Annotated in this window: 28 protein-coding genes and 4 tRNA genes (1 of these 32 cut by a window edge); 18 read left to right on the top strand and 14 right to left on the bottom strand. The window is 48.7% G+C overall.

The genetic code is table 11. The features are described 5' to 3' along the window. The 7 genes from LZP69_RS14090 to LZP69_RS14060 form a co-directional block, all read left to right on the top strand. The coding region (locus LZP69_RS14090) for a VCBS domain-containing protein (RefSeq protein WP_234201353.1) at window positions 1-2199 on the top strand (2199 nt) is incomplete at its 5' end. A gap of 279 nt (window positions 2200-2478) precedes the next feature. Next, complete coding sequence (locus LZP69_RS14085; RefSeq protein WP_234201352.1) at window positions 2479-4662, top strand: type I secretion system permease/ATPase; 2184 nt, start codon at window positions 2479-2481, stop codon at window positions 4660-4662. Further along, on the top strand, window positions 4655-6037 hold the full coding sequence (locus LZP69_RS14080; RefSeq protein ID WP_234201351.1) for an HlyD family type I secretion periplasmic adaptor subunit: 1383 nt from the start codon (window positions 4655-4657) through the stop codon (window positions 6035-6037). Before LZP69_RS14085 ends, LZP69_RS14080 begins: the two co-directional genes overlap by 8 nt. Before the next feature lie 31 nt (window positions 6038-6068). Next, a complete protein-coding gene (locus LZP69_RS14075) occupies window positions 6069-7481 on the top strand; it encodes a TolC family outer membrane protein (protein WP_234201350.1) in 1413 nt (470 codons plus the stop codon). Further along, on the top strand, window positions 7481-8089 hold the full coding sequence (locus LZP69_RS14070) for an OmpA family protein (RefSeq protein ID WP_234201349.1): 609 nt from the start codon (window positions 7481-7483) through the stop codon (window positions 8087-8089). Before LZP69_RS14075 ends, LZP69_RS14070 begins: the two co-directional genes overlap by 1 nt. Before the next feature lie 14 nt (window positions 8090-8103). Continuing rightward, window positions 8104-8811 (top strand): transglutaminase-like cysteine peptidase, encoded by a 708-nt coding sequence (locus LZP69_RS14065; protein ID WP_234201348.1) that lies wholly within the window; start codon window positions 8104-8106, stop codon window positions 8809-8811. 8 nt (window positions 8812-8819) lie between these two features. Further along, window positions 8820-10742 carry a bifunctional diguanylate cyclase/phosphodiesterase gene (locus LZP69_RS14060; RefSeq protein WP_234201347.1) on the top strand — a complete coding sequence of 641 codons (1923 nt, stop codon included), beginning with the start codon at window positions 8820-8822 and terminating at the stop codon, window positions 10740-10742. Window positions 10743-11142: 400 nt separating this feature from the next. Here the strand turns inward: LZP69_RS14060 and LZP69_RS14055 are convergent. The 4 genes from LZP69_RS14055 to LZP69_RS14040 all read right to left on the bottom strand — a co-directional run bounded on the left by LZP69_RS14055 (window position 11143) and on the right by LZP69_RS14040 (window position 11920). Beyond that, window positions 11143-11219, bottom strand: a tRNA-Pro gene (locus tag LZP69_RS14055). Between the two features lie 246 nt (window positions 11220-11465). Beyond that, a tRNA-Pro gene (locus LZP69_RS14050) sits at window positions 11466-11542 on the bottom strand. Window positions 11543-11721: 179 nt separating this feature from the next. Then, window positions 11722-11797 (bottom strand) — tRNA-His (locus tag LZP69_RS14045). 46 nt (window positions 11798-11843) lie between these two features. Beyond that, window positions 11844-11920: transfer RNA gene (locus LZP69_RS14040), tRNA-Arg, on the bottom strand. Between the two features lie 237 nt (window positions 11921-12157). Between LZP69_RS14040 and LZP69_RS14035 the strand changes: the two genes are divergently transcribed. After that, window positions 12158-14800 (top strand): sensor domain-containing phosphodiesterase, encoded by a 2643-nt coding sequence (locus tag LZP69_RS14035; RefSeq protein ID WP_234201346.1) that lies wholly within the window; start codon window positions 12158-12160, stop codon window positions 14798-14800. Window positions 14801-14821: 21 nt separating this feature from the next. Here LZP69_RS14035 and rep read toward each other — a convergent pair whose 3' ends face one another. After that, a complete protein-coding gene (rep, locus tag LZP69_RS14030; protein WP_234201345.1) occupies window positions 14822-16834 on the bottom strand; it encodes a DNA helicase Rep in 2013 nt (670 codons plus the stop codon). A gap of 227 nt (window positions 16835-17061) precedes the next feature. Here rep and ubiK point away from each other — a divergent pair, with 227 nt between their 5' ends. The 4 genes from ubiK (at window position 17062) to LZP69_RS16690 (ending at window position 27478) form a co-directional block, all read left to right on the top strand. Further along, window positions 17062-17316 carry a ubiquinone biosynthesis accessory factor UbiK gene (gene ubiK / locus LZP69_RS14025; protein ID WP_234201344.1) on the top strand — a complete coding sequence of 85 codons (255 nt, stop codon included), beginning with the start codon at window positions 17062-17064 and terminating at the stop codon, window positions 17314-17316. A gap of 292 nt (window positions 17317-17608) precedes the next feature. Next, window positions 17609-21151, top strand: a complete 3543-nt coding sequence (locus LZP69_RS14020; RefSeq protein ID WP_234201343.1) for a hybrid sensor histidine kinase/response regulator — start codon at window positions 17609-17611, stop codon at window positions 21149-21151. Next, on the top strand, window positions 21148-21762 hold the full coding sequence (locus tag LZP69_RS14015; protein WP_234201342.1) for a response regulator: 615 nt from the start codon (window positions 21148-21150) through the stop codon (window positions 21760-21762). Before LZP69_RS14020 ends, LZP69_RS14015 begins: the two co-directional genes overlap by 4 nt. Window positions 21763-22183: 421 nt before the next feature. Further along, window positions 22184-27478: a S8 family serine peptidase gene (locus LZP69_RS16690; RefSeq protein ID WP_326490271.1), complete on the top strand. Its 5295-nt coding sequence runs from the start codon at window positions 22184-22186 to the stop codon at window positions 27476-27478. A gap of 194 nt (window positions 27479-27672) precedes the next feature. Here LZP69_RS16690 and LZP69_RS14000 read toward each other — a convergent pair whose 3' ends face one another. The 6 genes from LZP69_RS14000 to ilvC form a co-directional block, all read right to left on the bottom strand. Continuing rightward, window positions 27673-28815: a pyridoxal-phosphate-dependent aminotransferase family protein gene (locus LZP69_RS14000; protein ID WP_234201341.1), complete on the bottom strand. Its 1143-nt coding sequence runs from the start codon at window positions 28813-28815 to the stop codon at window positions 27673-27675. Window positions 28816-28945: 130 nt separating this feature from the next. Then, entirely contained in the window at window positions 28946-30496 is a 1551-nt protein-coding gene (ilvA, locus tag LZP69_RS13995; RefSeq protein WP_234201340.1) for a threonine ammonia-lyase, biosynthetic, read from the bottom strand. A gap of 1 nt (window position 30497) precedes the next feature. Continuing rightward, window positions 30498-32348, bottom strand: a complete 1851-nt coding sequence (ilvD, locus tag LZP69_RS13990) for a dihydroxy-acid dehydratase (RefSeq protein ID WP_234201339.1) — start codon at window positions 32346-32348, stop codon at window positions 30498-30500. A 46-nt stretch (window positions 32349-32394) separates the two neighbouring features. Next, entirely contained in the window at window positions 32395-32673 is a 279-nt protein-coding gene (ilvM, locus tag LZP69_RS13985) for an acetolactate synthase 2 small subunit (protein ID WP_234201338.1), read from the bottom strand. Next, on the bottom strand, window positions 32670-34343 hold the full coding sequence (gene ilvG / locus LZP69_RS13980) for an acetolactate synthase 2 catalytic subunit (protein WP_234201337.1): 1674 nt from the start codon (window positions 34341-34343) through the stop codon (window positions 32670-32672). Before ilvG ends, ilvM begins: the two co-directional genes overlap by 4 nt. A gap of 438 nt (window positions 34344-34781) precedes the next feature. After that, the gene (gene ilvC / locus LZP69_RS13975) at window positions 34782-36263 is read right to left on the bottom strand and encodes a ketol-acid reductoisomerase (protein WP_234201336.1); all 1482 of its coding nucleotides are present in this window, start codon (window positions 36261-36263) and stop codon (window positions 34782-34784) included. 182 nt (window positions 36264-36445) lie between these two features. Between ilvC and ilvY the strand changes: the two genes are divergently transcribed. The 5 genes from ilvY to LZP69_RS13950 all read left to right on the top strand — a co-directional run bounded on the left by ilvY (window position 36446) and on the right by LZP69_RS13950 (window position 41850). Further along, entirely contained in the window at window positions 36446-37327 is an 882-nt protein-coding gene (gene ilvY, locus LZP69_RS13970; RefSeq protein WP_234201335.1) for an HTH-type transcriptional activator IlvY, read from the top strand. A gap of 47 nt (window positions 37328-37374) precedes the next feature. Continuing rightward, a complete protein-coding gene (locus LZP69_RS13965) occupies window positions 37375-38196 on the top strand; it encodes a substrate-binding periplasmic protein (protein ID WP_234201334.1) in 822 nt (273 codons plus the stop codon). A gap of 129 nt (window positions 38197-38325) precedes the next feature. After that, window positions 38326-39849 carry a YifB family Mg chelatase-like AAA ATPase gene (locus tag LZP69_RS13960; protein ID WP_234201333.1) on the top strand — a complete coding sequence of 508 codons (1524 nt, stop codon included), beginning with the start codon at window positions 38326-38328 and terminating at the stop codon, window positions 39847-39849. Window positions 39850-39999: 150 nt separating this feature from the next. Next, a complete protein-coding gene (locus LZP69_RS13955) occupies window positions 40000-40884 on the top strand; it encodes an acyltransferase (protein ID WP_234201332.1) in 885 nt (294 codons plus the stop codon). 24 nt (window positions 40885-40908) lie between these two features. Continuing rightward, entirely contained in the window at window positions 40909-41850 is a 942-nt protein-coding gene (locus tag LZP69_RS13950; RefSeq protein WP_234201331.1) for an acyltransferase, read from the top strand. Between the two features lie 71 nt (window positions 41851-41921). On the opposite strand, the gene LZP69_RS13945 is transcribed toward LZP69_RS13950, so the two are convergent. Further along, window positions 41922-43013 carry a branched-chain amino acid aminotransferase gene (locus tag LZP69_RS13945; RefSeq protein WP_234201330.1) on the bottom strand — a complete coding sequence of 364 codons (1092 nt, stop codon included), beginning with the start codon at window positions 43011-43013 and terminating at the stop codon, window positions 41922-41924. A 289-nt stretch (window positions 43014-43302) separates the two neighbouring features. Between LZP69_RS13945 and LZP69_RS13940 the strand changes: the two genes are divergently transcribed. Beyond that, window positions 43303-43509, top strand: a complete 207-nt coding sequence (locus LZP69_RS13940; RefSeq protein ID WP_234201329.1) for a cell division protein ZapB — start codon at window positions 43303-43305, stop codon at window positions 43507-43509. A 22-nt stretch (window positions 43510-43531) separates the two neighbouring features. On the opposite strand, the gene LZP69_RS13935 is transcribed toward LZP69_RS13940, so the two are convergent. After that, window positions 43532-43747, bottom strand: coding sequence for a DUF1107 domain-containing protein (locus LZP69_RS13935; RefSeq protein ID WP_234201328.1), 216 nt, complete (start codon window positions 43745-43747; stop codon window positions 43532-43534). Window positions 43748-44014: 267 nt separating this feature from the next. Further along, window positions 44015-44034: the 3' portion of a thiol:disulfide interchange protein DsbA/DsbL gene (locus LZP69_RS13930; RefSeq protein ID WP_234201327.1), read on the bottom strand. It continues 592 nt past the right edge of the window; 20 of the gene's 612 nt are visible here — the last part of the coding sequence; its start codon lies off the right edge, out of view; the stop codon is at window positions 44015-44017.

Below are 44034 nucleotides of genomic sequence, written 5' to 3'. Positions count from 1 at the left end.
GGCTCGGTACTGACTGCCGATGAGATAAATAGCCTCATCGATGGCTTCAGTGTCGACAGCGACAGCTGGGATTACAGTATCCTGAACAGCACGGTGCAGTTCCTCGCCGAAGGGGAAACCATCACCTTAAGCTTTGATGTCACCGTCGATGATGGCAACACCAATGGCACCGACACCAAGACGGTATCCATCACCATTACCGGCACCAACGACACCCCAGTGCTCACCGTGGATATGAGCGGTGCGGTGACCGAAGATATTGATGTCGTCGACGGTTTAATCAGTGATACCGGCATTCTCAGCTTCACTGATGTGGATGTTAATGACAATAACCATCAAATTAGTGAAGATTACATTGCCGATAGCATTACTTGGAGTGCTGGTGATATCACCTCAGTGCTCACAAATGATCAAATTAACAGTATTATCGATGGCTTTAGCGTAACCGATAACAGCTGGAGTTTTAGCGTCGACAATAGCTTGATTCAGTTCTTAGATGCGGGGGAAACCATCACACTAAGTTTTAATGTCACTGTGGATGATGGTAAGGGCGGCACAGATACAGAAACCGTCACTATTACCATTAATGGCCAGGAAGACCTTATTCAAGGTGAGTTTTCTAAAGAGATCTGGGTGCCTGCAGCGTTGGATCAAGTCGTTGATCCCTATATTGATGGCTATCCGCTTAACATTCCGATCCCGATTGACGTCGATGCCACCGATGATTTAATGATTTCGGCATTAAGCTTAGAATTTATTAATGCCAATGGGGCAACAGAACTGGGCGAGATCTGGTATTTGGATGATGACAATGGCCCCACACAATATGATTTTGATAATCCCGTAGAGCTTTCGGCAACTGAGTTAAGCACCTTAATCTACATGCCTGCCGATAATTCAGATGCGGCAGGTCAAGTGGATATCTCTCTGACTTTCACTATCACCTCAGGAAATGAAACGGTCGATGGCGACTTTATTATCCATACTGTGCCGGCTAATCAGCTTGAAAACTCCGTCACCATTGGTGGGGCAGACTCATCGCCTTTAAACTCGGGTAACCCTCAAGAAGCTTCTTTTGGTATTTCAGACGAGTTTGCCAATGCCATTAATTTACAACCTGAGAACGGTACGCTTAACCTCTTTACCGACTTCCAGAAGAGTCCATTTGCTATTCCCATCCCTGTTGATGAGCGGGGCAACACAGGGGCCGCGTATGAGGCGCGTGAAACAGAGGTCTCGGTTCGATTAATTATCAACGGCATCGTTTTTATCGTCTTGCTAGCTGACGATCCAAACAACATTGAACAAACTTGGTTCTACGATCCTGATACTGGCCTCATGAAAGCCAGTATCGATTACAGCAATATTGTAATGGAAAGCGATCCGCTCACCACACTCGCTGATTATATAGGAGACAATCCTGCCGTTGGCGGAGATGTTTGGACAGTCACCTACGAGGACAATAACGGTGGCTCTTACCAGGCTCGTTTCGTACAAGCCGACTTTAATCATGAACTCTTACCCGATAACGCCGTTACTGTTGTTGGTGAAGATAACGTCGATAACCTGATTTTTGGTACTACAGAGAACGACTCACTCACAGGTGCAAATTTAAATGATGAGATCTATGGTCGTGAAGGCAATGACATGATTTACGGCCTTGATGGCGATGATGTGCTAATTGGTGGTTCGGGTAATGATACTATCGATGGTGGAGCAGGCAACGACACTATCATTGGTGGTATCGGTGACGATATGCTCATTGGTGGAACAGGTAGTGACACACTCTATGGCGGTGAAGGCAGTGATAAACTGTATGCAGGTGTTGATAACGATATAGATACCTTTATATGGGAGGTTGGCACAGCCGATGCGAGTGTCGATATAGTTTATGACTTCACAGTTGGCGAAGATGTACTGGATCTGTCAGATATTCTCACAGACGAAAACAATGATGGCGCAACATTAGAAGCCTACTTAAACTTCACTTTTGAAGATTATGACGATGGCAACGGCGCCGATGGCATTATCGATACCGTTATCACTATTGATACCAATGGTGGCGCGCCAGGGGGAGAGGTTCTTACCATAGTGCTTAATAATGTGGATCTCAGTGCCGGTGGAACAATCACAGATCAGGCAACGATTATTAATAATCTACTCAACGAAAACTCGCTAATAACGGATACCATTCCCTAGCTCAAAGGTTTTAGTTGCAGTTAAAGAGCTAACTGAAATAAAAGTTAGCTCTTTTTTTGTTTGCATGGCACATTATATTGTTAGCCTAGAAAATTTCGTCAAAGGGAACTTTACAGTGTCTTAGTGTGAGTCAAAGTCGAATGGAGCGGTAATTCACACTGTCATTATTAAATTAATTCTCAATTTTTCCGCTTTTATATTTTTGGTAAGTTTGTTTATCACTTCTATACTTTATTCAACATAATAAATTTTAATAAAATCTTAAGGATAAGTTGCAAGGTGCAATCAACAGTGTCCCCAAAAAAAACTGAACAATGGACAGTTTCAGCCTCACAAAAAGTTACCGTTGATCCGTTATTGGATAGTTTAGTGCTATTAACCGAATATTTTGGTAACCCCTGCTCTAGCGAATCATTAGCCGCAGGTTTGCCTTTGTCTGGCAATATTTTAACCCCAGAGTTATTACCCCAAGCAGCGGGCAGAGCTGGCCTGGCAGCCAAGCTTATTCATAAAGGCTTAAACCATGTCTCAGCTATTTTTTTACCTTGCATCCTCTTACTCAAGGATAAAAAAGCGTGCCTGCTAAGAGAAATTAATTTCGAAGAGGATTATGCCATTATCCAGTTGCCCGAAACTGGCGGCGAGCAACAGTTATCCATCGAAGAGTTAGAAGCCATCTATGTCGGCTATCTTTTCATGGTGAAACAGCAATACCGAGGTGACATGGGGCCAGATCTTCATCTGCATGATACCCAAACCCACTGGTTATTGCAGACATTAAAAGATTCGGCACCTATCTACCGCGATGCGTTAATCGCATCCGTATTAGTCAATATGTTCGCCTTGGTCTCCCCCCTGTTTATCATGAATGTCTACGATAAGGTGGTGCCCAATCTCGCCTTCGAGTCACTCTGGGTCTTAGCCATAGGCGCGGGTATTGCCTATACCTTCGACTTAGTCATGCGTCAACTTCGTGCCTATTTAATCGATGTGGCAGGCAAAAAAGTCGACATCATAGTCTCTTCCAAACTCTTCGCTAAAGCGATTGGGATCCCACTGGAAAAACGCTCACCCAGTATTGGGGGGATGGCGAGGCAGCTGGGTGAATTTGATAACATCAGAGATATATTGACCTCTGCCACCATTACAACTCTGGTCGATCTGCCATTCGCGCTGTTTTTCTTAATCATCATCTATATTGTTGCCGGCGATCTGGCGCTTATCCCATTGGTAGGCGGCATTATTATCTTAATCTATACCTTAGTGATGCAACCAAGGTTGAAATCAGCTATTGAAGAAAGCAACAAGTTCTCAAGTGCTAAACATGGGCACTTAGTTGAATCGCTCGCAGCATTAGAGTCGATTAAATCCAGTGGGGCCGAAGGCTTAGTGCAAAAAAGCTGGCAGCAAATGATAGGTCACACTGCCAACTGGCAATTGAAAACCAAAAAAATCTCCACCTCTGTGACCAATATGGCCAACTTTGCGGTGCAGCTCTCTGTTATCAGCGTGGTAATTCTCGGGGTATACAGGGTTGCAGACAACGCTATCTCCATGGGAGGAATTATCGCTGCCGTTATCCTGTCCAGCCGAGCGATAGCGCCTATGGCACAGCTGGCAGGATTAATGACACGCGGAAATTACACTGCCAGCGCATTACGTCAACTCGATCAGGTTATGACCCAGGAGGGTGAATTCGATAATAAAGGCCACCTAGTCAGCCGCCAAAGATTAAGGGGACAGATCAATGCCGATCATGTCAGCTTCAACTACCCAGGATCAGAACGTGCCGTACTGAATCCCATGTCGTTCTCAATAGAGCCGGGCGAGCGCGTTGCCATCATTGGTCGTAATGGCTCAGGGAAAAGTACACTCGCTAAACTGCTGGTTGGCTTATATCAGCCCTCCAAAGGCAGCCTGCGTTACGATGGATTAGATTCTGCACAAATTCATCCGACAGACTTACGACGTAACTTTGGCTATTTACCCCAAGACATAGTGCTATTCCACGGCACCATCCGCGACAATATCCTCTTTGGCACTAAACAGGTCACAGAACACCAATTAATTCGGGCAGTTCAGCTTTCGGGAGTTAATCAGTTTACCGATATCGAAACCGAAGGTTTAGATCAACAGGTCGGTGAAGGTGGGCAATCACTTTCCCGAGGCCAAAGACAAACAATCGCACTGGCCAGGGCCACCCTTAACGATCCTCCTGTACTCCTGATGGATGAACCCACTGCTAGCCTGGATGCGCGGGCGGAAAAACAATTTATCCGCGCAATGAAAAATGCCACCAAAGAGAGGACCTTACTGCTGATCACCCATAAGATGCACCTACTTACTCTAGTCGATCGCATTATCGTGCTAGACCGCGGCCATCTGATCGCCGATGGTCCGAAAGACACCATACTCAATCAGCTCGCTAAAGGTATGTTGTCTGGAGGGCCAAAAAATGAGTAAGCATATTACGGCCCAAGATCTTGAGATGGTCGATGATGTCTATGGCGCCATGATGACAGATGCTCCCAGCAGCCACAGACTGATTATCTGGGCATTAGCGGCTCTGGTCGTCTGCTTTCTTCTTTGGGCGGGTCTTGCCGAGCTTGATCGTGTCACCACAGGAACAGGAAAGGTGATCCCCTCCTCGCAAATTCAACTCGTGCAAAGCTTGGATGGTGGCATAATGAAAGAGTTATATGTTCAGGAGGGCATGTTGGTCACCAAAGGGCAGCCATTAGTTCGCATCGACGATACCCGTTTTCGTTCCGATTATGCCCAGCAGGAACAGGAAGTTTATAGCCTACAGGCCAACGTATTGCGACTGCGCACTGAGCTAAGCAGTATTACCATTTCTAACGTGAGTAACGACTGGCGCGAACAGGTCAAAATAGTTAAGCAACCTCTTCACTTTAACCAATCGCTAATCGACAACGAGCCCGACCTGGTGACCAGACAAACCGAAGAGTATGAAGGGCGCCTGGATAACCTCAGCAATCAGCTTGAGATTCTGGCCAGACAGATACAGCAGAAACAGCAGGAAAGCGAGGAGTTGGCCTCAAAAATTTCAACGCTGACGACCAGTTTTCAACTCGCCAGTCGCGAACTTGAACTCACCAAGCCTCTGGCAACTAAAGGCGTGGTGCCAGAGGTGGAGCTACTCAAGTTAGAGCGTATGGTAAACGACATCCGCGGCGAGCTCGCCTCCCTACGCCTGCTGCGCCCTAAGCTAAAAGCATCTCAAGATGAAGCCATACTAAAACGACGCGAAGCCCTGCTGGTGTTCGCTGCAGAAACCCGCAAACAGCTCAACGACATGCAGACCCGTTTGTCGCGGATCAGTGAGGCTCAGATAGGGGCACAAGATAAGGTCAGAAAAGCGGAGATTGTCTCGCCGGTCAACGGCACAATCAAAACCATTCATATCAATACACTGGGCGCAGTCGTTCAACCGGGTATCGATATTATTGAGATAGTACCATCGGAAGACCAGCTGCTTATCGAAACCAAGATTCTGCCCAAGGATATTGCCTTTTTGCACCCTGGCCTGCCCGCAGTCGTCAAGGTAAGCGCCTATGACTTTACCCGCTACGGCGGCTTAAACGGCGTTGTCGAGCACATCAGCGCCGACACCACACAGGATGAAGAGGGAAATAGTTACTATCTTGTAAGGGTGAGAACTGAAGTCTCGAGTTTAACCAAAGAGGATGGAACCTTAATGCCTATTATTCCGGGGATGTTAACCTCGGTAAATGTAATAACTGGGCAAAGATCCGTTCTGGAGTACATACTTAATCCAATTTTGAGAGCAAGAGAAACGGCTCTGCGTGAGCGTTAAGCTCGCAAGATATAACCAGGAGGGGTTAATAATGAAAATTCAAGTCAAACATCAACTAAAACGTAGCGCCTTAGCGTTAGCGATTAGTGCGATGTTATTGCCCGGAGTCTGTTCAAGCCAAACCTTAGAACAAGCGGTCGCAAATACACTGGATACCAATCCAGATATTCGTATAGCCTTTAACCGTTTTAAGGCAACGGAGGAGCGAGTTAACCAGGCTGTCTCTGGTTATATGCCCTCGGTGGAAATAAGTGGTGGTTATGGCTGGGAACAAACCAATAGTCCGTCAACACGCAGGCGAGCAGGCCAGGGTGATGTCGATGACGATGGTGTGATCGAACTGATGCGCGGCGAAGCCGGTTTCAGCATCAAACAGATGCTGTTCGATGGTTTCTATATCTCAAGCGAGGTCGATCGTTACAGCTTTGAAGCCAGTGCCGACCAGTGGGCCCTGTTTGCCGCTGCAGAAGATATGGCACTGGAAGTGGCCAAGGTCTATGTCAACTATATCCGTAACGAACAGATATTAACTCTGGCCGAGAAGAACCTGCAGAGCCATAAAGATATTTACGATCAGATCAAACAACGCACCGATTCAGGCTTAGGCTCAACGGCGGATCTGTCGCAAATCACCGGCCGATTAGCCAGGGCAAACGCCAATGTGATTTCGGCTAAAAATAATGTCTTTGACGCTAAGGCGCAATTTTTACGCGTAGTCAAAGAGGAACCAGAAAACCTGATTGTACCGGTTCCCGACGATGATATGTTGCCCACAGACCTTGAAAACAGCATTCAAGTGGCACAGGAAAATCATCCCATTCTAAAATCCGCGGCAAGCGATATTGAAGCGGCGCAGAATGAGCGAGATAGTGCCAAGTCCAACTATTACCCTAAGGTCGAATTGGACTTAGGCGGTAGCTGGAATAACGATATAGACGGTGAAGATGGTTTTTCGGCCTTCGCCAGCCAAGATGTCGGTGGTCATAACAATGATCTGATCGCCATGGTCAGGGTCAAATATAACCTGTTCGCCGGTGGCCGAGATCGCGCCCGAGAAAAAGAGGCCGCCTACAAGGTTGGTGAAGCCAAAGAGATCCGCGAGCGAGCCTACCGTGAAGTGCTCGAAGGGGTAAGCCTAGCCTGGAACGCCTATGAGATGTTAGAACCTCAGAAAACCTATATCCGTGAGCATGTTATCGCAGCAAAAGATACCCAGGTTGCCTACAACCAGCAGTTCAACCTTGGACAACGTACCCTGCTCGACTTACTCGATACAGAAAATGAGTTATTTGAAGCCCGAACTGAGTATTTAGAAGCGGAATATGACCAGATCCTCTCTGAATATCGGGTGCTCAACGCCACAGGCCGACTCTTAGAATCACTGCGCGTCACTCGCCCAGAAATTTGGAAAGGCGAACGCGACTATGAAGGAGGAGTGAAATAATGAAAGCCCTACTCATCATACTCAGTCTCATCCTCTTTACTGGGTGTGCGTCTGACGAAGACTTAATTGCCATGGATAAACCCACGGCACAAAAACACGATCTCTCTGACGATGATACCGATGGGGTGATTGTGGCCAGAGAGCAATGCAGTAAGACACTCAACGGCGCGGCAATCAACAACTATGGTTGCGGTAAGGTCAAACCCATCAACGAGCGGGTCGAGATTAAAATCCTCTTCCCGAATGACTCCTATTACATCGACCCTCAGTATTACAACCAGGTCGAAAACATAGCGACGTTTATGAGACGTTTCCCCAATACCATAGTGACGATTGAAGGACACTGTAGTAAAACAGGGGGTTATGAACATAACCTGACGCTATCGCAAAATAGAGCCAACGCGGTTGCCTCGCTGTTAAGTGAACGTTTTGGCATCACCAGCGACAGAGTCACTGCTATCGGTTATAGCTATGATCGCCCCGTCGATCCTGGTAATGACAGACTGGCACATACCCGTAATCGTCGCGTGATAGCCGAATTGACAGGTGATGACACCACAGCCGATATGAAATGGCATATTTACAGTGTTGATGAACCTCAAAAATAATTTGATCGAGAAAAATGAAAAAGACGCGGGGCAGGCAAAACGGCTACCTAAAGGTCTGTCAATATAGCATTCTGACACTGACCCTGGGGTTATCTTGCCTGTACGCCTCTCCAACCCAGAAACTCGATACCAACTTTATCACCACAAAAATAGAGTCACGTTACGGAGAGTTCGCAGGCAAGCGTATCCGTGCCTGGTTCAAGGTGATAAATGAATCACAAGGTTTAAGCGATCAGGATAAACTATTAAAAGTAAATAACTTCTTTAATATGTTTCGTTTTGTTGATGACATTAAGCTGTGGGGCGAAAGTAACTACTGGGCCAGCCCAATGGAGTTTATAGGCGTTAATGGGGGAGACTGTGAAGATTTCTCCATCGCTAAGTATTTTACCCTACTCCAACTTGGCGTGCCTGATGATAAATTGCGTATCACCATGGTCAAGGCCACTTCAGTTAATCAGTATCACATGGTGTTGGCCTACTACGAAACTTCGGGGGCCATTCCCTTAGTACTCGACAATTTAGATCGCTCAATCAAACCGGCAAGCCAACGTCCCGATCTGATCCCCGTCTACAGCTTTAATGGTCGACAATTGTGGCTAAACAAAGAGAAAGGACGTGGTGTACTGGCAGGCTCATCTGAACGTCTGGAAAAATGGAATGACCTCAAACATAGATTGGGCGTCGAAAGATTAAGAATGCCTATATTAAAATTGGAGTAGCGAGAACTATGACTCTGTTTCGACAAATATACTCACTGCTATTCGGCCTGTTTCTGGTTGTGGTTATCAGCCTTGCCTATGTGCAATTTACACAAACGCAAAGCTTTCTTACCAAACAGATGGAATCTGATCTTAACAATACCAGTAACAGCTTGGGGATCATGCTGGTACCCGAACTTGAAGCGGGTGATATTGTCGGGGCCGAAACCCTGATTAATGTCATTTTTGAAGGCGGTTATTATCGGGAGATAAAACTCACCTGGTTGGTAGATGGTAAGCAGCAGGTCTGGGAAAACCCTGTCACTATCCAGGATGTCCCACAATGGTTTATCGATCTCGGTTTCTTCGACACCATCAGCCGCGAAAGCACTATCACCTCAGGTTGGTTACAACTGGCAAAATTAGAAATTACCGCCCACCCAGGATTTGGCTATAACGAACTCTGGCACACGCTGACGAATGCAATCACAGTGATCTCTATCCTGTTTCTTCTGGCCATTTTGCTTGCCCGTATCGGCTTGAGCTGGATCCTTAAACCCCTGCACGAAATCGCTCAGCATGCTATCGAAATTGCTCACCGCAAATTTGGCCCAGACATGAAACCGCCAAAGACTTCCGAACTCAAAGCCGTTGTCATTGCCTTTAACAGCATGTCCCATCAACTCAAGAAAATTTTTAACTCTCTCGATGAAGAAGTCTCTGAATTAAGAAAGAAAAACTTGGTCGATCAAGTGTCTGGTTTACCCAACAGACAATATATGATGGGGCGGCTCAACAGCTGGCTCGGCGAACCCGACAGTGGCTCGCTCATGATGGCAAAATTTGATTGGCTCGAAGAGGTGCACAGCAAATATGGCTATCAGGTTCGGGATGAAACCATACGACTCTTAGCCGAAAAGATGCAGCAACAGCTTGATGCTATCGCCCCTTCCGTTATTGCCCGCATCGCAGCCTATGAATTTGCCTTCCTGCTCACGGGTGCCGAAAAGGAGCAGAGCAACAAATACCTGCAAACCTTGATTAGAACCATCAATCAGGAGATATCCAAGGCCGGCTGTAAACCCAATGAACACTTTGCTATTGGTATTGCACACCGCAGTGAGCACACCACAGTATCCGACATCTTGGCACAAACCGATAATGCGTTACAAAAAGCCACTGCCGAAAATAAAATCTTCCACTGGTTCGAAAGCAATGAAAAACAACTCTACTCCCGAGAACAGTGGCGAGAATATCTAAGTGCGGCAATCACCAACAAAAACTTCCTGTTTAAGTGGCAACCCGTCTATCTGACCAATAAGCACGAAGTGACGCAGCGGGAACTCTATTGCCAGTTAAATATCAATGGTAAAGAGTTTCACGCAGGACAATTTATGCCCTATGTTGAACTGCTCTCCCTAGGGTCACTCCTGGATCGCTGCCTGATTGAAACCATAGTCGAAAAAGGCCTAGTGCAGCGTAATAACGAACCTGTTGCGATAAACCTCACTTATCACAGCCTGAGCGATCCTGATTTTCATCGCTGGTTAAATAAGTTCCTGCGTAATACCGCCATGACACACAGGCTGGTGTTCGATATTCCAGAAGCCGGGGTTTACAGCGATCCGGAAGCTTGCCAGGCAATCTGCTCAATCATCCGAGATAATGGCGCACAGTTTGGTATAGATCACTTCGGGCGTCAGTTCGGCTCCATGGCGTACCTGCATGATCTCAGACCCAGCTATGTCAAATTAGATCAATCCTTTGCCTATTATGATGAACAGGAACACAGCAGCGAACTCTGCCGCGCCTTACTCAATGTTGCCAGAGGGTTGGATATCCAGATCATAGTTACAGGAATTCAGGAGCAGCCACAACTAAGCCGCTTTGAGCCCCTAAACGTTAATGCTTATATGGGATACATCTATCCACCACAAAAAATCGAGCTCTAGGAGGCGGTAAGCGGTAAGCGGTAAGCGGTAAGCGGTAAGCGGTAAGCGGTAAGCGGTAAGCGGTAAGCTAACCATTATAAATACCCCTTTACCATCAAACCCACAGCCAAAAATGTAAAAAGCCCCTCGATTTCTCGAGGGGTTTTTAAAGTGGTCGGCTCGCTTTGATAAAGAGTAAGGATTCGAACCGCTGACCTTCTGGTCCCAAGCAAAGCTAGGTTGACTCTAGGCCTGTAAAGTAAAAAGCCCCTCGATTTCTCGAGGGGTTTTTAAAATGGTCGGCTCGCTTTGATAAAGAGTAAGGATTCGAACCTCTGACCCTCTGGTCCCAAACAAAGCCAAGTTGACTGTAGACCTGTAAAGTAAAAAGCCCCTCGATTTCTCGAGAGGCTTTTAAAGATGGTCGGTGATAGAGGATTCGAACCTCTGACCCTCTGGTCCCAAACCAGATGCGCTACCGGACTGCGCTAATCACCGAAATTTGTTTCATATAGATGTTTTAAGAGGGTCACCCTCTGGTCCGCTTTTATCCCAGAATCAGAATGCGCTACCGGACTGCGCTAATCACCGAAATTTGTTTCATTATAGATGTTTTAAGAGGGTCACCCTCTGGTCCGCTTTTATCCCAGAATCAGGATGCGCTACCGGGCTGCACTAATCACCGTATGCTGTTTTGCCATTTTCATGACTGATAACGAATTTATTAGACTCATTATCGAAAAGTGGTCGGTGATAGAGGATTCGAACCTCTGACCCTCTGGTCCCAAACCAGATGCGCTACCGGACTGCGCTAATCACCGAAATTTGATTCATTTGTCAGATTTTTATAGAGGGTCACCCTCTGGTCCGCTTTTATCCCAGAATCAGGATGCGCTACCGGACTGCGCTAATCACCGAAATTTGTTTCATTATAGATGTTTTAAGAGGATCACCCTCTGGTCCGCTTTTATCCTAAACTTTCAGGAAGAGGAGAAAGTAATGGGGTGACTGATGGGACTTGAACCCACGACAACCGGAATCACAATCCGGGGCTCTACCAACTGAGCTACAATCACCACTGATATTACTTCATGCTAACTTAGGATCCTTAAGAGAACCAACTGGTGCACCCAGAAGGATTCGAACCCTCGGCCTCACCCTCCGGAGGGGTGCGCTCTATCCAGCTGAGCTATGGGTGCCTGCCGTGTTAGCGCCGCATATAGTATGGATTATTTTACTGTTCGTCTATAGCAAACACAGATTTTTTTATGCGTTTGCTCAACTTTTGACAGATTAAAGCCCCCAAATAGACAAGTGTGTCAACTTATCAGCGCATCAGTCAAAATAATGACTTGGTCATGTTATATTTTTGTGTTATCTATAGTGCTTAAGCACAAATACAGATAAAACAAGTAAATACTGTAACTGGCGGAGCTATGTTTAGGGAAAAAACAAGCCTACTTTCAATCAAAGAGGTTGAACGCCTACACAAAAGGATTGACCGCTTAAAAAGCCTCGCGATGAAGTATAAGCGATCTGAAGTGATTCAAAATACGCTGCTGGAGATCTCTAATCTGGCGGCGACGGCTAAACACACCGATGATTTCTACTCAGGTATCCAGATTAATCTCAATAAGTTACTCCCTGCAGATAACTGTTTTATCGCCCTACTAAACCAGAACAACAGCGAGCTTTACATACCTTTCTATGTGGATGAGAAGGATCCTCATCCCAATGTGCTTTTCACTCCCGAACTTCTCTCCAATACTTTATACAATGGCCTTACCGGCTATGTGCTTAAGAATAAGCAAGCTCTGCTCTGCGATAATGACAAATTTCAGGAGCTGCTGGCGACAAATAAAATCATCAACCTGGGCACAGATTGCCATCAATGGTTAGGTGTGCCCATATTGCTCGATGATCAAGTTTTAGGCGCCATAGTCGTACAGAGTTACGCCCCCGAAATCAGTTACGGTGAAATGGAAGTCGAATTAATGACTTTTATCAGTCAGCGCATTTCTGGGGTAATCGAAAAGGTTCAGCATCAGCACTACCTAGAAGCGGCAATTGAGCATAGAACCAAAGAACTCAGCATTGCCTACGATAAGCTAAAACTGGAGGTCAATGAGAGGCGTAAGGCAGAAAACCTGCAAAAATCCCTGTTTGAGATCACTGAGTTCTCCACCGCCAATCTCGATGATGACAAATTTTACTCAGAGATCCATCGAGTCATCAGCCACCTGCTTCCGGCTGATAACTGCCACATTGGCCTATTGAACCAAGACCAGCAGCTACATTTTCCTTTCTACGTGTCCGAGCTAAAAGAAGACTCACCACGAAAAGCTGCATTCGCAGATGGCCTCACCGAGTTTATCCTAAAACAGAAACGCCCTCTGTTACTCGACAATAACGACATTATTGCGCTGATAAAATCGCAAAAGCTGTATGACAAAACCCCAAGTTGTGACCATACAGAAGCCATTCAGCAATGGATTGGTGTGCCGCTCTTTATTCAGGGAGAGATCAAAGGCGCGCTGATCATATATAGCTTTAGCTCATCGCAAACCTATCATGAAAAAGATCTGGGTCTATTAACCTTTGTTTCACAACATATTTCGACAGCTATCGAGCGTAAGTTAGCGGCCGAGTCATTAAGACAAAGCTATGAAAGGCTGGAAGAAAAAGTCACAGAGCGAACTCAAGCACTGGAGGCGCTTAACCTGGATTTGGCCAAAGAGATCACTCAGAGGCGAAGAGTCGAACAACAGCTAGTGCACGATGCCAGCCACGATCACTTGACTGGCCTGCCTAACCGAGCCCGCTTCATGGAGTGCCTGTCTCAGGCCGTTAAACATGTTCGTCGCCATGGTTTAGACAAATTTGCCCTGCTCTTTATCGATCTCGATCGCTTCAAATTAATCAACGACACCTTAGGGCATCTTCAAGGGGATCGCTTCTTGATTGAGGCTGCCCGCAGATTGAAACTCTGCACCCGAGATAACGATACTTTGGGTCGTATCGGCGGGGATGAGTTTGTCTTATTACTAGACAGTATTAACTCTAATGACGACGCTATCGAGGTGGCAGAACGCATCTTAGGTGAATTATCGAAGCCTTATGAGCTCTCTTCTCAGAGTTTCTCCTCCAGTGCCAGTATTGGTATCGCCTTTAGTGGCAAAAAAGGGGGAGACTCTAGCGAATCTTTGCTGAAAAATGCCGACTCAGCAATGTACCTAGCCAAGTCTAACGGCAAGGGCTGTTATGTGGTTCATGATAATCAAACCCACCAACAGGAAGCCCATGACCTTGCACTGGAAATTGAGTTACGCGATGCGATCGCACAGAAGCAACTCGCACTGCAATATTTCCCCATCATGACGCTGGATACCCAGCACCTCATCGCCCTTGAGCCCAGATTGTTCTGGCAGCATGAGCAACTGGGTAAGATTAAACAGGACAGGCTCAAGAATATTGCCGAACATTGCGGACTGACCAAAGAACTGGATCTCTATCTGTTTGAGCAGTTTCATATCGATCATCAAACATTAGCAGTGGAGCTGAAAACCGAGGTCGAGTTCCACCTGCATATCTCAAGCGAACATTTAAAACACAAGCATGCGGTGCGCGAGCTCAGAAACAGGCTTAAGCAAAGTTATTTAAATGCTGAAAAAATCTGGATATTTTTTAACGAAAAATCATTCGCGAAAGACACTGAAAACCATATCAACGCCTTCGAGATCTTGAATAAGTTGAAGGTCAAAATCGGCCTGAGTTCATACGGCAGTGCCCATAGCCCACTCAGCAGTTTAAGTTTTCTGCCACTGCAGGGGTTAAAGCTCGATTCTCGCTACATCAATCATTTAGATGATCCCCAGCACATTAAATTGCTTAACGCCCATAAACTCGCCACCCAAGCGCTTGAGCTGACACTGTATCTGCAGGGCGTCAATAGCCAGGCACAATTGCAACAGTTACAAGAGCTTGGCTTTACCCTTGGACAGGGGCAAGCGCTGGGAAAGTCCATAATCCTTAAGGATCAGGTTCCGATACCTGATTTGCGCCACAACGCCTATGCCTGAAGCAGGCCGTGACAACTGACCTTATTTTTTAAACATCTCTCTAAGGTTGGCAATGTTTGCCTTACCCGATTGTACCCTTTGCTGTTCAGTCTGCGCTGGTTTACGATTTTCCCAGATCAGATCGTCCTGAGGCAGTTCCATTAAGAAGCGACTCGGCTCACAGCGCATCACCTCACCAAACTGACGCCGCTCGCGGCAGATCATAAACCACAGCTCCTTTTGTGCCCGAGTGATCCCCACGTAGGCCAGTCGCCGCTCTTCCTCGACATTGTCTTCATCTATGCTGGTCTGATGGGGCAAGATACGCTCCTCCACCCCCACCATAAACACATAGGGAAACTCCAGACCTTTTGAGGCGTGCAGCGTCATCAGCTGTACCTGATCGCCCGCTTCATCTTCGCTGTTACGCTCCATCATGTCTCGCAACGTCAGACGAGTCACCACTTCCGGCAGCGTCATCGGCTCATCGAGTTCATCGCCCTCTAACATCTCTGTCACCCAGCGATACAGCTCTGAGATGTTTTTCATCCGCATCTCGGCAGCCTTGGCGCTGGTACTGGTTTCATATAGATAATCTTCGTAATTGATATTACGGATCAGCTGTTTTACCGCCTCAACAGGTTCGCCGCGTTTCACATGCTCACCGGTATCGACAATAAATTTGCCAAACTTATAGAGGGACGCCATCGCGCTGGGCGATAGATGATGATTCAGCTCAGGCTGAAAAATCGCCTCAAACAGCGAGATATGTTGCTCATTGGCATAATTTCCAAGACGCTCCAGTGTCGATGGCCCTATGCCCCGTTTAGGCAGATTCACCACCCGCAGAAACGCATTGTCATCGTCAGGGTTCACCACCAGACGCAGGTAGGCCATGATATCTTTGATCTCGGCGCGGCCGAAGAAGGAGGTGCCGCCGCTGAGCTTATAGGGGATACGGTTGGTCATCAAGGCGCGTTCCAACAGGCGCGATTGGTGATTGCCCCGGTATAAAATCGCGTAATCGCCAAACTGGGTCTTGCCCATAAACTTATGGCGGATCATCTCAGCCACCACCCGCTCTGCCTCTTGCTCCTCATTGGCGGCAATTAACACCCGCAGAGGCTCACCATAACCCAGTTCACTGAAGAGTGACTTGTCATACACATGGGGGTTATTGGCGATCAAAATATTAGCAGACCTTAAAATCCGCTGGCTGGAGCGGTAGTTCTGCTCCAGTTTAATCAGTCTGAGTGAGGGAAAGTCCTGTCCAAGCAAAACCAGATTCTGCGGTTTAGCGCCACGCCAGGAGTAGATAGACTGATCATCGTCGCCCACCACAGTAAAGCGGGCGCGCTCGCCCACCAGCAGTTTAACCAATTCATACTGGCTGGTATTGGTATCTTGATACTCATCCACCAGCAGATACTGAATCCGCTTCTGCCAGCGTTCGCGCACCTCCTGATTATGACGCAAGAGCAAGGTGGGGATCAGGATCAGATCATCAAAATCCAGCGCGTTATAGGCCTTCATATGTTGTGCATAACGCTGATAAAGCAGGGCAAATAGCTGTGACTGCTCATCTTTGGCACGTTTTCTCGCCGCCTCGGGGATCACCAGATCCCCTTTCCAGTTGGAGATAGCCGTCATCAACAGACGTAGCAGGTCTTTATCGCCATCGAGCTCATCTTCGGTGAGTTCCTTAAGCAGCGCCAGGGTGTCCTGATCGTCAAACAAGGAGAAACCCGGCTTTAGGCCCACCACTTTATATTCCCGTTTGACTATCTCTAAACCTAGAGTGTGAAACGTTGAGATCCACAGACCACGCGCCTCTTTGCGCCCCATGGACTGAGCCACACGCTCTTTCATCTCCCGCGCCGCCTTATTGGTGAAGGTTACCGCGGCAATATTGCGCGCCTGATAACCGCACTTCTGCACCAGATAAGCAATCTTATTGATGATGACGCGCGTCTTACCACTTCCGGCGCCCGCGAGCACCAAGCAGGGACCTGAAACATAGTGAACAGCGTCATTTTGGCCGGGATTGAGCTTCATTAATTAAATAAAACCTAATAGTGAAAGAAAGCATAAAGGCAGATCATAACAGAATCTCAGCCCTGTCATTGACAAAAATATCTCTGCCAGCAACCTCTTTGGTCTGTTCTAAAACCCAGCCAGCAGTAGATGATTCTCTGGTTCGCTCCAGGCTTTAGGTTTCATAACCGCCCTGGCTAAGGTACAATTCTATTGATATTTATTAGCCAATAAGCGAAATCGATACCATGATAAACCCAAAGAAAATTGAAGAAATGGCTAAGCAACTGAGCGATAACCTGCCTAGTGGCCTTAAACAGTTTGCCGGCGAATTTGAAGATAAAACCAAGCAAGTCTTACAAAATCAGCTGATGAAACTGGATTTAGTCTCCCGCGAAGAGTTTGATGTGCAGCAACATGTTCTGCTAAAGACCCGAGAGAAACTAGAAGCCCTGCAGGCGCAGGTCAACGAGTTAGAGAAAAAACTCAACGCGACGGACTAAGTCCTATACCTTGAACACCCGCAGTACAATTATCCAAGTGAACTAATCTAAGCGCTGCCCAGCAGTGCTTCGATTATTATGCTGTTCAAACCTATCCCCATAACCCCCACCCAAGCAAATTCTGCTTAAATCCAGTGTACTTAGCTTTGACTCATCTACAGGGTTCACAATCGTAACATTTGTGTTTTTGAACAAGTGCCTGCTTCCATAAACTGCAACAAGTTTGTTACACTCTGAGACTCTATATTGGGATAGCGTTTCTATCCTGACGGAGCTTGAGAATTAGGCCAAAATGAAAACAATAATATTAAAGAGCCTGTACTGCGCCATCTTGTCTTGTGCCCTGTTTGTTAAAGCGGGTCACGGCCTCACATTCCAACCCTCCTCCTTACATACAGCATCGCCTGCAATTGAAGCCAAGGTGATCCAGCCCTCCCAAAGACATCATGCAGTGGCGCAGCGAGTGACCAGTCTTGATGGACTTTCACAAAATGCCATCGAAGATATGGCAATAGATGAATTTGATCGGCTATGGGTGGCCACTCAAGATGGTCTCAATCTCTTTGATGCTAACAGGATCCGCATCTTTCAAGCCGACGAAAATCAACTCTCCAGTGGCTTTATCTATGGACTTCAAGCGGATCATCACGGCGGCATGTGGGTAGCGACGAGAAAAGGATTAGAAAGAATCGATATCCGGGATCTCTCAATCCAGCATTTCGCCCACCTGTTTCCACAGGGTAAGGCTGCGCGTATTATCAATTGGGATCAAGATCATATCGCCGTATTAGTCAATGGCAAGCTGCATACCATTAATACCCTGAACTTTGAAACCGGTGAGCTTAACATCACCAACGCCCCTATAGTCGATCTCCTGCGAGCGGGAGATCTCTTGTTGATTAGGCTAAAAACTGGATTCATTCACCTTAATCTCGCCACCAGACAACAAGAAACCTTGTCATTTGCGACTCAGTTAATGAGCCAAGTTCTAAGCTTCACCATAGATCAACAAAATCAGGTGTGGTTTGTCACCAAGGTCGGCCTGACCTATCGCTGTGATAAGCAGGCATGTTTAAAAATAAAATTTGAAACCCAAACGGCAAAAGAAACCAGCATAGGTAAGATTGTCTCCGATGATGACAAAATCTACGCCATCAGTGATATGGGGTTGTTTATCCTTGATGATGACCTCTCTAACGTCAGCTTATTGGAGTCAGACAAGCGTAGCGGCCTGTTTCTCAGCCGCCCCTTCAACCACTCCTTGCTGGTAACCAAGCAAAAAAATCTGCTGCTTGGCCTGCAGGACGGGCTCTATTATATCTCTGCCAACTACAAGAGCATCGCCAGCTATCTAGATCAAGATATGCCGCTGCTGCAGGAATTAACCGCCGTCATCAATCTGGACAATCAAGAACAACAGATGCTAGTCGTTGCAGGAGCGAAAGATCTGGTTTTTCTGTCAGAGTCTCAGGGAAATCTGCAATTAAGAAAACGCCTGCCTTACCCAAAGAATTTTGAACCCAGTAATTTTATCAATACAGGCAAACACATCTACCTTAACTCCTACCGCTCGGGCACCATTGAGCTGAATAACATGGGCTGGCGGCGACTAAATGACACCATCCCAGAGCTGGCAACGAACATGACTATGCTGACAGATGCCATCGAATTCCCCAATGGTCAGCAATTATTACTCCACACCAACCAGCTCTCTTTAACCGTTCCTGAGGGCGAACAACACTCAATTCTCTGGACTCAGCCGATTCCTGCGATGATAGGTTATCGCATGATCCTCCTCAATGAGCATCTCTATATCGCAACCCAGAGCGAAGGATTACTGGTCACAAAGCTGTCACCAAGCGACCACAAACCCTCTGTTTGGCAAACCTTGTTAGCGGATAAGTTGCTCGCCGGACTGACAGTGCAAGATGATAAATTGCTGGCCATGACCATAGGCTCGGGAATTTGGCAACTGACTTATGATGGCAAGCAATGGCAAAGTGCCCCCATAGCCGACAATGATAAACTGTTAAACTCAACCATACTCTGTATGACCCCCACCTCAGATGATGGCTGGCTGGTATCGACCAATAATGGCATCGCCCTGCTGGATAAACAGTTAGCCTTAAAACGTACTCTCACCCTTTTCGATGGACTCAGCCATAAAGAGAATTATCAAAATGGCTGCACTAACATAAACGGCCATCCTGTCGTGCTGGGATTAAGAGGCCTTTCAGTCATACACGGCGATCTGGTGGCATCTGAAAACAAGCAGATTCATTGGGTCAGCGGCAAAGCAGATAACATGCCTATCTCCTTGACTACAGATGCGTTGTCATTAACCGCTCCGAAACAGATAGACCTTCAGTTTGCGATAGGTTCGCTACCATTAAAGGCTCGCACCGAATTCCAATATCGGCTGTTCGATACAGATCCACACTGGAAACACCTTGAAAACACAGAGCTTAACCTTCCCTACCTCACCCCAGGTAAATATAATCTATCTGTGCAGGCCAAGCTGTATGATGGCAATTACTCCAATACCCTGACTCTACCCTTTGAGGTGAAGCCGCCAATCTGGAAACGCGGCTCAGCCTTGTTGCTCTATTTCTTTGCTGCTATGGCATTGCTTGGCTGGCTATTTCAATTGCGTTGGCGCTCACAGAAAGAGCGTCTCAACCTGTTGGAAACTCAAAAGTCACTGCAGGATAACTATGCCAAATCCCTTGAGGAACAGGTCAGACAGCGCACCGAGGAGCTCAAGGCGAAACAGGCAGAAGCACTGCAGCTACAAAGGGATAAGGCGAGGTTTATTACTGGTGCCAGCCACGATCTGAAAAACCTTGTCGGACTGCTGCGACTCAATGTCACGAACCTGATAAAAGCAAAATCGCCAGCTCGAAAAGAGACACAAGCACTACTGAGCGTCTCCGACACCTTAGGAGATATGATGGAAAACATTATCCAGTTATCTAAACTGGATGCCGGGGCCGTGACCCCCGCCCATACCTATGTCAACCTAGCGCAATTGCTACAAAGCATGCACCAGCAATACTTGCCCGCTTGTCAGGAAAAAAACCTTCGCTTTAACATAAACTGCCCCGAGCCGGTGACAGTAAGCACAGATCAACATCTGCTCAGTCGCTTATTGCACAACCTAGTGGATAACAGTATCAAAAACCTGCAGATCGGTGGTGAACTTACCTTAAGCGCCATTCGTCAACAGGCTGATTGCGTCATTCAAATTCGCGACAATGGCACAGGCTTATCCGAAGAGATTAAACAGCGCTGGCCCGAGCCCTTCTTACGCGGCAACACCCACTATCCCGGAAGTGGCTTAGGTCTTTCTATCGTTGCCGCCATTGCGCAAGTGCTCAATATCAATATCAAGCTGTTAGACGCCGAAACTAAAGGCGCCTGTTTTCAACTGTCACTGCCGCGTAGCCTCACACAGACTGAGTCACCTAGCCCGCTTTCAGACCTGCTTATCGCCGTGATCGAAGATGATCCCCAGCAGAGAGAATGGCTGGTGAGCAAATTAACCAACAATGGCTACAAGGTGCATGCATTCTCATCGGCGCAGGCATTAATGGCAAAACAAGATACAGACTATCAAGCTATTGTGTCTGATGTTGACTTAGGTAAAAATGAAGACGGTGTTGATTACCTAGAGCGATACCGACAGAAACTGGTTCATCCTTGTGTCCTCATCTATGTCTCGGCAGATGCATCGGTACAAAACCGACTCAAGGGGATAGCCGATGTGCACTTTTTATTAAAGCCACTGAAACTATCGCGACTATTTTGGTTACTAAAACGAGGATTGAGAAATTGAGCCACATACACATTGCTCTGGCAGATGATCATCCCTTGTATGTCTACGCCGTCAAAGAGAAACTGAAAAATATAGGTGACTCAACCCAGATAGACTGTGCCAGCAACTATCAGGAACTGTTTCGTATCATACAAGCGGCCAAGGACAGTCTGGACTTAGTCATACTGGATCTCTCCATGCCTGGATGTAAAGGCGTGCAAGGGATAGAGTATATCCATACCCAATTCCCCTCTATTCCTATGTTAGTGGTCAGTGGCCATGACGACTTCGAGGTCCGTCAGGAATGTCTCAAAGCCGGTGCGGCAGAGTTTATCTCCAAGAGTGAACCTGAACAGGTACTGATTAACAGTATCTGCTCCATGGTCTTGGGAGAGCACCAGGCATTTTCAGCCACCGCTGAACACGATCCCAAACAAGATCTCTTTACCAGCCTGACCCCAAGCCAACAGAAAGTATTGGTGCTGATGTCCGATGGTCTGAGCAACAAACTTATCGCCCGCGAGTTACAGATCTCGGAGAAAACAGTGCGAGTGCACGCATCAGCCATCTTTAAACAACTGAACGTAGAAAATCGCACCCAGGCGGCCCTGCTCTTTAAAGAGGAACACTAGCCTGGGGCTGAAGATACTGCATTAGGTTGGTTCCCGCTTAAAAATAAGTAAGTTTTACTCGCTATCCATTGCCGATGGCTGCGGGCCAAACTGCGCCTGCCACAGGCTAAAAATGCCTACCAAACACTTTTCTAGTACATATGACCTACATATTTTTAACACACTTAATACATATGCGTTACCACTTAGGTTATCTGTCCGATTTAGCATTTCCTCCAAGGCACATACACTCAGGTATTGATAAAAGTGTTAACCATTGATCCTCTGTTTTACAGAATCGGTTTAATGCACATTTATCGGCTTGGTACCCATAGTTCCTTCTTTGTAGTTTCAGTGCAGCTCCCGTGAAACTAACAGCAGTAGAGGTACGTATTCGAGCACTGGGAGCAAAAATAACTCGAATGAATTAAGGGAGAGCGTTTTGAATAAGAAAAAACTCTATCTGGCCACATTAGCCGCACTATATAGTGCTGGCGCGGCCACATCCGCCATAGCGTCGATCGACTCGACCTCCGGCTCACCTCTACACAAAATCCAGCTGCCCAGCAAAGAAATACTACAACAGATCCAACAAAATTCTGGGGCTCGCGCAAATAGCGTTAAGATGAACAACGGCCTTAACCAGACATTAAGACGTACAGACGCTGCCAGCAAATTCAAGCCATCCAAAGCCGATGAGGTGGGTGAATTTGACTACATTGTTGAGCTTTATGGCGATACCTTAGTCAAGCATCAGCGCAGCCAGCAGCTAAACTCGAAAAAAAGTGCCACATTACAGAACAAGAAACAGAGTGCACGTTTAAGTGCTGCCAGCTTTAAAAGCCCAAGTGCTGCCAGTTATGAATCTCAGCTACTCCAGGCACAAAATAATGTGATAAATGTTGCAGGCAATATGCTAGGACGCAACCTGAACCCACGCATGCGCTATAGCAAGGTGTTAAATGGTTTCAGCGCCCGCATGTCACAGCATGATGCTCAGCTATTAGCCTCAATGCCACAAGTAAAGCGCGTTACCAAGAGTCAGTTATACCAGCTGCAAACCGATTACGGCCCAATTCGGATTGGTGCTGATAAAGTTTGGAGCGGTGATAACGTCAACAATACCGCTTACCAAGGCGAAGGGATGATCGTTGGTATCATAGATACAGGTATCAATACCGATCATCCAAGTTTTGCTGCGAAGGGAGATGACGGTTATATCGTCACTAACCCGTTCGGTCACTATCTCGGTGATTGTCAGAAAGCGGAATTTGCCGATCGCTGTAACGATAAATTAATCGGAGTGTTCAGCTACGACAAGATCACCGATGCCTACTCTGCCGATGAGTTCCAAGATCCCAATAAGCCTTACTGGGAAGAGAATGTTCAGATCAGACCCCGTTTCGGTGAAGATTACGCAGGCCATGGCTCACACACCGCCAGCACTGCGGCGGGTAACATAATCAACAATGCGCCACTACAACAAAGTTCTGGCGTTGAAGGTGACGGTATTGACACAGGCTTCACTTTTGATCGTGTTTCTGGTGTGGCCCCACATGCAAATATTGTCGCCTTCCAGGTCTGCTACCCTGGCAATGCTGGTGACCCATATGCAGGCTGTCCTGGCGATGTGCTGGTTAAAGCGGTAGAAGATGCCGTTGCCTCAGGCGTGGATGTAATCAACTTCTCTATCGGTGGTCAGGAAAACTCCCCTTGGGAAAGCTCACTGGAACAGGCATTCTTAAATGCCCATGAAGCAGGTATTGTCGTTGCAGCATCGGCAGGTAACTCTGGATCGAATAATGGCTCAGAGATCTTCAGCTATATCGATCACAGCTCTCCCTGGCTACTCAACGTTGCAGCTTCAAGCACTGGTCGTGAAATTGCTTATGTCGGCAAATCAATGACAGGCTTTGACAGCGACGCGACCTCTTATATTCCATCCACCATGTCTGGTAAAAGCTTAAGCGGCGGCATTGTAGGTGATGTGGTTTACGCTGAAAATTACCCTGATCCAAATCCTGATGATGGCTACACTTCGAATACCTGTAACGCTCCTTTCCCTGCGGGTACTTTCCAACCAACAGATATCGTTTTATGTGATCGCGGTGATATCGCCCGTGTAGACAAGGCAGAAAACGTAAAAGCAGGCGGCGCAGGTGGCTTTATTCTGGCAAACCTAGTGTCTGACAGCAGCGTGCCCGATGGCATGACATTTGATGATATCTATTCTTTACCCGGTATCCATATCGGCTACTGGGATGCTTATTATCTTAAAAACTGGTTATCATCAGGAACTTATCACAAGGCTGAAATCACGGCTTCCCATGTGGAACGTACCATAGATGAAAATACAGCCGATATCTTGGCAGATTTCTCTTCACGTGGTCCAAGTAATTATGTGAAAGAGCATTTAATCCCGATGATCACCGCACCCGGTGTGGATATTTTCGCGGCTAACTCTGACGATCAACCTTTCACATTCTCACCTGGGGCCAGTGATTGGACCATGATGAGCGGAACCTCTATGGCATCACCACATATTACTGGTGCCGCAGCCCTGGTAAAACAGGCTCATCCCGATTGGAGTGCATCTGAAATCCAAAGCGCCATGCAGATGACTGCTGTCGATGATGTGCGCTTCAGCGCAGGTGGATATCCACCGCAATTACTGGATGCGGGGATCTATCGCGCAGGCTCGGGTCGTGTCGACGTACAGGCGGCGATTAATAGCGGCCTAATCATGAATGAAACCGTAGAAAACTTCCGTCAGGCAGATCCTGCCAATGGCGGCATCGTCAGAAACTTGAACCTGCCGGAGCTGGTTAACCTCCATTGCCGTGAAAACTGTTCTTGGATTCGTACCTTTACCGCTGCTCGTGATGGCGACTGGACGGTAGAAACCGAAACTCAGGAGTACAGCGTCGAGCTTAACGCAGTACCTTCCAGCTTCAGCTTAAAAGCGGGTGAAAGTCAATCAGTGGTATTTACGGCAAATATCCTTAACAGCCAAACCAAGACAGGTAACTCTGAGGTAGAAACTTGGGGCTCGGTAAAATTAGTGCCTAAACAGATGGATATTCCTGCTGTTCACTTGCCTGTTTCTGTTAAGTTTGACAATCGTAGCTTACCTGAATCGGTTGGCTTTATGGCCAATCGCGATCAAGGTATTCACAGTATCAATAACTTGATGCTTGCCGAAACGTCGACACCTGCCTATCAGGCCACGACGCCGGTCAAAGCGCAGCTAAGAGAAGTCAAACTGCCGCAATCGGTAGACTATTGTAGTTTCGTATGTAGTCATGAAATTACTGATGACTCAGTGCAAATTACCACTGTTCAGGTACCAGAAAATTCATCTCGTCTTATCGTTGAAGTGCTAGAACGTACAGCCACAACAGCGGGCAAAGATGAGATGTGGATGGCGGGTGATGCCGATGTTGTGATTGGTTATGACGTTAACGGTGATGGTCAGCCTCAATGGAACGAAGAAGCCATCTGTATGTCGACATCTGACCTCACTACTGACTACTGTAACATCAATAATCCAGAAGCTGGTCAATATTGGGTGGCGATTGCTAACTACCAACACAACTTCTTCGATCCAGCCAATACCTTTGATACCTACAAAGTAGCAACAGCGGTTGTGAGTAATGAGACCTCTGAAGCCATGAGTGCCGAAGGTCCAGGCCTGCTGGATGGCATGAGTCAGACCAATGTCAAAGTCCTTTGGAATATCCCTGAAGCGGTTAAAGGCGATATCTATTATTCGATGCTCAATATTGGCAGCGATGCTAACCAGGTAGGCGATCTTGCCCAAATCCCACTGCGTTTAGTCCGTGGTGATAATGAAGTCACACTGAAAGGCAGCAAAACTCAGGCGCTGGTTGGACAAACTATTGACATGCATCTGCATGTAATGGAAAACCTCGATGGTTATGACCGCGACATGAGCATCAGCAGCGTACTGCCTAATAATCTGGTACTGGTACCAGGCTCAGTTAAAGCATCTAAGGAAATGATTGCTGACCTGATCACCGAAACCGAAAATGGCTTTACTCTGTCTACGGTACAGTCTGATTCTGCACACTGGAAACGCGACTACACAATTACCACCAGCGACAACAATCCTATGTGTAAGATGCCAGACTTCGGCCAATCTAACCCAGGTGGATTTATGGATCTGGCGGAATTTGGTTTCGAACCTCAATATGGCGGTGTTTTTAATGACAATGTCGTATTGCCACTGGATTGGTATTACGCTGAAGGGACAACGACCAGTTTATACAATAGCCAGGAACCAACCGGTCAATATTCACAGCTGACCATCAGTCCCATGGGCTACCTGCAACTGGATAATAATTACCTGCAGATACCACAACATTTCCCTATGGCTTTCCAAGGTTCACCGGATGCGATCATTGCGCCATTCTGGCGAGGCGTGGAGCTCTCTGACAGTCTGGTTGACTTCAGCGTATTAGCCACACCATTGGATGTTGCCAATAATTCAGGGATCATGTTCGCCTACACCGATGACGGCAACCTAGTGGTTCAATGGAATAAGGCTCGCAGCGTGGATAAGGCTCGCGACCCGGACACTGGGGCTTTCATTTATCCCGACAGAGATGATTCCTATGACTTTGAAGCTATCTACAATATGGGCTACCGCTACGGTGAAGGTCAGTTCGAAATTATCATGGCCTACAACAACATCAATTTCGGCTCACAAAGTGGCAAAGGTGCTATCGGTCTTCATGGCACCGACGGTTACCGTGGCGACTTTGGTCCAGAAAATGGCTGGATTGGTAGTCAGTACGCCTTTAATGATCTGGAATCTAAGGTAAAAGATGACCTAGTGGTTTGTTATGACTATGTTGGCCCAGAAAGCACTCAGTTCGATCTGACTTTCCAGGTTATGGTGAAAAACAATGCCGCTGGCAATCTAGAACCAATTAAAGTCAATGTAGCCAGAACGGGTCTGCCCGATGAAGTGGTTGAGCATAATCTGAATGTACCGAGCAATATCAAGCTAGGTAACATCACCGATAAGACCATACTTGAGGATACTCAACTGGATGATATCGTTGTCGCCTATACAGATGAGAACACCTCGGCCAACATCATTACTGTCACAGGTGAGCACATCTCTGGTGTGGTCAATGGTAATGGTCCTGGCGCACTGATCTCTATCACGCCTGAAGCTAACTTCAATGGTACAACCACAGTGACAGTGACAGTGGCTGACAGTAAGAATGGCAGCGACAGCGCTAGCACCAGCTTCCAGCTGACGGTAACACCAGTTGCCGATGCGCCTGTTGCAGTCAGTCAGTCAGTGTCAATTAATGAAGGCGAAACGGCTACCTTAGATGGCAGCACATCATCGGATGCAGATGGCGATGCACTGACCTACCTTTGGGAAGGTCCTGGTTCAATCAGTAATGCTGACAGCGCAACAGCGACTGTCTCAGATCTGAGTGCAGGCAGCTACGAGTACACACTCACAGTATCTGATGGCAGTCTGAGTGATTCAACGACTGTCACTGTTACGGTACAAAGCCTACCGGCTGAGTCAGAAGCTGAAGAAGGAACTGAAGAAGCAACTGAAGAAGCCGAAGCGGAACCTGAAGTAATTGCTGAGCCTGAAGAAGAGAAGAAATCAAGCGGCGGCTCTATGGGAATGTTGATCTTCCTGACATTGCCTCTAGCCTGGCTACGTAAGCGCAAGCAGCTGCACTAAGAGTGCAAACAGCAAAACGCTAAATCGCTAGCTGATAAATAGCAAAACGCCCTGTTAATTCAGGGCGTTTTTTATTGTCTCATTGCCAGCTATAAAAAAATCCCCGCTCGCGCGAGGATTCCTGTTCTGTTGCTCTACTCTAGCCGATTTCTCTAATCAAAGATTGTCCTATGGCAAAGGGCAAAGGGCAAAGCCTATTTAAGCACCTCTTCAAGTGCCTTAAGACACAGGGCGACATTCTCTCTGCGGGCGCCAAAACCCATGAGGCCGATACGCCACGCCTTACCAGCCAAGGCTCCTAAACCTGCACCAATCTCCAGATTATAGTTTTCCAGCAACTGCTTTCGCACCACAGCATCATCAACACCCTCAGGAATGTAAACTGCGTTCAGCTGTGGCAAGCGTGAAGCCTCAGCCACCACAAAGTTAAGCCCAAGGGATTCCAGCCCGCTACGCAGCTGCTGATGCATGTTTTGATGACGCGCCCAGGCGTTTTCCAGTCCCTCTTCGGCCAAGAGGCGCAGCGACTCATGCAGGGCGTAGAGGGCATTCACAGGTGCGGTATGATGATAGCTACGCTTACCGCCGGCGCCTTGCTCGCCGCTCCAGTAGCCCATCACCAGGCTTTGATCCAAAAACCAGCTCTGCACCGGCGTCTTACGCCCTTTGAGTTTTTCAACCGCGGCAGGCGAGAATGACACAGGAGACAAGCCTGGCACACAAGAGAGACACTTCTGACTGCCGGAGTAGATAGCATCGATTCCCCACTCATCCACCCGCAGCTCAACGCCGCCCAAAGAGGTGACCGCATCCACGATGGACAGGCAGTGATATTGTCTGGCCAGGGCGCACAGCGCCTTGGCATCGGACAGGGCGCCGGTCGAGGTTTCTGCGTGAACGAAGGCGAGGAATTTTGCATCCGGGTTGGCTTTCAGCGCCGCTTCCACATCGCTAACCGATACAGGTGTGCCCCACTCGTTATCGACCACAACCGCGGTGGCCCCGACACGCTCCACATTCTGGCGCATGCGCTCACCGAATACGCCATTACGACAGACAATCACCTTCTCACCAGGCTCAACTAAGTTTACGAAACAGGTTTCCATGCCGGCACTGCCAGGCGCCGATACCGCCATCGTCATCGGGTTACTGGTTTGAAAGGCATATTGGATCAGTGCTTTAAGCTCATCCATCATGCCGACAAACAACGGATCTAAATGCCCCACAGTCGGTCGCGATTGTGCGGCCAGCACCTCGGGATACACATCCGATGGTCCCGGGCCCATTAAGATTCTGCGGGGAGGATTAAACGAATTGACTTTAGGTGCTGTTAACATCTGATTTCCTCTATCAAATCTGATTCTTATTTAAATAATTAACGCCTATAACATGCCGACAAAGGCGGGGCGTTATTAGCCGCACAATAACACAAAAAATGGCATCCCTGCGCAAGCTTACAAAGGAAAGTTAGCTACGGCGATCTAAAAACAGTTTATAAGCCGGACTTTGAGTCTCCTCCTGATAGACAAAACCCACCTCAGTCAAAAACTGCTGAAATGCCAACGCATCCTGCTCGGGGACCTCGAAACCCGCCAGTACCCGACCATAGGCGGCGCCATGGTTGCGATAATGGAACAGGCTGATGTTCCATTTACTCTGCAAGGTGGTTAGAAACTTAAACAGGGCGCCGGGATGCTCGGGAAACTCGAAGCTAAATAAGCGCTCCTCGAGCACCTCGGGCGGATGACCTCCCACCATATAACGCACATGCAATTTAGCGGTCTCATCATGGGAGAGATCTTGCACCTCAAACCCTTCCCCCTCTAGACGGGCGACTATCTCATCTAACTCACTCTGACCATGAGTCAGACGGATCCCGGCAAACACCACGGCACTGTCACGGCCGGAGAAACGGTAGTTAAACTCTGTCATGGCGCGCTTTTCCAACAGCTCACAGAAACGCAGGAAACTGCCGGGACGCTCTGGCACCTTGACCGCCAGAATCGCTTCTTTCTGCTCCCCCAGCTCACAACGCTCGGACACATACCTCAGGCTGTGAAAGTTAACATTGGCGCCGCTTAGAATTGCCGCCACCTTCTGACCGCGCCCCTCGCTGCCAATCTTTTTCTTCAGCCCTGCGAGCGAAAGTGCCCCTGCCGGTTCTGCGATGGCGCGAGTATCTTCGAAAATATCTTTCACCGCAGCGCAGATCTCATCTGAACTTACGGTCACCACCTCATCCACATATTCCCGTGCAAGCCGGAAGGGCTCGGCGCCTATCTGTTTCACCGCCACCCCGTCGGCAAATAAACCCACCTGTGACAACTCCACCCGCTCGCCGGCATCGAGCGCAGCCTTAAGGCAGGCTGAGTCTTCCGGCTCGACACCGATAATTTTCACCTGAGGCATTACCGCCTTGTAATAGGCAGCAATGCCCGCGATCAGGCCACCGCCCCCAACCGGTACAAATACCGCTTCCAGATCCCGCTGCTGCTGCAACATCTCCTGGGCCACAGTGCCTTGACCGGCGATCACCGCCTCATCATCGAAGGGCGCCACATAGACTCGCCCCTCCTGCTCTGCAAGTTGCTGAGCATGGGCGTTGGCCATATCGAAAGACTGACCGTGCAGCACCACAGTGCCGCCAAGACGCCGCACCGCATCCACCTTGATATCCGGCGTGGTCTGGGGCATCACTATCACAGCATTGATCCCCCGCGCTGAGGCTGACAGCGCCACCCCCTGAGCATGGTTACCCGCCGAGGCGCACACCACGCCGCGCTGGCACTCGTCACTATCCAGTGCCGCGATGCGGTTATAGGCGCCGCGCAGTTTGAAGGAGTGCACCGGCTGCATATCCTCTCGCTTTAAAAATACCTGACAACCAAGGCGCGCCGAGAGTTTATTCAGGCTAGAGAGTGGCGTCACCTTGGCAACGTCGTAGACGGAGGCCAACAGGATCTTCTGCAGATAGTAGTGAGCCAAATCCAGTTGAGCTTGCGATGCTAGCGCTAACATATCAGTCCTCCAGCTTAGTGGCATCGCGCACCGCGCCTTTATCGGCACTGGTGGCGAGCAGGGCGTAAGCTTTGAGCGCCTGAGACACGGCGCGCTCGCGGTGCAGCGGTTTCCAGGCCCCCTTACCACGCGCCTCCATGGCCGCCCGGCGCAGGGCTAACTCTTCATCGCTGACGGCTAAGGTGATTGAGCGCGCCGGAATATCGATATCTATGGGATCGCCATTTTTTACCAGGGCGATCACTCCACCGGCCGCGGCCTCAGGTGACACATGGCCGATGGAAAGACCCGATGTACCGCCGGAAAAACGCCCGTCAGTGATCAAAGCGCAGGCCGTACCTAAACCTTTGGATTTTAAATAGCTAGTAGGATAAAGCATCTCCTGCATGCCGGGGCCACCTTTAGGGCCCTCATAACGGATCACCACCACATCCCCTGCAACCACTTCGCCGCCCAAGATACCGGCGACTGCATCATCCTGACTCTCATAAACCCGCGCCGTGCCGCTGAATCTGTGATTGGCCTCATCGACGCCAGCAGTTTTGACTATGCAGCCATGGGTCGCGATATTACCCGACAGCACGGCGAGGCCCCCCTCCTGACTGAAAGCAAACTCCCGAGTACGGATACACCCCCCTTGGCGATCCAGATCCACACTGGGCCAGCGACAACTCTGGCTAAAGGCCTTAGTGGTGGGAATGCCCGCAGGACCGGCGGCATAAAATTGATGCACGGCTTGCTCCTGACTCTGGGCGATATCGTATCTGGCTAGCACATCTGCCAGACTATCACCGGCCACATGCGCCACATCCGTATGCAGCAGACCCGCTCTACTCAGCTCACCGAGAATGCCCATCACGCCACCGGCGCGGTGCACATCTTCCATGTGATATTGAGGCGTCGAGGGCGCGACCTTGCACAGGTGCGGCACCTTACGCGACATGCGGTCGATATCACTCATGGTGAAATCCACCTTAGCTTCCTGCGCCGCCGCCAATAGGTGCAATACGGTATTGCTCGAACCGCCCATGGCGATGTCCAGCGCCATGGCATTCTCAAATGCCTTAAAGTTAGCGATATTACGCGGCAGGGCCGATTCATCATCTTGATAATAATAGCGTTTGGCTAATACCATCACCCGGCGACCCGCCTCTAAAAACAGTTCGCGGCGATCGCTGTGGGTTGCCAGCATGGAGCCATTACCGGGCAAGGACAAGCCTAAAGCCTCGGTCAGACAGTTCATCGAGTTAGCGGTAAACATGCCCGAGCAGGAGCCGCAGGTGGGACAGGCGCTGCGCTCGATTTTTTCACTGTCCTCATCGGACACGCGATCGTCCGCCGCCGCGACCATGGCATCCACCAGATCCAGCTTAATCAGTTTATCCGACAACTTGGTCTTACCCGCTTCCATCGGGCCGCCGGAGACAAATACCACAGGAATATTGAGCCTCAGTGCCGCCATCAACATGCCTGGGGTGATCTTATCGCAGTTGGAGATACAGACTAAGGCATCGGCGCAGTGGGCATTGACCATATACTCGACACTGTCGGCGATCAGCTCCCGCGATGGCAGGCTATAGAGCATGCCACCATGCCCCATGGCGATCCCATCATCCACGGCTATGGTATTAAACTCTTTGGCTATGCCACCGGCTTCCTCGACGGCACTGGCCACCAAGGATCCCATGTCTTTCAGGTGCACATGGCCGGGCACAAATTGGGTAAAGGAGTTTGCTATGGCAATGATAGGTTTACCAAAATCATTGTCTTTCACCCCGGTTGCACGCCACAGGGCCCGGGCTCCCGCCATATTGCGACCTTCGGTACTAGTAGCTGAACGTAATTTTGCCATAACACTGCTTCCTTTATTCTGCTTGTCTTAAACAGACCCTCTAGGGTCAATTTACACTGTAGGTTTGCGCCGCCGCTTTCACCGGACTCGCCTTACATTCGGTCATATCAATCAACTCAGTCACATCAATAAGTTTGGTCAGCTGGTGACTCAAGAGCTCAAGGGCACGCTCGCTGTCCACCACCATATCCAGATGGGTCGTGCCATTCGTCCCAAGCTGCATATCCAGATGAGTCACTTTAAAGCCGCGATGGCGGGTCACACGCAGTACACGCTCCACTACTTCCGGCTGGGAAGTTAAGGTCAAGGCTAAGTTATAGATCATGTCTGTTTCTCCATCTCATCCATCATATCGCGGTTAGAAGCCCCGGGCGGAACCAGTGGCCATACGTTGTGGGCCTCATCGATCCTGACATGGAGCAGAAACGGCCCGCTGGCTTGAAGCATCTCATCGAGCGCCCCATCCACCTCATGACTTTGAGTGATGGTGCGACCGGGTATATCGAAAGCAGAGGCCATGGTGACAAAGTCCGGGTTATCGGACAGATCGGTTTCGCTGAATCGCTCCTCGAAAAACAGCTGTTGCCACTGTTTAACCATGCCAAGCTTCTGATTGTCGATGAGCAAAATCTTCAAGGGTAGCTGGCGACGCTTGATTGTGGTCAACTCCTGTACATTCATCATAAAAGAGCCGTCGCCGGACACGGCCACCACACAGGCATCGGGCCTAGCGACCTTGGCCCCGATCGCTGCGGGTAAACCAAACCCCATGGTGCCAAGACCTGCACTCGATAAATGATCTTCCGGGCGACGAAACCACATATGCTGTGCCACCCACATCTGATGTTGACCCACATCGCAGGCGATAACGCTGTCCTCGGGTAACTTATTGGCCAAGGCATTTAACATCTGCGGCGCGAAGATAAGTGCCCCTTCTCTGTCGTAACGCCATCGATGCTCGGCCTTTAATCGGGCAACCTTAGCCTGCCAGGGTGCAATATCTAAGGGAGTGGCGATAGCGGGCAAGATCTGGCACAGATCGCCGGCAATCGCCACATCGGCACGGCGCAGCTTACCCAACTCGGCGATATCGATATCCAAATGCAGCACTTTGGCGTGGTCGGCAAAGGAGGCTAAGCGGCCTGTGACCCTGTCATCGAAACGTGCACCTACAACCACAAGCAGGTCGCACTCCTGCACCGCCAGATTGGCAGCCTTACCGCCGTGCATACCTAGCATCCCAAGGTAGCCTTCGCTGGTGTGCTTAATGCAACCGAGTCCTTTCAGAGTGGCGACCGAAGGGATCCCAGTGGTGTCGATAAAGGCTCTTAACTGCTCAACCGCGCCCGCCATCCCGACGCCGCCGCCCACATAGAGCATGGGCTTTGCGGCCGCTTCGAGCAGCGCCTTAGCCGCAGCTAGCTTCTCGCTGCTGGCAACCGGCTCAGGGGTGATCCCAAACAGGGGCGTTTTATAGTCCAGCATAGCCACCTGGATATCTTTCGGAATATCCACTAATACAGGGCCAGGACGACCGGAAGCCGCTATCTCAAAAGCGCGGTACAAGGTCGGCACCAGATCTTCGATGCGGGTCACCATAAAACTGTGTTTAGTGCAGGAGAGCGACATGCCTAAGACATCGATCTCTTGAAAAGCATCTGTGCCTATGACGGCTGTGGAGACCTGGCCTGTGATGGCGACTAAAGGAATCGAATCCAGCAGGGCATCGGCGAGGGCTGTGACCAGGTTAGTGGCGCCAGGGCCGGATGTGGCGAAACAGACACCGGTTTTGCCACTGGCTCTGGCATAGCCTATGGCGGCGAAGGCAGCGCCCTGTTCGTGGCGACTGAGCAGATGTTCCACCGGCGCCCCCACCAAGGCATCATAGATGGGCATTATCGCGCCACCCGGATAACCAAAAACCGTGGTGACTCCATGTGCGGCTAACACTTTTATGACGGCGTCTGCGCCTCTGATCTTCTGCCCTGGTTCCATCTGTTACTTCCTACATCGCTTTATCGGGTTAATTTCAACGCTAAAAACAAAAAACCCCCGGTCCTTTCGGAGCGGGGGTTATGTTGCAATCTTGACCTGATCAGGTTTCTCGATGCGCCATGGGTTGCCCCCGCAGTGATCTAATAATCACTAGAGTAATAATCTCGAGAATGAGCAGGGCAGCTTGGCTAAACATGGGGTAAATCCTAATCAGTATATTTCACTAAAATCTGTGTCTGTAGCTGTCAATTGTAGTAGACATTTTAATCAATACCACAGAGCTAACTCAGAATACAAGCCAAAACTGCAACTATCTTCCAACTTGTCATCTGAATCGACAATCCATGCCGGAGACGACAATTTTCAATAGTGTTCGCCTGCTCATCTAACGACTTAATTTAGTTTATCTTTCAGCTTCCTTGCTCAGGCGAATTAGCATTACGCCTCTTCGACAATACGCTTCATCTCAGTCATATAGCCGCGCAGCTCGGCACCGATATACTCGACCGAAGTATGGCGAATCGCCTCATTCACCTCGATAAGGCGCAGGTTATCGACACCATTACTCGCGCTGTTTAAACCGCCGCCCAACAGCTCAGGGGAGAGGCCATTCACAAAGTCACGCAGCAGTGGCACGGCAGCATGGTTAAATAGGTAACAGCCATATTCTGCGGTATCTGAGATAACAATATTCATCTCATACAAACGCTTACGTGCAATGGTGTTGGCGATAAGCGGCGTCTCATGCAGCGACTCATAATAGGCCGACTCTTCGACAATCCCCGCAGACACCATAGTATCGTAGGCCAGCTCCACGCCCGCCTTGATCATGGCGACGAGGAAGATCCCCTTGTCGAAATAGGTCTGCTCGTCGATCGCCTCATCGCACTGGGGCGCATTTTCAAAACCTGTTTCATTAGTTTCGCTGCGCCACTTGAGCAGATTAGCGTCATCATTGGCCCAGTCTTGCATCATGGTGCTGGAAAACTCACCGCTGATGATGTCATCCATGTGCTTCTCAAACAGCGGCGTTAAGATAACTTTCAACTCTTCGGCCAGTTCGAATGCCTTGATTTTGGCAGGGTTAGACAGTCGATCCATCATGTTGGTCACACCGCCATGCTTGAGCGCCTCTGTAATGGTTTCCCAGCCTTGCTGGATCAATTTGGCGGCATAACCCGGCTCAACGCCGTCGGCCACCATCTTGTCATAACCTAAGATGGCACCTGTCTGTAACATGCCGCAGAGAATGGTCTGCTCGCCCATCAAGTCCGACTTGACCTCGGCGACAAAAGAGGAGAGCAAGACACCGGCGCGATCGCCCCCTGTAGCGCTGGCATAGGCCTTAGCTATTTCGAGGCCATCGCCCTTAGGATCATTTTCAGGATGCACGGCGATTAGGGTTGGCACACCAAAGCCGCGCTTATACTCTTCGCGCACTTCGGTTGCCGGACACTTAGGTGCCACCATGATGACTGTGATATCGGGGCGCACCTGCATCCCCTCTTCGACGATATTAAAACCGTGGGAATAGGAGAGCACTGCGCCCTGCTTCATCAACGGCATCACCTTAGTGACCACATCTGTATGTTGTTTATCGGGCGTCAGGTTCAGCACCAGATCCGCCGCTGGGACTAATTCCTCGAAGGTGCCCACTTTAAAGCCGTTACCCGTGGCTTTTTGATAGGAGGCGCGCTTCTGCTCAATGGCTTCACCACGCAGCGCGAAGGCGATATTGAGACCCGAGTCTCGCATATTCAGCCCCTGATTGAGGCCCTGGGCACCGCACCCTAGAATGACAATATTCCAGCCCTTGATATAGTCACAGCCTTGACTGAATTCGCTGCGATCCATGAAACGACACTGGCCTAATTGCTCCAGCTGTTGACGTAAATTCAATGAGTTAAAATAGTTAGCCATAGTATGTCCCACCTTCAAAAACCAAGACCTAAGTTCCAGCTCAAGCCACAAAAGCCAAGCGGTAATGTCATTCACTATAGCCCAACATTTTCATTGCTTAAAATGATATAAACGAAACTATATATTGCATTTTTTGCAACACAGAGAGTAAAGTTTAACCATGATTTTGAGTGAGACTCACAATGGATATTCGAACGATCAAACTCTACCTGCATCTCGCCAACAGCCTGCATTTCGCAAGAACCGCACAGCAGATGCACGTCAGTCCATCGACCCTAAGTCGCGCCATGCAGCGACTGGAAGAGGAAGTGGGCGCCAAGCTGTTCCAGCGGGATAACCGCAGCGTGACCCTGACCAATGCTGGGGTGGAATATCGCTCTTTTGCCGAGCAGACCTTAGATAACTGGAGCCAGCTCAAGCACCGTCTCGATCCTCAGCAAGATCTGCTGCGCGGCAAGCTCAATCTCTATTGCTCTGTTACCGCCGCCTACAGTCACCTGCCCGGCTTGCTGGATCGATTTCGCAATGAACACCCATTAGTGGAGATAGCCCTCATCACAGGGGATCCGGCCGATGCGCTGGAGATGGTGCGCCAGAATCGCGCCGATATAGGTATCGCCGCCAAACCTGAGCACCTCACTGACTCCCTGAATTTTATTAAGATAGACGATGTGCCCTTAAGCATTATCGCCCCAACCTTTAAATGCGCGGTGCGCGAGTTATTAAATGAGTCTTACATCCCTTGGGACAGACTGCCCTTTATCATCCCAGAACATGGGCCGGGGCGGCGACGGGTAGATAACTGGTTTAAACAACTGGGGCTGAATCCCAATGTTTATGCTCAGGTATCGGGACAGGAGGCGATAGCGTCTATGGTGGCGCTGGGTTGTGGTGTCAGTATTACGCCCGAGGTCGTAGTGCAGAACAGTCCGGTGAAAGACAGAATACAAAGACTGAGCTCTCCCGTTTCTATTCCTCCTTTTGAATTAGGATGTTGCAGTAAAAAAAGCCGCCAGGATGAACCTGTGATCGCCGCCTTTTTGAAGGAGATCGATACAGGCTAAAGTAAAGCTCACTATACTGAGGGGGGGCCCAAAGCATGGAGCAAGGAATGAGAATTAACACACTGATTATTTTATTGATCTTTATCAGCCTATTCCACTTATCTCCCAGAAATGTTGTCGCCCAAAATAACTTTCTTCAATTCTGCGTCGAGAATACCGAATTTCCGCCATTCAACTACTTTTCCCGCTCAGGGGACAATAATCAGCTCACCCAGGGCTATGATATCGATCTGTTAGCCTTAAGCTTAACTCATTCAGAGTTCAGCTATCGGGTCATCGCCCTGCCTTGGAAACGCTGTCTCAGCGAGGTGAAGAAAGGCAATATCGATGCTGTCATGAGCGCCTCACTCAATGAGGATCGCAAGGCCAACTATCTGCTTTCAGCGCCCTACTACAGGCTGACGCCCAGTTACTTCTATCTTAAATCCCGTTACCTTGGCAGAGTCGAAATTGATAATGTCAATCAACTCTCCAGCTTAGGGCAGATCTGCGGAATTAAAGGATTTAATTATCAGAACTTTGGCCTGGATAACGATCAGGCTTTACTGGAGATCCATAGCCTGCAACACCTGCCGGACATGCTTCTAAAAGATCGCTGCCAATTCTTCCTGGCACGCAAGGAAGCCTTCGAAAGCACTTTGGCCATCAACAATATGCAGTACCTGTTAGAGCAGCTGGACAATATCGCCATCCCTAAGGCTCAACAGGAACCCTTCTATATGTTAATCAGCAAGAAATCCCCCCACAAAGAGAGGCTCAAGCGCTTATTCGACAGCAAAGTGAAACTGTTGGCCGATGAGGGGCGGCTTCAATTAATGATTAAGCAGCACGTAGAAGCACTCAAATCACAGGGTAAAACCCAGGATTAAAAAGCGAGGTTAACATAAAAGGACTAAACTTAATCACTTAGCCACGCATAGCTTAGTTACCCATGACTTGGCCACGCACCACATGGCCCTGTGGCAAGCTCACTGGAAACCTGACAAAAGGATTTGTTTATGGCGATCGCCTGCGTTACCACTCGCGCCAGTCTCGGAATTGACGCTCCCCAAGTCACAGTCGAAGTTCATCTCAGTAACGGCTTACCCGCCTTCAACTTAGTCGGCCTGCCTGAAACCTCAGTCAAAGAAGCTAAAGAAAGGGTACGCAGCGCACTCATTAATGCAGGTTTCGAGTTCCCGCAGCGGCGGATCACTGTCAATCTGGCTCCGGCCGATCTGCCCAAACAGGGCGGGCGTTACGATCTCCCCATTGCCATCGGTATTCTGGCCGCATCGAAACAGCTCCCCCATACCAGTCTCAAGTCTCACGAGTTTGTCGGTGAGCTAGCTCTCTCAGGCCATATCCGCCCCTGTCAGGGGTTATTGCCAGTGATCGTTGCCGCCCGCAGGCAAAACAGCCAGCTGGTGATCCCGCTGGAAAATCGCGGCGATGCCGACTTGGTCGGCTATCAACACACTCATTTTGCCAGCCATCTGCAGGGACTGAGTGAATACTTACATGGCCAACAAACTCTGCCCACTATCGGGACTCAACTGGAGTGGGTATCGGCTGAAAATGAGCCACAGCCTAAATGCATCAGCGATGTTATCGGTCAATATCAGGCTAAAAGGGCGCTGGAAATCGCCGCAGCAGGCAACCACAACCTGCTGTTTCTTGGCCCGCCGGGGACGGGCAAGACCATGCTAGCCAGTCGCATGATGCAGCTGCTGCCGCCCTTAAGTTATGATGAGGCACTGGAGGTCGCGGCCATTCACTCCGTGGCCGGGCGCACCATCCCAGTGACGCAGTTTTATCAACGCCCCTTTCGCAGCCCGCATCATACCTGCTCATCGATTTCGCTGATCGGCGGCGGTGGCCATCCTAAGCCGGGAGAGATCTCCCTCGCCCACAGAGGTGTGCTGTTTCTCGATGAGGTCGCCGAGTTTCCCCGTAAGGTGCTAGATTGCCTGCGTGAACCCATGGAGACAGGTGAGGTGGTTATCTCTCGCGCTGCCGCCAAGCTGACCTTCTCTTGCCGTTTTCAACTGATTGCCGCCATGAATCCCAGCCCCTGCGGCGATACGGCCAATGCCCGGGCAACACCAGATCAAATACAGCGCTACCTCTCCAGATTATCGGGCCCTTTTATCGATAGATTCGATTTAACCGTAGATGTGCCCAGACTGCCCGAAGGTACCTTGAATCAACCCCAAACCAATACTGAAACCAGCCAGGATATCGCCAAGCGGGTTAAATTAGCGCGAGAGCAACAGATACACCGAGCTGGGGTACTCAATGCCGAGCTGACGGGCAAACAGCTGACACAAACTGGGGGATTTAACACAGCCGATCTGGAATTCTTAGAGCAGAGCGTTAACAAACTCGGCCTTTCGGTACGCAGTTACCACAGGCTGCAACGGGTCGCACGCACTATTGCAGATCTGGCCCAATCTCCTCGTGTCGAGCGACCTCATATCGCCCAGGCTTTGGGCTATCGCGCCATGGACAGGCTTTTAAACAGCCTAAGAAGTCCCTATTAAATAAAAAAGCTAAAATAGGTATGCAATCGAGAGATATTTTTATCGCAAATAATCCATTCGTCCCAGAATTATCGCGATTTATCAGGATAAGATTGAGCTGTAAGTATTAGACGAGTAATATAGGTCTCCAAATTTTTTATGGGGAAATAAATGGGTTCCGTACTTTCACTGATAAGAGGCAGCCTGGCTTTTAGCTGTTATGTCATCAACACACTCTTTTGGGTTTTGCCTATCTTATTGGTAAGTGTATTCAAACTGATTCCTATCACCTTGCTGCGCACCGCATGTAGTTATTTTTTGGATCATTGCGCCAGTGCCTGGATCTCGGTTAACACTCTGATTGAGCGTATCTTTCATAGAGTGGATATCCAAGTCACTGGGGATAAAGGTCTATCCACAAAAGAGTGGTATATGGTTATCGCCAATCACCAATCCTGGGTCGATATTCTGGTACTGCAACGTGTGCTAAATAATAGAATCCCCTTTTTAAAATTCTTTTTAAAACAAGAACTCATCTATGTGCCTGTACTCGGACTTGCCTGGTGGGCGTTAGATTTTCCCTTTATGCGCCGCTATACCAGTGCCGAGCTGCGCAAGAACCCCAAATTAAAAGGCAAAGATATCGAGATCACCCGCAAGGCCTGCGCTAAATTTAAGTCCAAGCCAGTGAGCGTGATGAACTTCGTCGAAGGAACCCGTTTTACCAAGGAAAAGCACCGCAAACAAAATTCTGAATTTACCCATCTACTCAAGCCTAAGGCTGGCGGGATGGCGTTTGCCCTTTCGGCCATGGATGGACAAATCCACAAACTGATTGATGTGTCTATCCATTACCAGGGACAAGTCCCCACATTTTGGCAATATATCTCGGGGCAGATAAAGCTGATCAGGGTAGATCTAAAAGTCGCAGATATTTCTCCTGCCATGCGTGGTGACTACATGAATGATCGTGAATTTAAGATAGGCTTCCAAAACGAGCTCAATCGCATTTGGAAAGAGAAGGACGCCACCTTAGAAAAAATGGCCAAGCAATAATCTGCAACTAAGGTATTTAAAACCATGCTAAATTTCTTACCGGGTCCGATATTATTTTTATTAAGCAGCCTGTTACTTGTCATCAACACTGTGCTGTGGAGCAGCTTGATCTGTATAGGCGGCCTAATAAAATTGCTGATCCCCATAAGTGGTTTTAGAAAAGCGTCAACCATCATAATGAATCGCTGCATGTGGAGCTGGGCCAGCGTCAATGGCGGTATCTTATTCCTTATCGCAAAAATTGAATGGGACATTGAGGGCCTTGAGGGACTCAAAAAAGAGGGCTGGTATCTTTTGATCAGTAACCACTTGAGTGGTTTTGACATTGCCGTCCTCACCTATGTGCTGCGCAACAATATCCCCATGCTCAAATTTTTCCTTAAAAAAGAGCTACTTTACGTGCCTTTTTTAGGCTTAGGTTGTTGGGCACTGGATATGCCTTTCATGAATCGCACCAGTGCTGCGCAGCTTAAGAAGAACCCTAAGCTGAAAGGCAAAGATCTGGAAACCACCCGTCGCTCCTGTGAAAAATTTAAGAGCATCCCCACATCCATTATCAATTATGTCGAGGGCAGTCGCTTCACGCCAGAAAAACGCGCACGCCAACATTCGCCATATCGCTACCTGCTGCGCCCCAAGGCCGGCGGCATCGCCTTTACCATCTCTGCCATGGGCGAGCAGTTTACTAACCTGCTCAACATTACCCTAGTCTACCCTGATTCTGCTGGCAATACCCTGTCTGAAGTGATGCATGGCACGGTCAAACGCATAGTGATCCGCATTGAAACGCTACCTGTCCCGCAAGTGGATGACGTGAAATATTTTAATGACGCCGAAACCCGTGCCCAGTTCCAGCGCTGGCTCAATGGCATCTGGCAGCAAAAAGATGAGCAGATCCATCAAGTTCTGCTGAAGTATAATTCAACTCAAGTCATTGATGATGCAGTAGAAACCAAGGTTTCCTAAAGAAACCCGTGATTCATATCCACTGAAAACAAAAAAGCGCCCTTAGGCGCTTTTTTGTTTTCGAAATGGGGTTAAGGTGCAACGCGCTCGACACGCTTAATCCAACCTTCCGGCCCCTCCGTCTTACCGTTCTGTATATCGGTTAAGACCTTATAGATGCGGCGAGTGTGTTCACCCACGCTACCATCACCTACAGTGACGATACGATGATCTTCAAAGATATAAGAGCCTACTGGTGATACTACAGCGGCCGTACCTAGGCCACCGGCTTCGATAATCTCTCCGGCTTCTATGTCGGCGATAAACTTATCCAGCATCACGGTTTCTTGGCGAATCTCGCAGCCCAGCTGCTCGCCCAGATCCATGATTGACTGAGAGGTGATCGACTTCAAAATAGTATCGGTAAATTCTGGGATGATGATGGTGCCATCTTTGAGCACGTGGAAATGATTCATCGCCCCCGCTTCCTCGACCTGCTTATTGCTGGCATCGAGATACAAGACTTGAGAAGCACCGTACTCCGCGGCGGCCTTACCGGCACGCAGCGATGCGGCATAGTTGCCTGCGGCCTTAGAAGCACCTGTACCGCCGGTTACCGCACGGTGAAAGCGCTCTGTGATCAGCAAACGAATTGCACTGTCAAAACCATTGCTGTAGTAAGCGCCACTTGGGCTGAGCATGACGCAGAAAGTGTATTGCTGGCTAGGACTTACTGACAATCTGTCTTCTGTGGCAAACACGAAGGGACGAATATAGAGACAAGCGCCCTCTTGCATTGGGAACCATAATCTATCGACATCAATGAGGGCATTCACGCCGGCCTGCACCATATCTTCTGGCAACTCGGGAATACAAACGATCTCGGCACTACGATTTAAACGTTCGGCATTTTTGTTTAAGCGGAAAGTGTATATCTCGCCATCGTCATGCATAAACGCTTTTGCGCCTTCGAAAATCGATTGACCATAATGTAAGGCCATCGCGCCAGGTGCAATTTCAAAGGGTCCATAGGGTACAATTCTGGGATCGCACCACTGTCCATCACGGTAATCCATTAAAAACATGTGATCGGTTCTGAGCTTACCAAAACCCACATTAGTGTCAGGCTTAAACTGTTCGGTACGACGCTCAGATGTCGGCTTCAAATTATAGTTTATTTGCATTGTATTCCACCTCGATTGCTGAATATGCAGACTATGAATGCCCCGTTATAAAGTCAAGCACAATGGGGCTTAGCTAAGACATGAGAGGCAAATTCTTTATCAAAAATAAGTACAGTTTTATGAACAGCAGGGCTTGGGATAACAAAGCAAAAAAAGGGAGCGGAACAAGATAAATAAAGATTAATCACACTATCGCTGTTTTTTTATTCACTTAGCACAGATGGGCTGTTTACTAAGATACAGGCGCTGATAGAATCAGATCCCCATCCAGAAACTATTAGGACTTCCGATGAGCCTTGAACTACTGTCCAAGCTGGAAACAAAAATCCAAGCCGCACTCGAAACGATTGAGCTACTTAAAATGGAGCTCGAAGAAGAGAAGCAAAAGAACCAAAATCTTACTGAAACCAACCAACAACTTAGCCAGGATCTTCATTCTTGGAACGAAAAAATCACCGGACTGGTTGGCTTACTCAACGATGAAGTAAGTGAATAAAGAGAGTGACCGAAGCGAAGATTTAAGCCGTCTTCGCTTCATTACTGTGCTGGGTCTGGATCAACTGATTTAATTCGATCACCGCCTGCTTCACCTCAGGCTGAGGCTGTTTCGGCAACAAAAATCGCCCGTTATTAAACTCCAATCGACCCAACTCTTTTACCCAAATCGCCCCAGATACAAAAATACGCGCATGTTTCACAATGAGTTTTGGTGCGTAGACAGGAAAAACTCTCATTTAGACCTCCTCGTAAACGACCTGCTTGTTATTTTTTATTGTTGATTCTTTTTATTGCCAATTCTTTTTATTGTTAGATTCGACCCGACGAATGCCGACTTAATTTCATCTGATGAACAAATTTTCATCTCACATCTGGCAAGTGACCAACCGAACACGGGCACAATTTAACCTATTACTAACATAAAAAAAATCCGATGAGTCAGGCTCATCGGATTTTTATGATTTCATCGCCACAAATTCAGTGACTTAGGCGAGAAATAAAGATTATTTTAACTGGGTAAGGT

This window comes from Shewanella sp. AS1 (assembly GCF_021412565.1).
Classification (GTDB): Bacteria; Pseudomonadota; Gammaproteobacteria; order Enterobacterales; family Shewanellaceae; genus Shewanella.
Note: the sequence above shows the minus strand (reverse complement) of the source record. Positions and strands in the feature narration are given on the sequence as shown.

What these genes read in the sequence shown, in the direction of transcription:
- LZP69_RS14080 (WP_234201351.1), top strand. Translation starts at nt 4,655, where the DNA reads ATGAGTAAGCATATTACGGCCCAAGATCTTGAGATGGTCGATGATGTC.
- LZP69_RS14075 (WP_234201350.1), top strand. Translation starts at nt 6,069, where the DNA reads ATGAAAATTCAAGTCAAACATCAACTAAAACGTAGCGCCTTAGCGTTA.
- LZP69_RS14070 (WP_234201349.1), top strand. Translation starts at nt 7,481, where the DNA reads ATGAAAGCCCTACTCATCATACTCAGTCTCATCCTCTTTACTGGGTGT.
- LZP69_RS14065 (WP_234201348.1), top strand. Translation starts at nt 8,104, where the DNA reads ATGAAAAAGACGCGGGGCAGGCAAAACGGCTACCTAAAGGTCTGTCAA.
- LZP69_RS14060 (WP_234201347.1), top strand. Translation starts at nt 8,820, where the DNA reads ATGACTCTGTTTCGACAAATATACTCACTGCTATTCGGCCTGTTTCTG.
- LZP69_RS14035 (WP_234201346.1), top strand. Translation starts at nt 12,158, where the DNA reads ATGTTTAGGGAAAAAACAAGCCTACTTTCAATCAAAGAGGTTGAACGC.
- rep (WP_234201345.1), bottom strand. Translation starts at nt 16,834, where the DNA reads ATGAAGCTCAATCCCGGCCAAAATGACGCTGTTCACTATGTTTCAGGT.
- ubiK (WP_234201344.1), top strand. Translation starts at nt 17,062, where the DNA reads ATGATAAACCCAAAGAAAATTGAAGAAATGGCTAAGCAACTGAGCGAT.
- LZP69_RS14020 (WP_234201343.1), top strand. Translation starts at nt 17,609, where the DNA reads ATGAAAACAATAATATTAAAGAGCCTGTACTGCGCCATCTTGTCTTGT.
- LZP69_RS14000 (WP_234201341.1), bottom strand. Translation starts at nt 28,815, where the DNA reads ATGTTAACAGCACCTAAAGTCAATTCGTTTAATCCTCCCCGCAGAATC.
- ilvA (WP_234201340.1), bottom strand. Translation starts at nt 30,496, where the DNA reads ATGTTAGCGCTAGCATCGCAAGCTCAACTGGATTTGGCTCACTACTAT.
- ilvD (WP_234201339.1), bottom strand. Translation starts at nt 32,348, where the DNA reads ATGGCAAAATTACGTTCAGCTACTAGTACCGAAGGTCGCAATATGGCG.
- ilvM (WP_234201338.1), bottom strand. Translation starts at nt 32,673, where the DNA reads ATGATCTATAACTTAGCCTTGACCTTAACTTCCCAGCCGGAAGTAGTG.
- ilvG (WP_234201337.1), bottom strand. Translation starts at nt 34,343, where the DNA reads ATGGAACCAGGGCAGAAGATCAGAGGCGCAGACGCCGTCATAAAAGTG.
- ilvC (WP_234201336.1), bottom strand. Translation starts at nt 36,263, where the DNA reads ATGGCTAACTATTTTAACTCATTGAATTTACGTCAACAGCTGGAGCAA.
- ilvY (WP_234201335.1), top strand. Translation starts at nt 36,446, where the DNA reads ATGGATATTCGAACGATCAAACTCTACCTGCATCTCGCCAACAGCCTG.
- LZP69_RS13965 (WP_234201334.1), top strand. Translation starts at nt 37,375, where the DNA reads ATGAGAATTAACACACTGATTATTTTATTGATCTTTATCAGCCTATTC.
- LZP69_RS13960 (WP_234201333.1), top strand. Translation starts at nt 38,326, where the DNA reads ATGGCGATCGCCTGCGTTACCACTCGCGCCAGTCTCGGAATTGACGCT.
- LZP69_RS13955 (WP_234201332.1), top strand. Translation starts at nt 40,000, where the DNA reads ATGGGTTCCGTACTTTCACTGATAAGAGGCAGCCTGGCTTTTAGCTGT.
- LZP69_RS13950 (WP_234201331.1), top strand. Translation starts at nt 40,909, where the DNA reads ATGCTAAATTTCTTACCGGGTCCGATATTATTTTTATTAAGCAGCCTG.
- LZP69_RS13945 (WP_234201330.1), bottom strand. Translation starts at nt 43,013, where the DNA reads ATGCAAATAAACTATAATTTGAAGCCGACATCTGAGCGTCGTACCGAA.
- LZP69_RS13940 (WP_234201329.1), top strand. Translation starts at nt 43,303, where the DNA reads ATGAGCCTTGAACTACTGTCCAAGCTGGAAACAAAAATCCAAGCCGCA.
- LZP69_RS13935 (WP_234201328.1), bottom strand. Translation starts at nt 43,747, where the DNA reads ATGAGAGTTTTTCCTGTCTACGCACCAAAACTCATTGTGAAACATGCG.